This is a genomic window from Bradyrhizobium sp. U531 (genome assembly GCF_051710265.1).
Taxonomy (GTDB): Bacteria; Pseudomonadota; Alphaproteobacteria; order Rhizobiales; family Xanthobacteraceae; genus Bradyrhizobium.
On the sequence record NZ_JASVEN010000008.1, the window covers coordinates 115,222 to 170,699 of the forward strand.

Sequence of the window (55,478 nt, forward strand, 5' to 3'; positions counted from 1 at the left end):
GTAGGCGCGCAGTTGTGAGCGCCGCCACGTCGCCACTCCATGTCCCAGACAAGCCGGAACGCGCCAGCGTTGCCGCGCAGAGCCGGGACCCAGAGCGACACGGCGCAAGTGGAGAGATGGGCCCCGGCTCTGCAGCGCACCGTCGAAGGGACGCTGCGCTGCGTCCGGGGAACGAGAGGGTAGTGAGGCGCACCGCTCTCACCACGTCATTGCGAGCGCAGCGAAGCAATCCAGAATCCCTCCACGGAGACAGTCTGGATTGCTTCGTCGCTTCGCTCCTCGCAATGACGGAGCAAGGTGGGATTTGTCGCCCTCAAATCGGCATCGTGTTTCGACAGACACGCCTTCGCCTTCTCGCGGCGCGTTTCGCCCGAGCTTTGCTGTCTTCATCACGCCCTTTTCGAGTAAAGGGCGCAGGGAAGGCCGGGTGCCGGCCGGCACCCGCGGTCCGCTGCGCGAAAATGCACACGCAGGAAGAACCGCACAGTAGCATACAGGTGACGCCGAACACACGGCCTTCCCTGCGCGATGGTCGGACGGCTTATACCGTGCTCTCCCGGGAGCCGAACTTTCCTTCTGGCCTCCCTCGCCTCACGGAAGTCGCCGGCATCGCGCCGGTTGGCGCCACGCCGCATCCGCAAGACTTGACCGTGGCAACGACGGCCAGGACGACACGGTTTTGCCGTACGCAACGGCGCCGTTCGTACAACGCGGCTTGCGAGAACTCACGGGGATCGGCTCAATCCATCACCCCGCCCTGCATCGCGCATCCGCGACGGCGCCAATACGTCCACCGCAACCCGATCCGCGGCTCGTGACGACGTACGACCGCCCCTTTTCGCCGGATCAGGATGGGGCGACACATACGACAAATCCGAATTTCTGTAAAGCAGAATCTTTTGTGATGGACCGATTGACCCAGCCGTTGCTGTTTCGCCCGACGGGTAACCCGAGCCCTTGGGGTGCCCCAGACCAGCCGCCACTTCAATTCGTCGTGGTCTTGCCGCCGCGCATGGACACGAGCCTTTCCTCACGAAAGCGGAGAATGAGCCAGGCGGTTTCATCAAACCCGCCTGCGAGCTTTCCGGCGTGGGAATACACCATCTGAGCCGTTTCCGATGTCGACGGCGGTCCCAGCGCCGTGACGACCTCCGCACGCGACATGCCCAAATGCAGTTTGCCGTCGATGACGAGGGGCGCAAACTTCTCAGGGATGATGCCGCAATCGGCCGGGGTCTCAGTGTCGTTCTCGGTGAGCTCTTCGACGATCTCCGTGACGCGGTGGTCCGGGCCGCCCATCTCTCCGCTGGACATGACCCACAGTCGATGCTGCGCGCGCCTGTAGCACAGCCAATAGACGCTATCTCCAGCGTCGCCTCGATGTTGGATGGTCCCTCCGCCCACGGTTTCGCGGACCGCGCCGAGCGGCGTCTCCTCGAAGCGGCCGGTGAATGCGCCCAGCGAAAAACGGGTCGCCAATCTCTTCTTGACCGTCGGCGGCACGCGCTCAAGCGCATGTTCGTCGACTTGCAGAGGTGTCTGCGCGGAGCAGTGGTCCGCGGGAATCGCGAGAAGGAGAAGCAGCAAGAGGAGCGTCTTGCGAGCATCACCCCCGAATGGTCTCACATTGGAGATTGAACGCCTCTGCATCACTCAATTGCTCATCATTTTGGGCTCAAGGCTTTCTTCGCTCGCCCGATCGCTTCCGGGGCGTCGGGATCCCGGGGATCAAGTTGGGAAGCTGTGTCGTAATCCACCAGCGCGTTTTGGAGAAAACGCGCTTCCGACCCTTGGTCGGGGACCCCATTCAAATGGTTCACGCTCGCCCGGTCAGCTTCCCGGGTCAAAACCGGCAAAGCCCTGAGCGCCGAATGAGTCCGCTTTGCCCTCGGCCAAGGGCCCGCTTCACGGCGCAAGCCGCGTGAAGACGTAATCCCGGCTCTTGGCACGGGCTTCGTGGCAGCCCCAGCAGGTCCGGTGCTGGGCCTCGTCGACCGGCTTGCCGTTGACGAAGCGGCCGAAGCCCCAGCCGCCGGTCGCGGTGTATTTCCTGGAATCCTTGACCATCACCTGCACGGTGGTGGCGGCGCCGGGAATCGTCGCGGACGCAAACTCGGGCGACTGCTTTCGCTTCCAGGCGCGCTTGACCAGGATGGTACCGTCCGGGAACGGCAGCTTGCCCGCCTGATATGCATCGATGGCGGTCTGGTTGCCTACGACGGCGCGAAGCTCGTCGAGCGGCGCGGCCTCTTCCGCCGGCGCGATCAGCTCCCACTGCTTGTAGCCGTGGGGAATCGTGACGCCAAAGATCGGCGAGGCGTCGGCGGTGTTGACCTGCGCGGGTCCTTCGGCAAGCGCGATCGAGACCAGATAGGGCACGCAAGTCAGCATAAGGACGAGAACAAGCGCGACCAGCGTGATTGCCGTGGCATAAGAACGCTTCTTCGTCTCGGGTTCGTTGAGCGTCATGTCATGTCTTCGGGTTGGGATCGGCACATCCCCGGTCCAGCCTTGCCGGACCGAGGCATCGGACGGAGGATCAGGCGCCGTCGGCGTCGATAACGGCCTTGGCAAAGGCTTGCGGCGCCTCCTGCGGCAAATTGTGGCCGATGCCGCCGGTGATCAAGCGAAACTCGTAGCGGCCTGAAAATTTCTTGGCGTAGGCGCCGGGGTCGGGGTGAGGCGCGCCATTGGCATCGCCTTCCATCGTGATGGTCGGCACCTCGATGACGGGCGTCGCCGCCAGCTTCTTTTCGAGAGGCTCGTACTTCGCCTCGCCCTGGGCGAGCCCGAGCCGCCAGCGGTAATTGTGGATCGTGATCGCAACATGATCCTTGTTGTCGAGTGCCGCCGCACTCCGGGCGAAGGTGGCGTCGTCAAACTTCCACTGCGGTGAGGCGAGCTTCCAGATCAGCTTGGCGAAATCGTGCGTGTACTTCTCGTAGCCCGCGCGGCCGCGCTCGGTCGCGAAGTAGAACTGGTACCACCATTGCAGCTCGGCCTGCGGCGGCAGCGGCATGTTGCCCGCGGCCTGGCTCGAGATCAGATAGCCGCTGACCGACACCAGCGCGCGGCAGCGCTCCGGCCAGAGCGCGGCGATGATGTCGGCGGTGCGCGCGCCCCAGTCGAAGCCGGCGATAACCGCCTTCTTGATGTCGAGCTTGTCCATCAGCGCGACGATGTCGGCGGCCATCGCGGCGGGCTCGCCGTTGCGCGGCGTCTCGCCGGAGAGGAATTGCGTCGTGCCGTAGCCGCGCAAATGAGGGATGATCACGCGATAGCCGGCCTTGGCCAGGATCGGCGCGACGTCAACGAAGGCGTGGATGTCGTAGGGCCAGCCGTGCAGCAGGATCGCCACGGGACCGTTCGACGGCCCCGCCTCGGCATAGCCGACATTGAGAACGCCGGCATCGATCTGCTTGATCGGGCCGAAGGAAGCGGTCGATCCGGACGACCGCGGCGCGTCGGTTTCGGCGCGCGCGAGGTCGATCACGCCGAGGCCGACGGCGACTGTTCCGGCGGCGAGGCCGAAGAACGTGCGACGGTGCTGGTCGATCATCTGCGTCATGATTTTGCTACCTCTCGATGTTGATAATGGCGCGTCAGATCAGCGCGACCGTGACGTCGATGTTGCCGCGAACGGCCTTCGAATAGGGACAAGTCTGGTGCGCATCATCGATGATGCCGCGCGCGGTTTCGCCATCGAGGCCCGGCAGGCTGACATTGAGGCGCGCCCGCAGCGAATAGGCGCCGTCGTCGAGCACGAGATCGATCTCGGCATCGACGGCGCATTTCCTGGGAAGCTCGATCTTGCGCTTGCGCGCCGCGATCTCCATCGCGCCTTCGAAACAGGCCGACCAGCCGGCGGCGAACAATTGCTCGGGATTGGTGCCGCTGCCCGCGCCGCCCGGCGGCGACAGCTTGACGTCCAGACGGCCGTCGGAGCTGCGCGAGATGCCGTCGCCTCGCCCCCCGCTGGTGTGGGTCCTCGCCGTATAGAGTGTCTTTGCTGCCTGCGTCATGAAGATATCTCCTCGTCGTCACGGCACTGACTAGCAGCGGCTGCGCCAGCGCACCCGTTTGGACTTGTGAGAAGTTGTGAGGCTTGGCGTTGCGTGCCTCACAAGACCCGCATTCGCGGTCTGATGCCGATGCAGCGGCGGGCTTGCTCGATCCCGATCATCTGGCTATCGGGGCATGTCGAAGGAACCAAGATCGCACCATGACTGATCCGGCCGGCATCACGACAGGAACATTGTCGTTTGGGCCATTCTCCGTGACACCACGTGAAAGGCTCGTGACGCGCGACGGCGCGGCGTTGCCGCTCGGCGCGAAGGCGTTCGACACGCTGATGGCGTTGATGGCGCGGCCGAACGAAGTCGTCAGCAAATGGGACCTGATGGCGCTGGTGTGGCCCGGCCTCACGGTCGAGGAGGCCAGTCTGCGCTTTCATGTCGCGGCGCTTCGCAAGGCGCTCGGCGATGGCAAGGATGGCGCCCGCTACATCGCGACGCTCTCCGGCCGCGGCTATTGCTTCGTGGCGCCGATCGCGCGAGCGGATGTTGCACCGGTGCAGCCTGCCGCGCCGCGAGCGGAATTGCCGCCCGTGAAATTGCCCAACCGCCTGCAGCGCATGGTCGGGCGTGACGACACGATCGCCACCGTCTCCGACAAGCTCGTCACCTCGCGCTTTGTCACGATTGCCGGCCCCGGCGGCGTCGGCAAGACCGCGGTCGCCGTCGCCATCGCCCACGATCTGCTCGAAACATTCGCCGACGCCGCGCATTTCGTTGATCTCGCCGCGCTCAGCGATCCCGATCTCGTGATCACCTCGATCCTGCTGATGCTCGGTCTGCCGGCCGAAACCGACGATCCTCTGCCCGCGCTGCTGGCGCATCTGCGCGACAAGCGGATGCTGCTGATCCTGGACAATTGCGAGCACGTGATCGCGGCCGCAGCGCCGCTGGCGGCGGAGATCTTCCACGCAGCGCCGCACGTCCATATCCTCGCCACCAGCCGCGAAGCGCTGCGTGTCGAGGGCGAGCAGGTCTATCGCCTGGCCCCGCTGGCCGTTCCGCCCGACGGCTCCGCTCTGACGGCCGCCGCGGCCCAGACCTATCCGGCCCTGCAATTGTTCCTCGAACGTGCCACGGCCGGCGGCGCGCAGATCGCGCTCGACGACGCCAACGCCACGGTCATCGCGCGCATCTGCCGCAAGCTCGACGGCATGGCGCTGGCGATCGAGCTCGCCGCCGGCCGGGTCGAAGCCTACGGCCTGGCGCAAACCGCCGCACTGCTCGACGAGCGTCTCAACTTGCTCTGGCAGGGCCAGCGCACCGCGCCGCCCCGGCAGAAGACATTGCAGGCCACGCTCGACTGGAGCTACGGACTGCTCTCGGATCACGAACGAATCGTGCTGCGCAGGCTTGCGGTCTTCGCCGGCCATTTCACCCTCGACGCCGCACTCGAGGTCGTGCCGGACGCGCGCATCGATCACGCGCATCTGTTCGACGCCGTCGACAGTCTCGTTGCCAAATCGATGGTCGCGCCGCGCCCGATCGGCGCAATGATGCGCTACCGCCTGCTGGACACGACGCGCGCCTATCTGCGCGAGATCGAACCGGACGACGCGGCGCTCGCCGCCCGCCACGCGGCTTACTACCGGCGATGGCTGGAGCAGGCCGGCCTGTCATGGGCCACGGTGCCGAGCGCGGACGAACGGGCGATCCACTTCTCCGCGCTTCATAATGTGCGCGCCGCGCTCGACTGGTGCTTCGGCGCCGAGGGGGATCTCGGCATCGGCTTCGCGCTCGCCGCAGCGGCCGCGCCGATCTTCCTGGCGATGTCCCTGCTGATCGAATGCCGGCGCTGGTCGGAGCGGGCGCTGCTGGCCATACCCCCTTCCTCGCGCGGCAGCGCCGAGGAAATGCACATCCAGGCCGCGCTAGGGCTGACCCTGATGTTCACCCGCGGCGGCAGCGAAGCGGCGCGCGACGCCTTGAGCCAGAGCCTTGCAATTGCGCAAGCGCGCGGCGACGAGATCAACCAGCTCCAACTGCTCGGCCGCATGCATATCTTTCACGAGCGGATGGGGGAGTTCGACGCCGCGCTCGGCTACGCGCAGCAGAGCCTCGCGGTCGCAAGGTCGCTGGGCGATCCCGCCTCGATCGCCCTCGCCCATTCCCTGCTCGGCGTCTCGCTGCATCTGGCGGGCCGGCATCGCGAGGCGCTGAAGATGCTGGAGGTCGCCTGGCAGGGACCGGGCACGGAGCGAATCAGCACCGTATACGGCTTCGATCACCGCAACCGGGCCGGCATCACACTGGCCCGCGAGCTCTGGCTGCAGGGCCGGCCCGCGGATGCGCTGCAACTGGCGCAGCAGACGGTCACCGAGGCCGCCGAGATGGATCATCCGATCACGCTGTGCATCGCGTTGATCTGGGCGGTCTCGACCGCGCTCTGGAGCGGAGATCTCGACGGCGCGGAGGCGAACATCGACCGCTTCATCGCGCATGCCAATTCGCGCTCGATGGGGCCCTATCTCGCGGTCGGCCGCGGCGTCAAAGGCGAGCTGGCGATCCGGCGCGGCGATGCCGCCGGCGGCGTCGAGACGATCAGGACCTGCCTGCGCGAGCTGCACGAGGCCGGCTACGAGCTGCTCACCACGAGCTTCGACATCGCGCTGGTCCAGGGCCTGTTGGCGCTCGGGCAGATTGAGCAGAGCGCCGAGCTGATCGACGAGGCGATCCACCTCGTCGAACGAGGCGGCGATCATCTCTACATGCCCGAGCTGCTGCGGATGAAGGCCAGAGTCCTGCTTTCGTTGCCGGAGCCCGATGCGGCGCAGGCAGAAGCCCATCTCATGCAATCGCTGGATCTGAGCCGTCGCAACGGAGCAAAAGCCTGGGAGCTGCGGGCCGCGATCGACCTGGCTGGGCTCATTGCCGAACGCGACCGGCGCGACGAAGCAAAACGGTTGCTTCTACGGGTTCTCGAGGGTTTTGGTGAGGGCTCGGAGACGACGGATATCCTGGCCGCCTACGGGCTGCTCAAGATGCTGTAGCCAATTGCTCGGCCTCACCCCGTCGGTGTGCCCTGCTTCCACTGGCCGCCGGCGATCTTGGCGGCGGCGATCACCGCCTGGGTGCGGCTCTCGACGCCGAGCTTCTGCAGGATCGCCGAGACATGCGCCTTGATGGTCGCCTCGGAGACCCCGAGCTCGTAGGCGATCTGCTTGTTGAGGAGGCCCTCCGACAGCATCATTAGGACCCGGACCTGCTGCGGCGTCAGCGTCACCAGGCGGTCGCGCAGGCGCGTCATGTCGGGATCGGCCGCGGCCGTCAGATCGGTATCGGCGGGAACCCAGACGTCGCCATCCATCACCTTGAGGATGGCATCCCGCAAGGTCTCGACGCCGAAGCGCTTCGGAATGAAACCGGAGGCGCCGAAATCGAGCGAGCGGCGAATCGTGGCGCTGTCGTCGGAGGCCGAGACGATCACGACCGGAATCGCCGGATATTGTGCGCGCAGATAGATCAGGCCGGAAAAGCCCGAGATCCCGGGCATCGAGAGGTCGAGCAGGATGAGGTCGACGTCCGAGGTCTGTTCCAGGAGCGCGGTCAGATCCTCGAACGATCCGGCCTCGTCGATTGTAGCGGAGGTCAGCACGCCCGCCACCGCCTGTCGGAGCGCGTCGCGGAACAGGGGATGGTCATCGGCAATGACGAGATGGGTCGAGGGAGCGTTCATCGTTCTCTTGCTGTCGTTCGCGCGGGGCCGGCGGACCAATCCCGGATACGTCAATTCTTCCCCGAGCGGCCGTGGCATGCAAGTGCACATTATCCCTTTGCTGCAAAGGGGTTAATCCACAAGCCGCCATATTGCAGGCCGGCGCCGGATACCGGACGTCAGCTGCGCGTCAGTGCGCAAGGCCGAAAGTCGTATTGGGGCGGGTTTCACGCCGATGTTACCTTGCACGCAAGACCTGGGGTGGATCCGGCATGTCCGGAGCTCTGGGGCGCGAGGAAAACGCAATTTCGGGGAGCTGCTCAACATGTCGACAATGGCTGTGTCTCAAGCACGAGCGGGAGGGATGACGAAGGACGAACGGTTCGTCATTCTCGCCTCCTCGCTCGGTACCGTCTTCGAGTGGTACGACTTCTATCTCTACGGAGCGCTTGCCTCGATCATCGGCGCGCAGTTCTTCTCGGCCTATCCGCCGGCGACCCGCGATATCTTCGCGCTGCTGGCCTTCGCAGCCGGCTTCCTGGTGCGTCCGTTCGGCGCCATCGTGTTCGGCCGTATCGGCGACATCGTCGGCCGCAAATATACCTTCCTCGTCACCATCCTGATCATGGGCCTGTCGACCTTCATCGTCGGCCTGCTGCCCAGCGCGGCCACCATCGGTATCGCGGCTCCGATCATCCTGATCGCGCTCCGCCTCGCCCAGGGCCTGGCACTCGGCGGTGAGTATGGCGGCGCAGCGACTTACGTCGCGGAGCATGCCCCGAACGGCAAGCGTGGCTACTACACCTCCTTCATTCAGACCACCGCCACGCTCGGCCTGTTCCTGTCGCTGTTGGTGATCCTGTTCACCCGCACCGCGACCGGCGAAGCCGACTTCGCGGCCTGGGGCTGGCGCATTCCGTTCCTGGTCTCGGTGCTGCTGCTCGGCGTCTCGGTCTGGATCCGGCTGCGCCTCAACGAATCCCCGATCTTCCAGAAGATGAAGGACGAGGGAAAGAGCTCGAAGGCCCCGCTGACGGAAGCCTTCGGCAACTGGCAGAACGGCAAGCTCGTGCTGCTCGCGCTGCTCGGCGGCGTGATGGGCCAGGGCGTGGTCTGGTACACCGGCCAGTTCTACGCGCTGTTCTTCCTGCAATCGATCCTGAAGGTCGACGGCTACACCGCCAACCTCTTGATCGCCTGGTCGCTGCTGCTCGGCACCGGCTTCTTCATCGTGTTCGGCATGCTGTCCGACAAGATCGGCCGCAAGCCGATCATCCTCGGCGGCTGCCTGATCGCGGCGCTGACCTTCTTCCCGATCTTCAAGATGATCACCACCAACGCCAACCCGGCGCTGGAAAAGGCCATCGAGTCGGTCAAGGTCGACGTCGTGGCGGATCCCGCAGGCTGCGGCGACCTGTTCAACCCGGTCGGTACCCGCGTCTTCACCGCGCCCTGCGACACCGCACGCGCCTACCTGTCGCAGTCGTCGGTCAAGTACTCGACCACGCCCAGCGCAGCCGGCTCGGGCGTGAAGGTGATGGTCAACGGCAAGGAAGTGCCCTACGCCAACGCCAAGGACGGCAACCCGGCGGTCCTCGCCGCGGTGCAGGCGGCCGGCTATCCCAAGACCGGCGACACCGGCATCGTGAAGATGGCGCATCCGTTCGACGTCTTCCGTCCGCAGGTGGCGGCGATCATCGGCCTGCTGTTCGTGCTCGTGGTCTACGTCACCATGGTGTACGGCCCGATCGCGGCGATGCTGGTCGAACTGTTCCCGACCCGCATCCGCTACACCTCGATGTCGCTGCCCTACCACATCGGTAACGGCTGGTTCGGCGGCCTGCTGCCGGCGACCGCCTTCGCCATCGTGGCCTCGACCGGCGACATCTATGCCGGCCTCTGGTACCCGATCATCTTCGCATCGATTACCGTCGTGATCGGCTTCTTCTTCCTGCCCGAGACCAAGGACGTCGACATCAAGGCGACCTGATCGAAAGCACCGATCTCAACCAGCACGAACCGGCCGCGGTCTCCCGCGGCCGGTTTTGTTTTGACTAGAGCGCGATGCGATTAAGAAGAATCGCCATCGCGCTTTGGGTTGTTGTTTGAGCATGATCTTTCGGATAACCGCTGCGCACTTTTCCGGATCATGCTTTAGCGCGACGCGCCGACGAATTGCAGCACGACCTCGCGGCGATGCGGACGGGTCCGATGCTCGATCAGATAGATTGCCTGCCAGGTCCCGAGCGCGAGCTTGCCGTCCAGGACCGGCACGTGGAGCGAAGTCCCTGTCAGCATGGTCTTGACGTGCGCCGGCATGTCGTCCGGCCCTTCGGTGTCGTGAGTCCAGCCTGCATCTTCATCGTCGGGTGCGAACCGCGCCAACGCCGTGGTGAGATCGACGAGCACGGACGGATCGGCATTCTCCTGGATCGTCAGCGAGGCCGAGGTGTGGCGGATGAACAGCGTCAGCGCGCCGTCGCGCGCGCGGATCTCGGTGACGAATTTTGCGGCCTCGCTGGTGAGATCGATGAAGCCGCAGCCCGGCGTCTGAACGGTCAGCAGCGACGAGGCGATGGTGGTGGCTTGCACTGACGATGGCGCCGAGCGCGTGATGGACTTGGCTGATGTCATGAAAGGCCTCGCTGCATCGACACTGCCGTAGGGTAGGCGCGAAGCGCCGTGCGCACGTCTTTCTTCACCGTCGTAGAGATTCGTGGGCACGGCGTAAGAACGCCTTTGCCCACCCTACGAGAGCTCAACGCGTGGATGGCGCGAAGGGGTCCTCAAATCTTCCCCGACACGTCCTTCTGGACGCGGTTGGCCATGTCGATCAGCCGCCGCCAGGCCTTTTCCAGGAACGACATCACGCGGTCGACGTCCTGGTCGCTCGGCAGCGGGATCTCGATCCTGCGCTCGCCCTCGGCAACCTTCGGCTCGGCCTTTTTCAGCGGGTCGGATTTCGGCAATGCCTCGTCGATCTTGCCCGACACCGTCGGCCCCGCCGCGAGCTGCCCCTTCAGCTTCTCGACTTCATTCTGGAGCCTGCCGATCTCGGCATCGAACGCGGTCCGCTCGTCGGGCACCGCGTAGCAGGCCCAGCCGGTGCCGTTCCTGCTGCAGGTCGAGACCGTGCCGGTGCGGGTGTCGAGCCGCAGCACGCCCTCCGGGATGGGCGTCATGCTGTAACGGCCGTTTTCGCCGTCCGGGGTGGTTTGCCCGGCTTTGAGGCCGCCGGAAGCGGTGATCGCCACGGCGAACGCGATCGCCGGAAGCCATGATGCTGTGGATGATTTCAATGGTCTCATCGTGCTCTCCGCCACGACGCGCCGGGTGGCACTCGGGCAAATCCTACACCCCGGCGGGGCGATCCGCCGCCCAAAACGCCCGGCGGACATCAACGATCCCGCCGGTCCCATTGATCCCGGCAGCGCGGCGAAATGGCGACGGTGTCCGCCGATCATGCAGGGAGCTGCTGCGGTGCGGCGTCACGCTGTGTGCAGCGTTGCCGCGCGCGCCAATATCATCAAATAAATCAGCTACATAACGGAACGAGACGCAATCGTTACTTGGCTTGACTTGATTATAGGCCATCAGTATGGTCCGCGCGGCTTTTGAGGGTGGCGGGCGCAATTTCCATTCAGCCGCGGCGTTTCGGGTCTTCGTTGCATGACACAGGGCACGGGACACGGCGGGAATGGAGATCGCGATAGATCGTCCGAGGAAGCTGCGCTTTCCGAACGGCTCGGAAATCTCGATCAGCGGTTGTCCGAATTTCGCGACCGCCGGATCAAGACCGAGCAACCCGCAGGTGACGGTGAAGACAGGGCGGCCAGAGCTTCGGCAATGGCGCTTGGTTTCAGGTTATCCTCCGAGTTGGTCGCCGGTGTCGCTGTCGGAGCGGGGATTGGCTGGGGGTTCGACCGCTTGCTGTCGACGTCGCCTTTCGGATTTATCGTGTTCCTGCTGCTCGGCTTCGTCGCCGGCGTGGTGAATGTGGTGAGGTCGGCGGGCGCGGGTCAGAACAAGCGCGGCGGCTCCTAAGCGATCCGCACAGAACAGGAATGATCGTGCCGGCATCGCCGGTACGGGCCGGCCCGGCCGGCAGACCGAGACCCGCCGGCATGCCCGGCAGACAAGAGATGCCGCGCTGATGAAAATCGACCCGATCCACCAGTTCAACATCGAGCCTCTCTTCACCCTGGGCCATATCGGCAATCACACGATCGCCTTCACCAATTCGTCGCTGTTCATGCTGGTGGCGGTGGCGATCATCTCGATCCTGATGCTCGCGAGCGGCTCGCAGCTAGTTCCCGGGCGCCTGCAGTCGGTCGCCGAGATCTCCTACGAATTCGTCGCCTCGACCATCCGTTCGACGGCCGGCTCGGAAGGCATGAAGTTCTTCCCGCTGATCTTCTCGCTGTTCATGTTCATCTGCGTCTCGAACCTGGTCGGCATCATCCCCTACACCTTCACGATCTCGAGCCATCTGATCGTCACCGCGGGGCTGGCGCTGCTGGTCTTCTTCACCGTGCTGATCTACGGCATCGCCAAGAACGGCGTGAAGTTTTTCAAGATTTTCGTTCCCCACGGCGTCCCCGGCTACGTCCTGCCGCTGGTCATGTTCATCGAGGTCCTGTCGTTCTTCCTGCGGCCGGTCTCGCACAGCATTCGTCTGTTCGCCAACATGCTGGCCGGCCACATCGCGCTGAAGGTGTTCGCGGGCTTCGTCGCCATGCTGGGCTTCTCGCTCGGCGCCATCGGCTGGGTCGGCGGCGTGCTGCCGCTGGCGCTCACCATCGCGCTGTACGCGCTCGAGATTCTGGTCGCGTTCCTGCAAGCCTATGTGTTTGCGATCCTGACCTGCATCTACCTCAACGACGCCATTCATCCGGGACACTGAGCGGTCCGGGGAATTTCCACCCACAACCCAATCTTTCTTCCAAGGAGTCTAAAATGGATCCGGCAGCAGCAAAACTTATCGGCGCGGGCATCGCATGCATCGGCATGGGCGGCGCGGGCGTCGGCGTGGGCGTGATCTTCGGCAACTACCTCGCCGCAGCCGTCCGCAACCCCTCGGCCGCTCAGGGCCAGTTCGGCAACCTGATCTTCGGCTTCGCCGTGACCGAAGCGCTCGGCATTTTCTCGCTGCTGATCGCGCTGCTTCTGCTGTTCGTTTTCTAAGAACGACTTCTTTCGCGCCGCTTCATCCGAAGCGGCGCGTGACGGCAACGGGAGTACTCCATGGCTGAGAGTCATGGCGGCACAAAAGGTCCGGCGGCGGGCGCTCACACCGAGGCTGACGGTGGTCACCACGGTGGCGGGTTTCCGCCGTTCGAGAGCAGCACCTTCGCTTCACAGCTGGTGTCGCTCGCGATCTTCTTTGTCCTGCTTTACGTGATCGTGTCCAAGCTCGCTCTGCCGAAGGTCGGTGGTGTGATCGAAGCACGTCTGAACAAGATCGAGGGTGACCTCGCCGAGGCGCAGACGCTGAAGGACCAGTCCGACGCGGCGCTAAAAGCCTATGAAACCGAGCTCGCTTCGGCGCGCACGCGTGCACAGGCGATCGGCAACGAATCCCGCGACAAGGCGAATGCGCAGGCGGAAGCCGAGCGCAAGACCCTGGAAGAACAGCTGGCGGCCAAGCTCGCCGAGGCGGAAAAGACCATCGCCTCGACCCGCGCCACGGCCATGAGCAACGTCCGCGGCATCGCGGCCGATGCCGCAGGCCAGATCGTGCAGCAGCTCACCGGCGTCGTTCCGGATGCGACGTCGGTCAATGCCGCCGTCGATGCGTCCTTGAAGGGTTAGTGGATATGTTCTTCGATCCTGAAACCTGGGTCGCCGTCGCCTTCGTGATCCTGATGGTCCTGTTCGCCTATCTCGGGATCTTCAAGAAGGCGATGACGGCGCTCGACCATCGCGCCACGCGCATCAAGGCCGAGCTCGACGACGCCCAGCGCCTCAAGCAGGAGGCGGCCAAGGTGCTCGCCGACTACAAGGCACGCAGCGCCACTGCCGAGCGTGAGGCTGCCGACATCATCGCCAACGCCAGGACCGAAGCCGAGCGCATCGCGACCGAGGCCAAGGCGAAGATGGAAGACTTCGTCGCCCGCCGCACCAAGACCGCGGAGAGCAAGATCGCGCTCGCCGAGGCCCAGGCGCTGGCCGATGTCCGCGCCGCAGCTGCGGAAGCCGCCGTCCAGGCCGCCTCGACGATCCTGTCGCAGTCGGTCAAGGGCCAGGTCGCCGACGACCTGCTGACCAAGGGCATCAACGAAGTCAGACAGAAGCTGAACTGAGGCGGTTGCCTTCACAAATCAAAAAGCCGGCGCCATGAGCGCCGGCTTTTTTGTTTGTCGATCTGCCGCCGCAACTTGGGCGTCATCACCCGCGAAGGCGGGTGATCCAGTACGCCGCGCCTTCTCGGTTCTAACCCCGCTGTCTCGGAGTACTGGATTGCCCGCCTTCGCGGGCAATGACAGCGGAGCTTGTGGCGGAGCGTGGCCCTACTTCTTCTTCCGCCCCTTTGGCTCGGGCGAGAGCGCCTGCGGGTCGAAGCCGACATAGAAGACATAGGTGTCGGCGACCGCGGGTGGCGGCACCGGATAGCTCAGATCCTCGGCAATGAAGGTGAAGGGTACGCTGCCGCCATCGGTCATCTCGACCGTGGTCCGATAGGCCTTCGAGGCGATCACCTTCTCACCGACGCCGCCCTGCACGATGGCGATGCGCAGGGGCACCTCGACCGTGGCGGGCGCCCCGGCGGGACCGGCGATGACGCGGCCCTGAATGCCGATCCGCGCGGTGATGCCGGCGCTGCTGCGGGCGCATTCGCGCGCCATCTTGGTGATCGTGGCCTGGAAGCGAATCTCGTTGCCGACGGCCGGCTTGCCTCCGGCGCCAACCGCGAAGGTCGAGGCCCCCGCGCGCACCGTCACCTGCGGGCAATCGACGTCGTCCTCGGCCGGCTGGCCGGGCGCGGGCGCCGGCTTGGGCGCGGGCGCTTCATCCGACTTGCCGCCGAACAGGTTCTTGAAGCGGTCGGTCAGTGACTGCGCCGCCACCGGCGAAACTGCCGCGAACGACACCGACAAGGCCAGCGCAATGGCAGGGACACCCCGCAGCACATTCCGCGATGACCGAAGCTGCTTGCCCATCAAAGCCCGTACTCCATGACAAAACCCGGCCGCTCGCCGGTAAGGCCCAGCGGGTTATATCGCCAAAATCGGCGAACCCAAGGCAGCAATGGAGGATTTGGCAAAGCAAATCGGGCCGCTCAGCCGCGGAAATCCTCATGCAGCAGGCCGAACAGCAGATGGTCCTGCCAGACCCCGTTGATGCAGAGATAGCGACGCGCCAGTCCCTCGCGGGAGAAGCCGCACTTCTCCAGCACCCGGATCGAGGGCGCGTTGGTGGGGATGCAGGCCGCCTCCACCCGGTGCAAATTGAGCTCGCCGAACAGCGTCGGCAGCAGCACCCGCAACGCCGCCGTCATGTAGCCGCGATGCGCATGCGGCTGGCCGACCCAATAGCCGATGGTGCCGGCCTGAACGATGCCGCGCCGGACATTGGCCAGCGTGATGCCGCCGACCATGGCGCCGTCGAGCTCACGGAAGACCAGAAAGGGATAGGAACGGTCCGCGGCGATGTCCTCGGAATAGCGGCGCAGGCGACGGCGGAAGCCGGAGCGCGTCAGGTCGTCCGACGGCCAGATCGGCTCCCAGGGCGTCAAATAATCGCGGCTGGTTTCGCGTAAATGCGCCCATTGCAGGAAGTCGGACATCTGCGGCGCGCGCAGCAACAGACCGTTGCCGCGCGGCGCGAGGGCGGCGGGTCCACTGGACGGCAGGCGAAAGAGGGCCATGGTGATGCTTCCCGGGGCGACTCAGGCCGTGCGCGGCTCCTAATGCAACCGCGCCTTGGCGCGCGCCCGGGTCAATCCTTCCGCAAAAGATACCGCGGTGTCCAGACCCCTGCCACTGCCCAATGCGACAACTGCAGGCCGGCTCCGCGCCAGCAGCGCACGCGCCGCGTCCCGGGTCGATTCGACGCTGACGGCGTCGATCCGGGCCACCAGCTCCTGCGCGGTCTGCGGCCGTCCATAGGCGAGGATATGCCGGGCGAGTTGCTCGGCACGGGACGAGCAGCTCTCCAGCGCCATCAGAAGACCCGCCTTCATCTGCGCCTTGGCGCGGGCGATCTCGGCCTCGGTCAGCGTCTCCACCGAATCATTCATGATGTCGACCACGACCTCCATCATTTCAGGCGCATCGGCGGGATCGGTGCCGGTGTAGAGGCCGAAGAAGCCGGTGTCGGTATAGGGCGCGTGGAACGAATAGATGGAGTAGCAGAGGCCGCGCTTCTCGCGCACCTCCTGGAACAGACGCGACGACATTCCGCCGCCGAGGATGTTGGTGAAGACCTGGAGCGAGAACAGCGACGGATCGGTTTGCGGCACGCCTTCCAGCGCCAGGGTCAGATGCGCCTGCTCCAGCTCGCGATGCACCACCTTGGCGCCGCCCTTGCCGAACTGGGCGGTTTGCGGCTTCGGGCCGGGCGTCCCCTCGAAACTCGCGAAGCGCTTCTCGGCCTCGGCGACGACCTGCTTGTGATCGACCGCGCCGGCGGCTGCCACCACCATGTCGGGCCCGCGATAATGCGTCGAGAGATAGCCACGCAGCATGTCGCGGTTGAAGGCGCGCAGCGTCTTGGCCGTGCCGAGCAGCGAGCGGCCCATCGGCTGGTCGGGATAGCAGAGCTCGTTGAGATGCTCGAACACGACGTCGTCGGGCGTATCCTGCGCGGCCCCGATCTCCTGCACGATGACGTTCTTCTCGCGCTCCAGCTCGTCGGGCTCGAAGGCGGGATTGGCGAGGATGTCGGCGAGCACGTCGAGCGCGAGCGGCACGTCCGCCTTCAGCACGCGCGCGTAATAGGACGTCGTCTCGGTCGAGGTCCCGGCGTTGAGATCGCCGCCGACCGCCTCGATCTCCTCGACGATCTCGCGCGAGGAACGCTTGGTCGTGCCCTTGAACGCCATGTGCTCGAGCAGATGGGAAATGCCGTGCTCGTTCGGCTTCTCGTCGCGCCCCCCGACGCCGGCCCAGACGCCGAGCGCCGCGGTCTCGAGATGGGGCATCTTGTCGGTGACGACGGTCAGGCCGGAGGGAAGCTTGGTAATCTCGACGCTCATCCGGCAACTCCCTGCTTCGCAGCGCGGCTGACCGACAACACGAACCGCTCGAGCCCGGCCTGATCGTTCTTCATCACCTTCATGTGTTCGGATTTGGTCATCAAGCCGTCGAGCCAGCCCGGCAATTGCGGCCGCTGGCCGCAGGCCGCCTCCACAGCATCGGGGAATTTGGCCGGATGGGCGGTGGAAAGCACGATGCTCGGAACCCGCGTGTCGGTGGTGTCGCGATCGGCGACGGCAAGCGCCACCGCCGTATGGGGATCGACCAGCTCACCTGCCTCGCGCCAGCCGGCACGGATCGCCGCCGCAGTCTCGGTCTCGTCGGCGCGGCCGGCGTCGAACTCCTCGCGGATGGCCGCCAGCGTCGCATCGGGCAGCACGAAACGACCGGACTGCTTCAGCGAATCCATCAGGCGGCGCACGGCGGCGGCATCGCGCTTGCCGGCTTCGAACATCAGCCGCTCGAAGTTCGAGGAGATCTGGATGTCCATCGAGGGCGAGGCCGTCGCGTGCACCTCGCGCACCTCATAGATCCCGGTCTTCAGCGTACGCGCCAGGATGTCGTTGACGTTGGCGGCGATGCGCAGCGTCCGCACGGGAAGGCCCATGCGCTTGGCGACGTAGCCGGCAAAGATGTCGCCGAAATTGCCGGTCGGCACCACGAAATCCACCGCGCGCGCGGGCGCACCGACGGCAACGGCGGAGGTGAAATAATAGACCACCTGGGCGACGATGCGGGCCCAGTTGATGGAATTGACGCCGGAGAGCGAGGTCGCATCGCGGAAGCGATGGTTGTTGAACATCCCCTTCACGAGCGCCTGGCAGTCGTCGAAATTGCCTTCGATGGCGAGCGCATGGACGTTGGCCGCACCCGTCGTCGTCATCATCCGCCGCTGCACCTCTGAGATGCGGCCGTGCGGGAACAGCACGATGAGATCGACATTCTCGAGGCCGGCAAAAGCCTCCACGGCAGCGCCGCCGGTATCGCCCGATGTCGCGACCACGATGGTGGTGCGCTGGCCGCGCTTGGCGAGCACATGGTCCATCAGCCGCGAAATCAGCTGCATCGCCACGTCCTTGAACGCCAGCGTCGGGCCGTGGAACAGCTCCAGCACGAATTGGTGCGGCGACATCTGGCGCAGGGGCACCACCGCCGGATGGCGGAAGGTCGCGTAAGCCTCGTTCGCCATGCGGCCGAGCTCGGCATCGGAGATCTCGCCGCCGACAAAGGGACGAATCACATCGACCGCGACCTCCCAATAGGGACGGCCGAAGAAGCCGGCGATGGTCTCCGCGGAGAGTTGCGGCCAGACGGTCGGCACATAGAGGCCGCCGTCGCGCGCGAGCCCGGTCAGCATCACGTCGCAGAAGCCGAGTTCGGGGGCCTCGCCCCGGGTCGAGATATAACGAGTCAAAATGCCCTCCAAAGGCCGACCGACCTGAGCCGCTCATTAAGCCTTTGATTTTACGAAACTACTTGTTAACAGCCAGAGGCTTTGGGCCACCATAAAGTGTTTTGCTGCATCGGGAAACCGCTTCCCGCCTCCCCCCGCCCCAACGAAAAAGGGCTGCGGCGATGCCGCAGCCCCTCTCTTGGAAGGTCTGTCGTTGATGTGTGCAGACCAGTTTGCCTCGTCGGGGTCGGACGACCCGTCAAAATTGTTCGCGCAACCTTTCGGCGCCTGTCATGAAACCGTCAAGGCCGAAAACGAGATATGCGAGAAAATGTTCCTATTTTTCCCGATCGAGAGCTCAGCCCCGACAAGCATAACCAAAGCGCGGCACGCCTGCGCGTTGCCGTCCTTTCCCGAATTCTCTGATATCCCGGAAATGGATCGGTCCCGGTCCGCCCATTGCGGACCGTCAGCTCATCCCGATTTCCACCGCGATCCTGATCAGGTCGGAATGGTTCTTGGCGCCGAGCTTCTGCTTGAGCAGGGACGTGGTGTTGGCGACGGTCTTGTAGGAAATGCCCAGCGCCTCGGCGACTTCCACGATCTTGTCGCCGCGTCCGAGCAGGCGGAGAATTTCGAGCTCGCGGGGCGTCATCTGCGAGGCCGGGTTGGCCTTGATCGCCGCGCCGGAAAAGGTCACGGCTTCGGCGAGCTGCGGCGAGATGAAGTTGTCGCCCGCCACCACCTTGCGCACCGCTTTCAGCAGGATCCTGGGATCATCGCCCTTGGAGACATAGCCCTGCGCCCCGAGCTCGACCGCCCGCACCACGAAGGCCGGATCGTCGTTCATGCTGAACATGATGATCTTGGCGTCGGGATCATCCTTGCGGATGCGTCGCATCAGCTCGAAGCCGGAGACATCGGGCAGGCTGATGTCGATCACCGTGACGTCGGGCCGCTTGCTGACATAGGCGCGATGGCCGGATTTGGCGTCGGTCGCCTCCTCGATGCGGATCGAATGGTCCGCAGCGAACAGGGTTCGGCAGCCGGACAGCACCACGGGATGGTCGTCGACAATCAGGACCCGGGTCCCCGGCTTGGCGGTATCTTGCATCGCGCGCTCTCTTGTTTTTCAACTCATAAACCGGCGGGAACAAATGGAAAGAGCAAATTCCCCCGATGCGCGTTAGAATTGACCTAATGTGGCAACGACTTTCGTTCAGAACGCAACTGTTTGTTCCGCTCGGCGCGAGTTTTCTCGCTGCGCTGATCCTGGGCGGTATATTGCTGCAGATATTTGCAACCGATCAGCTCGCCGACGAGAACGAGCCGGCTCGACGCTCGATCGGGACCATCGCGACCGCGCTCAACAACACGCTGCGCGCCTCGGACAATCCGCAGAAGACGCTCGATGCCTTCGTTCGGTCACTGGACGCCTCCTCCGATATCCAATTCCGTCGCATAGAAGATGGTCCTCCCGTCTCCCCAAAGGATGATGCCCGTAACCTGAAGGTTGTTCCAAGGTGGTTCGTCGATCTCTTGACCATACCGGACATGGATGCCGCCTCGCCTGTCGTCATTGACGGCAGGCATGTCGGCAATCTCGTGTTCGTGCCGGATCTGTCGGCCGACCTGTTCGAGAAGTGGATCGGCTTCCTCGCGCTGACCGGCCTGGTCGCCGTGCTGATGTCGCTCACCGGTATCATTGCCTATCTGTTCGCGGGATCCGCCTTGCGCCCGTTGCAAAATCTCGGCCAAGGACTGACGCGCATCAGGCGGGGCGATTACGCGACGCCGATCCCGGTCGGAGGACCGCCCGAGATCCGGCAAAGCTGCGAAGAAGCGAATGCCCTGGCCACAACGCTCGCCCGATTGAGCCAGGACAATCGCGACCTGCTCCACCGCCTGGTGTCGCTTCAGGACGACGAGCGGCGCGATCTCGCCCGCGAATTGCACGACGAGCTCGGACCGTTGCTGTTCGCCATCCGCGCCGGCACGATTGCCCTGATCGACGCCGAGCCACAGGCGGGAAATCTCGGCAATTCAGCCCAGGATGTGCTGCAATCGGTCGAGGCGCTGCAGCAGACCAACCGCCGCATCCTCGACCGGCTGCGGCCGCTCTACATCGAGGAGCTCGGCCTTGCGACCAGCGTGCAGACGCTGCTCCGGAATTTTCGCAAGCAGGCTCCGCATATCGCCCTGACGGACACGATTGATCCGGACCTGAACGTGATCGACGGGCCGCTCGCCCGGACCATCTATCGGGTGATCCAGGAGGCACTCACCAACGTGCTGCGCCACGCCAAGGCCGGCAGCGCCCATGTCGAGGCGACTGTCACCGGCGAGACGCTCGCGATCGAGATTTCCGACGACGGCGGCGGCTTCCCCGCGGACAATGTCTTCGGCCGCGGCCTCACCGGCATGCATGAGCGCGTTCGGGCGCTCAGCGGCTCGCTGTCATTGCTGCGCGCGGATGAGCGAACCTACGTCCGTTGCCGGCTGCCGGCCGAGCCGGCACGCGAAGCGCCGGTCAACAGCTAGCAGGCGCAGCAGCCGTCATCCGCATTCTGCAGCGCCGGCTCGCACAGCGTGCTGTGGATCTTGCCCTCCGGGCTGAAGCGGAACGAGGCGTGAATGCGCAGCGCCCCGGCGACCGAATATTCGAGACTGACGCCATGGGGCACCGGCTGGATCTCCTCCAGGCCGAAGCCCGCCAGCGAATACGCAGTGAGACGCGGCTGCCAATAGGCCGCAAGCTCGCTCCGGCCGCGATAGCGCTCCGCGCCGTTGCACGTGCATTCGACCTGGGCGTCGTCCGCATAGAGGTCGAGCAACGTCGTGAGGTCGCCCTTCCGGCAGGCATCAACCCAGTCGACGACAATTCCCATCTGATCGAAATCGCTCACGCCGCAATCCTGTCTGCCGCGGAAAAATTACCGGCGGCTTAGGACCACACTCGTGAATGTGCGCTGAATAATAAACCCCGGGCGATACCGGGTTCCCTCCAGGGACCCCCGGTCCGCTCAGCTCTGCCGGCGGCCCCGTGCCCATACGGCAAAGGCAATCAGCACCGCACCGGCCAGCAAGAACCAGGTGACGGCGTATTGCAGGTGATCGTCCTTCAGATGCACGTCGAGCGGTCCCGGGCGCGGAATGCCGTTCTCGGGCACCGGCTGCTCGAGATCGACATAAAACGGCGCCACCGCGCCCCAGCCGAGCGCGCTTGCGATGACGGAATGATCGCGCACGAACCACAGCCGCTTGTCCCGGTTCTCTGCCGGCGTCAGCCAGCCCGAGGGCTCGGGAAAGCGCAGATAGCCGGTCAGCGCGACCGGCTGGCCGGTGACCAGCTTCTTCACCGCGCGATCCTCGACGCCGCGGTCCTGCATCGTGTTCTCGACGAAGCCCGCATCGATCACGACCATCTCGCCGCCCGGCAGCCGCGCCGGCAGGAACGCCCAGGTGCCGGGGCTCGAGGCGTCCTTGCGCACCGCCGAACCGGAGGAATACACCATCGCATCGGGCAAGGGCGCATAGGTCGCTGTGAAGCTGACGCGGCGGAATTCGTCGCGCGCGGGAACGAGCGTGGCCCATAGCGACGGCGGCGGCAGCGCGACCGGCGCCAGGGCGAGGCGCTCGGTGAGCGCCGCGACCAGCTCGTGCTTGGCGGTCCGCCGTTGCAATTGCCAGACGCCAAGCGCGAGGCACACGGCCGTCAGGAACAGCGTGAACAGCGCGAAGCCGGCCACGCGAGGCTTGCGCGCAGCTGGGTTCATTTCGTGCGGTCGACCAGCCGGCCCGGCGCCGCCTTGTGGTGGAATTGCAGCGCGATCAGCAGCGACTTCATCGCCCGCAGCGGCAGCAGCGTGGTGACCAGGATCAGCGGCAGCCACAGCGCCGCATGCAGCCAGTAAGGCGGCTGATATTTGACCTCGACGATGAGCGCGGCCGCGACCACGATGCCGCCGGCCAGCATGATGATGAAGATCGCCGGACCGTCGCCGGTGTCGATGAAGGCGTAGTCGAGGCCGCAGCGGTTGCACGCGGGCGCGAGGGTGAGGAAGCCCGCATAGAGCTTGCCCTGGCCGCAGCGCGGGCATTTGCAGGCGAGCCCGCGCAAGGCGCTTTGCAGGACTGTGGTCTCGGGCTCGGTCTTGCCGGCAGTATCGTTCATGATTTGCGGACTCTAGCACAATTCTCGCCGAAATTTCCGGCGGTCCGAAAGCGAAAGGGCGGCCTTGCGGCCGCCCTTTGTGATCCAGTCTCGCGGCTCAGTGCGCGCCGTGGGCCATGGTCTCTGCGCCATGTCCCCAGACGTAGATGCAGAGGAACAGGAACAGCCAAACCACGTCGACGAAGTGCCAGTACCAGGCGGCGAACTCGAAGCCGAGATGCTGTGTTGGCGTGAAGTGGCCGGCATAGGCGCGGAACAGGCAGACCAGCAGGAAGATGGTGCCGACCAGCACGTGGAAACCGTGGAAGCCGGTCGCCATGAAGAAGGTCGCGCCATAGACGTTGCCGCCGAACGAGAACGCCGCGTGGCTGTACTCATAGGCCTGCACGCAGGTGAACAGCGCGCCCAGCACGACGGTGACGATCAGGCCGTATTTCAGACCCTGGCGGTCGTTCTCGAGCAGCGCGTGATGCGCCCAGGTGACGGTGGTGCCCGAGGTCAGCAGGATCAGGGTGTTGAGCAGCGGCAGGTGCCAGGGATCGAAGGTCTCGATGCCATGCGGCGGCCAGGTGCCGGGGACAGCGCAGGCGCCAGCCGCAGTGCCGAGACCGCAGCCGAACACGGCGTCGCGAGTGGCGTGGACGGCATCGGCCGGAAACAGCGCGGCGTTGAAATAGGCCCAGAACCAGGCGACGAAGAACATCACCTCGGAGGCGATGAACAGGATCATGCCGTAGCGGTGGTGCAGCTGCACGACGCGGGTGTGGTCGCCCTTATACTGGGCTTCCTTGATCACGTCGCCCCACCAGCTCGCCATGGTGTAGAGCACGCCCACGGTACCGACGCCGAACACGATCGGCGCGGCCGCGAACATGTGGTGCATCCAGGTGATCGCGCCGACCGCCATGATGAACGCGGACACGGAGCCGACCGCCGGCCACGGAGAGGGATCGACCAGGTGATAGTCGTGTTGCTTGGTGTGCGCCGTTGCCATTTGCGGTCTCTCTCCTCAATCCCGTGCCTGTCAGGCACTTATCCCCTCGTATCCGACCTTTCGGGCGCGAGCCCCGCGGTCAGAGATTTCCCTTGCGCTTGTCGTCTTCGCCCGATGCCAGCGGCTTCACCACGGGATCCTTCACCGGATAGAAAGTGTAGGACAGCGTGATGGTGTTCAGCCCGTCATTCTCGTTATCCTCGGCGATCGACGGATCGACGTAAAAGACAACCGGCATCTCGCGCTTCTCGCCCGGAGCCATGGTCTGCTCGGTGAAGCAGAAGCAGTTGATCTTCTGGAAATAGGAGCCGACCGTCAGCGGCGCGACATTGTAGGCGGCCTGGGCTGCCGTGGTGCGCGCGGCCTGATTGGTCACGGTGTAGAAGACGGTCACGACCTGGCCGATATTGACCTCGATCTCGTTCTGCTCCGGCTCAAACTTCCAGGGCAGACCGGGCGCGACGTTGGAATCGAAGCGCACCGAGATTTTTCGCCCGATCGGGCCGGTGGCCGGCGCCGCGGTCGCGACCTGCGTCGTGCCGTTGAACCCTGTGGCGCGGCAGAACCAATTGTAGAACGGCACCGCCGCGTAGGAGGCGCCGACCATCAGCGCGACCACGCCTCCGCAGATCGACGCAACCACGACATCACGACCCAGCCCGCGGCGCCTAGCCGGCTGACCATTGCCCGGCTCGGTGCTGACATTCTGCGATATGGTGGGTTCGCGGTCCATGTTGCTACATCGGCCGCACGAGAACGGCCGGTCCCTTGACCATGGTGACGGCGAAGAACAGCAACACGAGCACGCCGAGCGCGAGGGCTATGGCGACCGAGCGCTGACGACGGCTCTTCTTCTGCGCCTCGGTGAGGACGATTCCATCTGTCTCGGGTTTGTCGGCCATCGCTGTGATCATGCGCCCCCAACCATCGAAGCCAGCGCCCGGAACACGACCTCGGCCAGCAGGGTCGCGAACAGAACGAACAGATAGAGGATCGAGAAGGCAAACAGCTTTCGGGTCGCGCGCAGCGACGCGGCTCGCTCACGGCGCAGATAGACGTTGATCGCGAGCACCAGCATGCCGGCGCCGAGGATCAGCGAGACGATGCCGTAGATGGCGTCGAAATAGCCGAGCGCCCAGGGCGCGGCAGCGACCGCGATCAACACGACGGTGTAGAGCAGGATCTGCAGCCGCGTCGCGTCGGGACCGGCGACGTTGGGCAGCATCGGAATGCCGGCGCGGGCATAGTCGTCGGAGCGGAACAGCGCCAGCGCCCAGAAATGCGGCGGGGTCCAGAAGAAGATGATGGCGAACAGCAGCAGCGGCTCGACGTCGACCGTGCCCGTGACGGCGGCCCAGGCCACCACCGGGGGCAGCGCGCCGGCGGCTCCGCCGATCACGATGTTCTGCGCGGTCCAGCGCTTCAGGCCCATCGTGTAGATCACGACGTAGAAGAAGATGGTGAAGGCGAGCAGGCTGCCCGCGATCCAGTTGACGAGGATGCCGAGCGTCATCACCGAGAAGAAGGAGAGCGTCAGGCCGAACGCCATCGCCTCGGGACGGGTGATGCGCCCGCGAGGGATCGGCCGGTTCGCCGTGCGCGACATCTTGGAATCGATGTCGCCTTCCAGCGCCATGTTGAGCGCACCGGAGGCGCCGGCGCCGACGGCGATGCAGAGCAGCGAGGTGAAGGCGAGCACGGGATGGAAGTGTCCCGGCGCCATCGCCATCCCGACCAGCGCGGTGAAAATCACCAGCGACATCACCCGCGGCTTCAACAGCGCGATGTAGTCGCCGACCTCCGCCTCGGAGATGCGGGGATTGATGTCGATGGCGTTCTGATCGAGGACGGACACGAATTCAACTCGCTTCGTTATAGAGCCGCGGCGCCCGTCACGGGCGCCGCGAAAGATCGATCACTGCACGCGGGGCAGCACTTCGAACTGATGGAAGGGCGGCGGCGAGGACAGCGTCCACTCCAGCGTGGTCGCGCCGGCACCCCACGGATTGTCGCCCGCCGGCACCTTCTTCATGAAGGCGTCGAACACGCAGTAGAGGAAGATCAGGACGCCGAAGCCGGAGATGTAGGAGCCGACCGACGAGACCAGGTTCCAGCCCGCGAACGCATCGGGATAGTCGACGTAGCGGCGCGGCATGCCGGACAGGCCGAGGAAGTGCTGCGGGAAGAACACCAGATTGACGCCGATGAAGGTGACCCAGAAGTGCGCCTTCGCCAGCGTCTCGTTGTACATGTAGCCCGACATCTTCGGGAACCAGTAGTACCAGCCGGCGAAGATCCCGAACACCGCGCCGAGCGACAGCACATAGTGGAAGTGCGCGACGACGTAATAGGTCTCCTGCAGCACGCGGTCGACGCCGGCGTTCGCCAGCACGACGCCGGTGACACCGCCGACCGTGAACAGGAAGATGAAGCCGACCGCCCAGATCATCGGCGCCCGGAATTCGATCGAGCCGCCCCACATCGTGGCGATCCACGAGAAGATCTTCACGCCGGTCGGAACCGCGATGACCATCGTGGCGGCGACGAAATAGGCCTGCGTCGCCGAGGACATGCCGACCGTGTACATGTGGTGCGCCCACACCACGAAGCCGATGCCGCCGATCGCGACCATGGCGTAGGCCATGCCGAGATAGCCGAACACGGGCTTGCGCGAGAAGGTGGAGATGATCTGGCTGACCATGCCGAAAGCCGGCAGGATCAGGATGTACACTTCGGGGTGGCCGAAGAACCAGAACAGATGCTGGAACAGCACGGGGTCGCCGCCGCCGTCGGGGGCGAAGAACGTGGTGTGGAAGTTACGGTCGGTGAGCAGCATCGTGATCGCACCGGCGAGCACCGGCAGCGACAGCAGCAGCAGGAACACCGTCACCAGGATCGACCACACGAACAGCGGCATCTTGTGCAGGGTCATGCCCGGTGCGCGCATGTTGAAGATGGTGGTGATGAAGTTGATCGCGCCGAGGATCGACGAGGCACCCGCCAGATGCAGCGACAGGATCGCGAAGTCGACGGCCGGGCCCGGATGGCCGGAGCTCGACAGCGGCACGTACATGGTCCAGCCGGCGCCGACGCCGTTGGCACCCGGCTCGCCCTCGACGAAGGTCGACATCAGCAGCAGGCCGAAGGAGGCCGGCAGCAGCCAGAACGAGATGTTGTTCATACGCGGGAACGCCATGTCCGGCGCGCCGATCATCAGCGGCACGAACCAGTTGCCGAAGCCGCCGATCATCGCGGGCATGACCATGAAGAAGATCATGATCAGGCCGTGGGAGGTCACGAACACGTTGTAGGTGTGCGTCTCGTGGAAGATCTGAACGCCCGGATACATCAGCTCGGCACGGATCGCGATCGACATCGCGGCGCCGATGACGCCGGCGATGACCGCGAAGATCAGGTACATCGTGCCGATGTCCTTGTGGTTGGTCGAATAGACGTAGCGACGCCATCCGGTCGGATGGGCGTGCTCGTCATGTCCGTGGGCGTGATCGCCGTGTGCCGCTGCGCTCGTTGCCATTTTCAAATCCTGCCTTGCGTCCCGTTCGGACCTCTGGAAGGTCCCGCCCTTTATATCGCTTTCAATCCCTCAGGCCGTCACCCGACGCTTACTGCGTCGGGCCGGCTGCGGAGGCGTAGGTGCTGGCGCCGCCGCTCGCATATTTCTTCTTCGCCGTCTCGACCCAGGCGGCGAAGTCCTTGTCCTCCACGACGCGAATCGCGATCGGCATGAAGGCGTGGTCCTTGCCGCAGAGCTCCGAGCACTGGCCGTAGAACATGCCGACCTTGGTGGCCTTGAACCAGGTTTCGTTCAGGCGGCCCGGAATGGCGTCGATCTTGACGCCGAAAGCCGGCAGCGCGAACGCGTGGATGACGTCTGCGCCGGTGACCTGGACGCGAATCACCTTGTTGACCGGAACCACCAGCTCGTTGTCGACGCCGAGCAGGCGGGGCTGCTTGTCCTGGGCCATCAGCGAGTCGAACTCGAACTTGCCGTTATCTGGATAGGCGTAGGACCAGTACCACTGCTTGCCGGTCGCCTTGATGGTCAGATCTGCCTTCGGCACATCGAGCTCGAGGAACAGCAGGCGGAAAGACGGCACCGAAATACCGACGAGGATCAGCACCGGAACCAGCGTCCAGGCCACCTCGATCAGCGTGTTGTGCGTGGTCCGCGACGGCACCGGATTGGCCTTCGCGTTGAACTTCAAGACCACGATCACCAGCAGCGCCAGAACGAACAGCGTAATCAGCGTGATGAGCACGAACAGGAAATTGTGGAACCAGACGATATTGTCCATCACCGGGGAACCGGACTCCTGAAGCGTCCATTCCCACGGCTTCGGCTGCCCGAGCTCGGCAAACGCTGCGCCGCCCGTCGCCAGTGTCAGACCCGCCACGGCCAATCCCAGCAAGTGCCGGCCGACCCGGCCCATCGACATCCTCATGCCGTCGCGCTCCCCTTACGAAGTCACCCCAAGTGCGCCCCCCAATGTTCGGGGAAACGCTTATTCGATCCGCCCGCCTGACAAACCGCCGCGCAAGAATACCTCTAAGAGGAATTGGGGCCAGATCGCTAGAACGCCGAAATCAAGCCTCTCAAACCATAATTTTTGATCTATCGCAATGCAGTCTTGAGGCCTGTCTGTCAGCCATCACACGCAAGATATTTCCTAGTAACATCAGACAAAAATACCGTTGGCCGGGATGCTGCGGCTTGACAGCGGAATTGCCCGCGTTAGGCACTGCCAGACGGCCGCTCAGGAACCTGATTCGTGCGGGCGGCGGCGGTGCGAGGCGGCGTGGAATTTGCTTGGGATTTGCCTTCAAGACGCCGTCATTCCCGTATCAGTCCGCCAGATTAGTCCGCCAGCGCGAGCGACCCAGGCGAGCAAAGGGACCGACCCGATGGGGCTTTCGAAATCGATGGCAAGGCAGCAGAGACCGCAGGCTGGCCGCCTCCCGGCGCTGGCAGGCCTGCTGGCTGCGATCGCCCTCCTGGCGCTTCCCGGCCTTGCTCATGCGCAGGGCGCAGTGCGCTCCGTCCATGGCGACTGGCAGATTCGCTGCGATACGCCGCCCGGCGCCCAGACCGAGCAGTGCGCCCTGATCCAGAGCGTGGTGGCGGAAGACCGCTCCAATGCCGGCCTGACCGTCATCGTCCTCAAGACCGCCGACCAGAAGAGCCGCCTGATGCGCGTGGTCGCGCCTTTGGGGGTCCTCCTCCCCTCCGGCCTCGGCCTCAAGCTCGACAACCAGGATGTCGGCCGTGCGGGCTTCGTCCGCTGCCTGCCCAATGGTTGCGTCGCCGAGGTGGTGATGGACGACAAGCTGCTCGGCCAGCTCCGCAGCGCCAAGACCGCCACCTTCATCATCTTCGAGACACCGGAAGAAGGCATCGGCTTCCCGCTCAGCCTGAACGGGCTCGGCGACGGCTACGACAAGCTGCCGTAAGTCTTCCGCGGACATATCCTCCAACATCGCCCGCTTGCACTACCACTCTATAAACTATAGTTTGTAGAGCGGGGAGGCGTTCGTGCGCATATTCAAAACCAGGACGCTCGCACGCTTTGCCCGTCAGAACCGCATTCCAGACGCGAGTCTGGTCGCCGCTATTGATCGTGCCACTCGCGGCTTGATCGACGCCAATCTCGGCGGTCGGATCATCAAGCAACGCGTTGCGCGGCCGGGAGAAGGCAAGCGAGGAGGTTTTCGGCTGCTGATCGGCTTTGGATCGGAGCGGTCGGTATTCCTGTTCGGATTCGCGAAGAACGAGCGAGAAAATATCGATGACGCCGAACTGACCACCTTGCGTGAAATTGCCGCTTCGTTCTTGAGCGCCAGCAACGCCAAGATCGAGCAAGCTCTAAACGACGGAACTTTGATTGAGGTGCGAGATGGCGACGAAACCGCGAAAGGCTAGCGCGAAGCCCAGCCGTCTGACGAGAGATCTGCTTGAGACGGCGCAGGACATGCGAACGAGCGGTCTGCTGACGAAGGCTGCCCACGAAAAGATCACGATGCGCCACAAGGCCGACATTCCGGCGGCAGCTACCGCCCCCATGTCCGGATCCGCGATCAAGGCCCTGAGAGAGGAAGCCAATCTCAGCCAGGCCGTCTTTGCCCAGCTCCTCAATCTGACGGTTGGCTATGTCTCCCAGCTTGAGCGCGGCGCGAAGCGTCCGACCGGCGCGACACTTACGTTGTTGAACGTCATTCAGAGGAAGGGGATTGAAGTCGTCCTCTGAGGTTTTCCCTGGTGCCGGAGATCCTTGGAATAGCACCCCCGTCCCATCCCACCCTATCGTTTCGGTAATGTGACGCCCCGCCCCCTCGCGGATCCCGAGGGAAACCATTATCTTGCCCCACATCTTCCGCTAATGGACGGACGCATGACCAATCCTGCCACGACCTCCCTGCTCGACCGCGCCAATCTCGACCGCGACCAGGTTCGCCACGAGATCGCACGCGGGCTTTCCGGTGCCGACGACGGCGAGCTGTTCCTGGAGTACAGCCAGACCGAAGCGCTGATGTTCGACAATGGGCGGCTGAAGCAGGCGACCTACGACACCTCGCAGGGTTTTGGCCTCCGCGCCGTCAAGGACGACGCGGTCGGCTATGCGCATTCCTCCGACGTCTCGCTGCCGGCGCTGATCCGCGCGGCGGATGCGGTCGCCGCGGTCCGCGGCGGCTATTCCGGCAGCTTCGCCGCCCCGCCGGCGCATACCAATGTGCGGCTCTATAGTGACGACAACCCGCTCGATGCCCCAGGCTTCGAGACCAAAGTGAAACTGCTGGCCGAGATCGACGCCTATCTGCGCGACAAGGATCCCAGGGTGCGGCAGGTCAGCGTCAGCCTGGGCGCGACCTGGCAGGTGGTCGAGATCCTCAGGCCCGACGGCGAGAGCTATCGCGACATTCGCCCGCTGGTGCGCGTCAACGTTTCCGTCGTCGCCGGCCAGGGCGACCGCCAGGAGAGCGGAAGCAAGGGCTATGGCGGTCGCGCCGGCTATGCCGAATTCATCGAGAGCAAGAACTGGCGCGACGCCGCCGATGGCGCGCTGCGCGAGGCGCTGGTCAACCTGGAATCGATTCCCGCCCCCGCCGGCGAGATGGACGTCGTGCTCGGGGCCGGCTGGCCCGGCGTGATGCTGCATGAAGCGGTCGGCCATGGCCTCGAAGGCGATTTCAATCGCAAGAAGACCTCGGCGTTTGCCGGCCTGATGGGCCAGCAGGTCGCGGCCAAGGGCGTCACCGTGGTCGACGACGGCACCATTGCCTCGCGCCGCGGCTCGCTGTCGATCGACGACGAGGGCACGCCGACCAACCGCACCGTGCTGATCGAGGACGGCATCCTCGTCGGCTACATGCAGGATCGCCAGAACGCGCGACTGATGAACATGAAGCCGACCGGCAACGGCCGCCGCCAGGGCTATGCCCATGTGCCGATGCCGCGCATGACCAACACCTACATGCTCGCAGGCGACCGCGATCCGGCCGAGATCCTGGCCTCCGTGAAGAACGGCGTGTTCGCCGCGAATTTCGGCGGCGGCCAGGTCGACATCACCTCGGGCAAGTACGTGTTCCAGTGCACCGAGGCCTACAAGATCGAGAACGGCAAGATCGGCGCGCCGCTGAAGGGCGCCATGCTGATCGGCAACGGGCCGACCGACCTGCATCGCATCCGCATGATCGGCAACGACCTTGCGCTCGATACCGGTATCGGCACCTGCGGCAAAAACGGACAGGGCGTACCGGTCGGCGTCGGCCAGCCATCGCTCCTGATGGAACGCATCACGGTGGGTGGAACGGGCGCATGAGCGTTGAAGACAAAGTAACTGCGCCCGCCAAGCGCAAAAGCAGCGGCTGGGGCGGACAGATCGTTCAGCTCGCCGGCATCGTCGCCGCCGTCTTCATCGCCAAGGGCGCGCTCGCCGAGCCGTTCTACGTGCCGTCGGGCTCGATGGAGCCGACGCTGCTGATCGGCGACGCGCTGATCGCCTCGAAATTCCCCTATGGCTACGGCACCTCGTCGCTGCCGATCCAGATCAATCTGCCCGAGAGCGGCCGCGTGTTCGCGGAGACGCCGAAGCAGGGCGATGTCGTGGTGTTCCGCTGGCCCGGTGATCGTTCGCAGGCCTGGGTCAAGCGTGTCGTGGGGCTTCCCGGCGACCGCATCCAGATGCGGCAGGGCCAGCTCTTCATCAACGACCGTCCCGCCGAGTTGAAGCCCGACGGCGTGGGCGCTGCCGAGGACGACAATGGCGGCAGCGAGCCTGCCTACCGTTATGTCGAGACGCTGCCGAACGGCGTCTCGCATTTGATCTTCAAGATGCGCGACAACGGCCCGCTCGACAACACGCAGGAAGTGACGGTGCCCGCCGGCCACCTCTTCGTGCTCGGCGACAACCGCGACAACTCCGCCGACAGCCGCGTGTCGCTGCGCTCCGGCGGCGTCGGCCTGCTGCCGATCGACAATCTGATCGGCCGGGCAGATGCCGTGCTCGGATCCTGGGATCTCGGTATGCGCGGCCAGCCGGTCTACACGTGGCTCTCCGGCTTCCGGCTCGCGCGGTTCTTCACCGCGGTGCACTGAGCGGCCTTTCAAGGTCTCCATCACATGACCTTCGACGACGTCAGAAAATTTGCGCTGACGTGGGCGGAGGTCGAGGACGGCACCTCCTATGGGACGCCGGCGCTGAAGGTGCGCAAGAAGATGCTCGCGCGTCTGAAGGAGGACGGCGACAGCCTGGTGATGCCGGATGTGCCGATCGACGAGCGCGCCATGCTGGTCGAGAGCCAGCCGAAGATCTTCTATTTCACTGATCATTACGCGGACTATCCGATCGTGCTGATTCGCCTGTCGAAGGCGAAACGCGCGACCGTCGAACCGTTGTTGCGGCGGCGCTGGCGTGCCCTGGCGTCGAAGGCGGCGCGGGCTGAGTTCGATAAGCGCGAGAGCAGGTGAGCGGCGCGATGGATGAGGCGCGCTTTCTTGCGTTGGCGCTGCGTAATCCCGTCAACGCCGCCATCATCGACGAGCTGCATCGCCTCGCGCTTCCCGACGCGTGGCTGGTCTCGGGATGCCTGGTGCAGACCGTGTGGAACGTGCTCACGGGCCGTGCCGTCGGGCACGGCATCGCCGACTATGACGCGTTCTATTTCGATCCCGATACATCGTGGGAGGCGGAGGACGCGGTCATCCGCAAACTGCAGGAGCGGCTGGGCCAGCTCGGCGCCAGGATCGAGATCCGCAACCAGGCGCGCGTGCATCTCTGGTACCCCGCCAAGCACGGCCTGCCCTATCCGCCCCTTCGAGATTCGCGCGAAGGCATCGACCGCTTCCTGACGCAGAATACGCAAGCCGGCGTTAGGCGCGCGGACGATGGCTACGAGGTCTACGCACCGCACGGCTTCGACGACATTGCGAAGCTGATCGCGCGGCCCAATCCGGGCCCGAATTTTTCCGCGGCGAATTACGCGGTGAAAGCCGCGCGCTGGAAAGCGCTGTGGCCGGAGCTCACCGTGATCGCGGCGGCGTGAAATCTCGCAGGGTGGGCAAAGCGAAGCGTGCCCACGTATTTTTTCGCGATCGAGAGAGATCGTGGGCACGGCGCAGGGGCGCCTTTGCCCACCCTACGGCACCTTCGCTTGCGATGAGAGAGCCTGCTACCGCACCACGCCCGACGTGAACCCTGCCTTTCGGCGCGGCGGCTTGATCTCCTTTTTCAGGAAGCAGCGCGCCTCGCGCCCGGTGTAGCCGGGGCGGGCATAGGTGAAGGCGCGGCACTTGTTGTCGCCGGTGCACGCGGCCTTGCAGGCCTCGACGCCGTCGCCCTCTTTCAGCTCGAAATTGCGCAGATCACCGCCGGGGCGGTCGATCGACGTCTCCACGCCCTCGACCCGCGGCTCGATCACGCCGGCGCCGCGCACACCGGAGATGCAGCAGCTGCCCGGCACGCGCGCCGGCACGGTGTTCTTCAGCCAGCAGACCGCCGAGCCGCCTTCGACATCGGGATAGCTGAAGCTCCACGAACGACAACGACGGTCGCGTTCGCACAAGAGCGCGCAATCCTCGGGATCGCCCGATGCGACCGGTGAGCTAAAATAATCGCCGCCGGGCCGGTCGAAGGCGGTCTGGGCGCGCGCCGGCACGCTCGCGAAGGCGAGCGAAAGCAGCGCGGCACATGCCACGACCTTTGCCACGACCTTTGCCATGACGGCGCCGGACAGGCGGCCCTTCCCCATCGGAACAGCTTTCGAGTTATTGAGGACGCTCAGGTTTTTTCAGCCGGTCATTTGATCGCCGCAAACCTGTATGGGCGATGAACGGCTGAACTCCCGGGCGGCTTGCCGGCCTAGAACGCGTATTCGGCGTAGGCCGGTTCCACCGAGCCCTTCCAGGGGCCGTTGAACTTGTCCAGCATCTCCTCGGCCGGGGTCCGGCCGGAATCGATGATGCGGTCGAGCGGCTCCAGATGCCGCGTTTCGTCGCGGCCGAGCTGGTCGATCCGGGCGCGCCGGCGCAGGCCGGCATGTGCCAGAACGAGGCATTCCTTGGCGATCTCGAACAGATAGCGGTTCTTGATCCGCGCCTTGAAGCCGAAGCGCGGCACGTCGTCGCGCAGGGCCTGACGCTCGGGCGCGGTCCAGTGCTTGACGATCTCCCAGGCCGCATCGAGCGCGACGTCGTCATAAAGCAGCCCGACCCAGAACGCCGGCAGCGCCGGCAACCGGCCCCAGGGACCGCCGTCGGAGCCGCGCATCTCGAGATAACGCTTGAGCCGGACCTCCGGGAAGATCGTGGACAGGTGATTGGCCCAGTCCGACAGCGTCGGACGCTCGCCGGGAAGGTTGTTGTTGCGGCCGTCGAAGAAGGCGCGGAACGAGGAGCCCGACACGTCGATATAGTCCTCGTCGCGCTTGACGAAATACATGGGCACGTCGAGGGCGTAGTCGACATAGCGCTCGAAGCCCATGCCGTCCTCGAATGCCCACGGCATCATACCCGAGCGCGCATTGTCGGTGTCGCGCCAGATCTCGGAGCGGAAGGAGAGGAAGCCGTTCGGCTTGCCTTCGGTGAACGGCGAATTGGCGAACAAGGCGGTTGCAACCGGCTGCAGCGCGAGCGACACGCGCAGCTTCTTGACCATGTCGGCTTCGGAGGAGAAGTCGAGATTGGTCTGCACCGTGCAGGTCCGGTACATCATGTCGAGGCCGTATTGGCCGACCTTCGGCATGTAGTTGGTCATGATCTTGTAGCGGCCCTTGGGCATCATCGGGACGTCGGCGCGCGACCAGGACGGCGTCATGCCGAGACCGAGGAAGCCGATGCCGAGCGGCGTTGCGATCTCGCGCACCTGCGCCAGATGCGCCATCAGCTCGCTTTGGGTCTGGTGCACGTTCTCGACCGGCGCGCCTGACAGTTCGAACTGCCCGCCGGGCTCGAGCGAGATCGCGCCGCCGCCGGTGACGTCGTAGAGGCCGATGATGTTGCCCTTCTCCATGATCGGCTCCCAGCCGAGCAGGAGCTTCATGCCTTCGAGCAGCGCACCGATGCCGCGCGCGCCTTCGTAAGGCACCGGACGGTGGCCTTCGAGCGTGAACGGCGTCTTCTCGTGCTCGGTGCCCATGCGCCACTCGGACGCCGGCTTGCAGCCTTCCTCGAACCACGCAACGAGCTCGTCGCGTGACTGCAGCGGCGTCATATCGATCTGGTCTCGCGCCATATCAAACTCTAATCAAAGGCGCTTCGACCGAATGCGCGCGGGGTGATGGGGATGGTCCGCGAACCACGGGGTGCGCGGACGTGCTGGTTTGCCGCGCGGTCATCGCGACGGCGAAGTTTCGTTGGTGTTAGCGTTGGTTTGGGCGACGGGCGGCAGCTTCATCTCGCCGCACGAGCAGCCCAGCCGGTCGAGCAGACCGCTGAGCTTGACGGCATCGGCATCGGACAGTTTCGAACCGACATATTTCTCGATCGCGGCCGAATAGGCGCCCCACATCCGCTTCTGCAATTCGCGGCCGGCTTCGGTGATCTCGACGAACTGGCCGCGCTTGTCGATCTTGCATTCGCGCCGTGAGGCAAGGCCCTCGTCGACCAGGCGGTCGATCAGGCGCGAGGTGGAATATTGCGGGATCAGCATCTGCCGTTCGAGTTCCACGGGGCGCAGTTCGCCCGAGGGCGCACGCGACAATTCCAGCAGCGCGTCGTACCATGCCAGCGGCGGGAAGCCGGCCTTCTTCAAATCCTGCTCGACGCAATCGAGCACGCGGCTCTGCACCCGCATCAGGCGGATCCAGGCGGAAGTCGCCTCGGTCGATGGTTTGCGTTTCATGGTCCCGCTCAAGCTCGTCGCCCGTCTCTTACCCCATTTGATGCAGCTGCATCAATCTTGACTATTTCATGCAGACGCATGTAGTCGTTCTTTCGCCCCAACCAAGCGTCAAGAGGAGGAAATTCCATGAAACTCTATTACTCGCCCGGTGCCTGCTCCCTGTCCCCCCACATCGCGCTCCTGGAAGCCGGCCTGCCCTATGAGCTGGTCAAGGTCGATATCCGGGCCAAGAAGCTCGAAAATGGTGAGGATTATCTGAAGCTGAACCCCAAGGGCCAGGTCCCTGCGCTGGGCCTCGACAGCGGTGAGATCGTGACCGAAGGGCCGGTGATTGTCCAGATGATCGCCGACCAGGCTGCGGCCAAGGCGCTGGCGCCGGCGCACGGCAGTTCCGAGCGCTACAAGCTGCTGGAGTGGCTCAACTTCCTCACCTCCGAGGTGCACAAGAGCTTTGGCCCGATGTTCGCACCGGCGCTGAACGACGAAGCCAAGGCGTTCTTCAAAGACCGCGTCATGGGCAAGCTGAAATATATCGACAGCCAGCTCGCCGGCCGCGACTACCTCATGGGCAAGCAGTTCACGGTGGCCGACGGCTATCTGTTCACGATGCTGACCTGGGGCGACCGGATGAAGTTCGACCTCTCAGGCATGCCGAACCTCATGGCCTACAAGGCCCGCGTCGCGGCGCGGCCCCAGGTGCAGGAAGCGCTGCAGAAGGAAGGCCTCGCGCAGGCGAAGTGAGGCGTTCAAGACCGACGACAAAAGGCCGGATCGATGATCCGGCCTTTTTGATTCTGCGTAGCCCGGATTTCGCCGCGCTCCATCCGGGCTACAAGATCAGATCAGGCCGCCTTCTTCGGCGCGAAGCGGCCGTAGAAGGTTTCGCCCTTCGCCGCCATCTCTTCGAGCAGCTTCGGCGGGGTGAAGCGCGAGCCGTACTTCGCTTCGAGCTTGTGGCAGAGCTCGACGAATTTCTTCGTACCCATGAAGTCGATGTAGGACAGCGTGCCACCGGTGAACGGCGCGAAGCCGAAGCCGAGGATCGAGCCGACATCCGCCTCGCGCGGATCGGTGATGACGTGATCCTCGACCGTGCGCGCGGCTTCCACCGCCTGCACCACCAGGAAGCGCTGCTTGAGCTCCTCGATGTCGAGCGTGTCGGGGTCGAGCTGCTTCGGCTGCAGCGCCGAGAGGCCCGGCCACAGGCTCTTCGATCCCTTGCCCTTCTCGGGATAGTCGTAGAAGCCCTTGCTGTTCTTGCGACCGAGACGGCCCTGTTTCTCGACCATCTCCACCATCAGCCTCTTCTGATCGGGATTGATGGCGTTGGGGCCGAGGTCGGCTTCGGTGGCCTTCATGATCTTGAGGCCGAGGTCGAGCGCGACTTCGTCCGAGAGCGAGAGCGGGCCGACCGGCATGCCGGCCATCTTGGCGCAGTTCTCGATCATCGCCGGGGGTACGCCTTCCAGGAACATCTCGTTGCCTTCGGCGACGTAGCGGCCGACGCAGCGGTTGGCGAAGAAGCCTCGGGAGTCGTTGACCACGATCGGCGTCTTGCCGATCTGGCGGACATAGTCGAGCGCGGTCGCAAGCGCGACGTCGCCGGTGTTCTTGCCCTTGATGATCTCGACCAGCATCATCTTCTCGACCGGCGAGAAGAAGTGGATGCCGACGAACTTGCCCTGGTCCTTGAAGCCTTCGGCCAGCGAGGTGATCGGCAGCGTCGAGGTGTTCGAGGCGAAGATCACGTCCGGCTTCATGTGCTCCTGTGCCTTGGCGAAGGTCTCGGCCTTGACCTTGCGGTCCTCGAACACCGCCTCGATGACGAGGTCGACGTCCTTCAGCGCCGCATAGTCCGCGGTCGGGGTGATGCGCGCGAGCAGCGCTTCGGCATCCGCCGGCTTGGCGCGGCCCTTCTTGATCTGCTCCTCGATCACCTTCTGCGCATGCGCCTTGCCCTTGTCGGCGCTCGCCTGGTCGCGGTCGATCAGGACGACGTCGAGGCCGGCGCGGGCCGAGACGTAGCCGACGCTGGCACCCATGAAGCCGGCGCCGATCACGGCGATCTTCTTCACCTTGGTCGCGGGCACGTCCTTCGGACGGCGCGCGCCCTTGTTGAGCTCCTGCATCGACAGGAACAGGCTGCGGATCATCGCCGCGGCTTCCTTCGAGCGCAACACCGAGGTGAAGTAGCGCGACTCGACGCGGAGCGCCGCGTCGATCGGCAGCTGCAGGCCTTCATAGACGCAGCTCATGATCGCGCGCGCGGCCGGATAATTGTCGTAGGTCTCGCGGCGGTAGATCGCGTTGCCGGCCGGGAACATCATCATGCCGGCCTTCGAGAACACCGGACCGCCCGGCAGCTTGAAGCCCTTCTCGTCCCAGGGCGCCACGGCCTTGCCGCCGCCCTTGATCCAGTCCTTGGCAGCCTTGACCAGGTCGGCTGCGGGAACGACGGCGTGAATCAAATTCAGCGCCTTGGCCTTCTCGACGGTGACCGGATCGCCCTTGAGCAGGATCGTCATCGCGTCCTGCGGCGGCACCAGGCGCGGCACGCGCTGCGTGCCGCCGGCGCCGGGGAACAGGCCGACCTTGACCTCGGGCAGGCCGAGGCGGGTCTTGGGATTCTCGGCCGCCACGCGGTAGTGGCAGCACAGCGTGATCTCGAAACCGCCGCCGAGCGCGAGGCCGTTGATCGCGGCCGCCCACGGCTTGCCGGAGGTTTCGATCGAGCGCAGCACCAGCGAGAAGCGGCGGCTCTGGTCGAACAGCATCTGGTTCGCCGCGGTCTCGCCCTGCTCCTTGAGAACTTTCGCGTAAGCCTGGTTCATGCCTTCGAGCATGGAGAGATCAGCACCGGCGCAGAACGCTTCCTTGGCGGAGGTGATGACGACACCCTTCACCGCGGCGTCGGCCGTGGTCGCCTTGACGATCGCGTCGAGCTCGCTGGTCGAGGTCTCGTCGAGCACGTTCATCGAACGGCCCGGGATGTCCCAGGTGACGAGCGCGATACCGTCGGAATCGGTCTCAACCCTGAAGTTCTTGTACGACATGTTGGTTGCTCCCTACCCTTAGACGCGCTCGATGATGGTCGCGGTGCCCATGCCGCCGCCGATGCACAGCGTGACGAGGGCGGTGGACTTGTTGGTGCGCTCGAGCTCGTCGAGCACGGTGCCGAGGATCATTGCGCCGGTGGCGCCGAGCGGATGGCCGAGCGCGATCGCGCCGCCATTGACGTTGATCTTGGCGTTGTCGATGTCGAAGGCCTGGATGTAGCGCAGCACGACGGAGGCGAAGGCCTCGTTGAGCTCGAACAGGTCGATATCCGACTTCTTCATGCCGGAGCGCGCGAACAGCTTCTCGGTGACGTCGACCGGACCGGTCAGCATCATCGCCGGCTCCGAGCCGATGTTGGCGAAGGCGCGGATTTTTGCGCGCGGCTTCAAGCCGTATTTGCTACCGGCTTCCTTGCTGCCGAGCAGCACGGCGCCGGCACCGTCGACGATGCCGGAGGAATTGCCGGCGTGGTGCACGTAATTGACGCGCTCGATCTCCGGGTGCGACTGCAGCGCGACGCCGTCGAAGCCGCCCATCTGCGCCATCATCGTGAACGAGGGCTGCAGCTGCGCCAGCGACTGCATCGTCGTCGAAGGACGCATGTGCTCGTCCTTGGCGAGGATGGTGAGGCCGTTGATGTCCTTCACCGGCACGATCGACTTGTCGAAGCGGCCCTCTTCCCAAGACTTCGCCGCGCGCTGCTGGCTCTGCACCGCATAGGCGTCGACGTCGTCGCGGGAGAAGCCGTATTTGGTGGCGATCAGATCGGCCGAGACGCCCTGCGGCATGAAGTAAGCGGGGACCGCCATCGAGGGATCCATCGGCCAGGCACCGCCGGAGGCGCCGATGCCGACGCGGCTCATCGACTCGGCACCGCCGCCGATCACGAGCTCATGCTGGCCGCTCATGACCTGCGCGGCGGCAAAATTCACGGCATCGAGGCCTGAGGCGCAGAAGCGGCTGATCTGCACGCCGGGAACGGCTTCGCCGAGACCGGATTTCAGCGCGGCGAAGCGAGCGATGTCGCTTCCGGCCTCGCCGACCGGATCGACCACGCCGAGGATGACGTCGTCGACGGAATCTTCCGGCAAATTGTTGCGGTCCTTGAGTGCCTTCAGCGGCACGGTGGCGAGCGCGAGCGCGGTCACTTCGTGCAGCGAACCGTCGGCCTTGCCGCGGCCGCGGGGGGTGCGGACGTGATCGTAGATATAGGCATCTGCCATGGGAGCCTCCTGATTGCAGTGATGTCAGTGGCGACCGCGGGCGCGGTCGCAATCATTGGTGACGCGGGAAGCCTCAGAACGCTTCCGCGGGCAATTCCATGATGGTGGCGCAGCCGGCCTGGATGCGCGCGAGATTGGCGGCCGTCTCCGGCAGCATCCGCTCCATGAAGAAGCGGCCCGTGACGAGCTTGGTCGAGAGATAGGGCGTCGCCCCGCTCTCGGCAATCTTGGCATTCGTCACCTTCGCCATCTTCGCCCACATGTAGCCGAGCGCGACGAAGCCGAAGAGGTGCAGGTAATCGGTTGCGGCGGCGCCGGCATTGTCGGGCTTCGCCATCGCGTTCTGCATCAGCCAGGTCGTCGCCTGCTGGAGATGGCCGAGCGAGGCCGAGAGCGGGGCGATGAACGGCTTCATCGCCTCGTCGCCGCCGTTCTCCTTGGCGAAGGCCATGACCTCGCCGAAGAACGCCATGATGGCGCGGCCGCCATCGCGCGGCAGCTTGCGGCCGACGAGGTCGAGCGCCTGGATGCCGTTGGCGCCTTCATAGATCATGGCGATGCGCGCATCGCGCACGAACTGCTCCATGCCCTGCTCGGCGATGTAGCCGTGACCGCCATACATCTGCTGCGCCTGCACCGCGTTGGCGAAGCCGTAATCGGTGAGGAAGCCCTTCAGCACCGGCGTCATCAGGCCCATGTGATCGTCGGCGGCCTGGCGGTCCTTCGGATCCTCGGAGCGGTGCGCGACGTCGCTCTTCAGCGCGGTCCACATCACGAAGGCGCGCGCGGCTTCGTTGAAAGCGCGGATCGACAGCAGCGTGCGGCGCACGTCGGGATGCACGATGATCGGGTCGGCCTGCTTGTCCGGCGCCTTGGCGCCCGTGAGCGAACGGCCCTGGATGCGATCGCGGGCATAGGCGACCGCGTTCTGATAGGCGACCTCGGACTGCGCGAGACCCTGAACGGCGACACCGAGGCGGGCCTCGTTCATCATCACGAACATGCCCTGCATGCCCTTGTTCTCTTCGCCGATCAGCCAGCCGGTGGCGTTGTCGTAGTTCATCACGCAGGTGGAATTGCCGTGGATGCCCATCTTGTGCTCGATCGAGCCGCAGACGACGCCGTTGCGTGCGCCGACCGAGCCGTCGGCATTGACCAGGAACTTCGGCACCACGAACAGCGACACGCCCTTGATGCCGGCGGGCGCGCCCTCGATGCGGGCGAGCACGAGGTGGATGATGTTGGGCGCGAGGTCGTGTTCACCGGCCGAGATGAAGATCTTGGTGCCCGTGATCTTGAAGCTGCCGTCGGCCTGCCGCACCGCCTTGGTGCGAAGCATGCCGAGGTCGGTGCCGCAATGCGGCTCGGTCAGGTTCATGGTGCCGGTCCATTCGCCGGCGACCATCTTGGGCACGTAGGTCTGCTTCTGCTCGGGCGAGCCATGGACGATCAGTGCGGCGGTCGCACCCATGGTGAGGCCGCCATACATCGAGAACGCCATGTTGGCGGAGATCTGGAATTCATTGACCGCCTGCGAGAGCGTCACCGGCAGGCCCTGGCCGCCGAATTCGGTCGGGGCGGAGAGACCAAGCCAGCCGCCTTCGACCACCTGCTTGAAGGCGTCCTTGAAGCCCTTCGGCGTGGTGACGCTGCCGTCATCGGCGCGCTTGCAGCCCTCGAGATCACCGACGCGATTGAGCGGCTGCAGCACCTCTTCGGCGAGCTTGGCGGCTTCGCCCAGAATGGCTTCGCGCACGTCGCTCGACGCGTCGGAGAAGCCGGCGAGGTTGTCGTAGCGGTCGATCTGGAAGACGTCGTTGAGCAGGAAGTTCACGTCTTCGACGGGGGCTTTGTAGATCGGCATGGTGTTCTCCCGGCAATGGGCCTTGAAGTGACGATGTTCGCGAGTTTCCTGCGGCGCAGCCTGCCCCGCGAGCTTAGCGGGTTCTGCAACCTCAGGGCAGGGTCATGATTGGGCGGCAAGCTGCTCCGCCATCAGGCGGTGCAGCATGTTGATCGCCTTGAGCGGACGCACCATCACCTTGAAATGGGTGATGCGTCCCTCGTTGTCGAAGGTGATGATGTCGACGCCGTTGATCTCGATGCCGTCGATCATGGTCTTGAATTCGAGCACGGCGCCGTTGTCGCTGCGCCATTCGCCGACGTAGGTGAAATCAGGACCGCCGAGCACCTGCTCGGCGCTGGAAAGGTATTTGAAGGTGATGTCACGCCCGCGCTGCGGCGTGTGGACGACCGGGCTTTCGAACACGGCATCGGGATGCAGGAGGTCCCGGAGCGCGGCGCGGTCGTGAGACTTCATGTAGGCGTACCAGGAATCGAGGCCGGTCATTCTCAGCTGCCTCCCTTAAGGGCCTGGACAAAAAGTGCGAAAACAACCCCATGCACAGTAGCGTGGCGATTGATTTCACTGGGTTTTTCGGGTCGGATAATGGCCCGGCCCGGCTTGTCTCATATGCACATTGACGCATATGCGCCAATGCGCATAAAGTCAAGCGAGATGGTCGAGGATGAAACAAGGAGGCCGGTCATGGCCCTGGGCGACGCGATCCTCGCATGCCTCACGGAACGCCCGATGACGGGCTACGAACTCGCCAAGACGTTCGATTCCTCGATCGGCTTCTTCTGGAAGGCCGACCACCAGCAGATCTACCGCGAGCTCTCCAAGCTGCGCGACCGCGGCCACATCCAGGGCCGCGAGGTCGTGCAAACAGGCAAGCCCAACAAGCTGGTTTATACGCTCACTCCGGAGGGGCGAACAGCACTGCGGCACTGGGCCGCGCGGCCAAGCACGCCGGCCTCGACCAAGGACGACCTCCTGGTCCGCCTCCACGCCCTCGACAGCATCGACATCGAGCCGCTGCGCACCGATCTGATGGCCCGCCTGGAGCATCACCGCGACCGCCACGCCAATTACGAGCGCATCCTGAAGAAGCGTTTTCCGGATGGCACCGCGGAGGGAAGGCTCGATCTCGGTAATTTGCTGCTGCTCCGCCTCGGCGCCCGCCACGAGCAGATGGTGGCCGATTTCTGCGAGGAGACGCTGGAAGCGCTCTCGGCGATGAGCGGCAAGGCCACGGTGGTGCCGATCGAGGACGGCAAGCGGGAGAAGGGTTAGGGGGCGTCGGGACAGGAGATTCCGCCACCTTTTCCGGTGTCATGCCCCGCGAAGGCGGGGCATCCAGTACTCCGGGGCAGCGCGGCTGGAATCGAGAGGCCGCGGCGTACTGGATCGCCCGCCTTCGCGGGCGATGACAGCGGAGTGTGTGGGGACTACTGCAAGCCGCGGTGACGTAGTCCCGGATGCTCCACCGGTTCCCCCGTCCAACTTTAAGACCCCGGCAACCGCGTTCCTTAACTCGTTATTTACCGTAACGGACAAAAGTCGGTTTTCGAGGCAGACGACCCGCGTCAAATTCGATTGTCTTTGCAACGGACACGCGTGGGAAGGCTGGAGGCGCCGGGTGGGGCGCCGGAGTCGGAACCGGACAGAGTCATGAATTCGCGCGTATCGTGGAGTGTGGACGGTATCGATCCATCCGTCAGGGAGCGGGCCGAAGCTGCTGCGCGTCGCGCGGGCATGTCGCTCAATGACTGGCTGAACTCCACGCTCGGCGAATCTGCCCCGCCAAACTTTCGCGGACCTTACGATCAGCGCCAGAATCAAGATCAGCGTCAAGATCCGCGCCCGCAGCAAATGCCAGGCCAGGCACCGAGCCAGGAGAGCCGCGAAGTCGCGGATATCCACCAGCGGCTCGACGCGATCACGCAGCAGATCGAACGGATTTCAAAGCCCGCGCCGCGCCAGGACGCATCGTCGCGACCGGACGTCTCGCGCGAGCAGGGCGTCGCACGCCAGCTCAACGACGCGATCTCGCGGCTCGATGCGCGGCTGTCGCAGATCTCCCGTCCGCAGCAGCCCCAGCCGCAGCAGCCTCAGGCACCGCGTCCGGCGCCTGCGCCCTCTCCCGTTGAAACGCGCCAGCGCCAGGCCGATGCGGTCGAGCGTGCGGCAGCTCAAGTCTATCGCAACGCCCCGCCCCTGAGCCCGGCGTCGTTCGACGTCGCCGTCGCCGAGATCACCGCGCGCCAGAGCGAGCTCGACGGCTTCGCGCCGCGGCAGGTGCCGCCGCGCGCCGCGCCGTCGATTGCGCCTTCGGCGGCTCCTTTCGCACCTCCGATGGCGCCGCCCGCGCCTGCCTATGCGCCGCCGCAGCAGCCGGGGCCGGATTTCTCCTCGCTCGAGCGCCATCTGCTCAAGATCACGAGCCAGATCGAATCGCTGCAGCGGCCGGACAATACCGAGCAGGCCATCAACGCCTTCCGCAGCGAGCTCGCCGAGATCCGCACCGCCATCACCGAGGCGATGCCGCGCCGCGCGATCGAATCGCTCGAGAACGAGATCCGCTCGCTGCATCGGCGCATCGACGAGACCCGCTCCAACGGCACCGACGGCCAAATGCTGTCGGGCATCGAGCACGCGCTGTCCGACATCAAGCAGGTACTGCGCACGCTGACGCCGGCAGAGCAGCTCACCGGCTATGACGAGGCGATCCGCAATCTCGGCGCCAAGCTCGACCTGATCCTGCGCGCCAACGACGATCCCTCGACGGTGCGCCAGCTCGAAGGCGCGATCTCGGCATTGCGCGGCATCGTCTCCAACGTCGCGTCCAACGAAGCGCTGGCCCGTCTGTCCGAGGACGTGCAGCTGCTGTCGTCCAAGGTCGACCAGGTCACCCGCCCCTCCGGCCAGGGCGACAGCTTTGCGGTGCTGGAACAGCGCATCGCCGCGCTCACCGCGGCGCTGGAAACCCGCGAGCGGCCGCAGCCGTCCGAAAGCACCGAGCATCTCGAATCCGCGATCCGCGCGTTGTCGGACCGTTTCGACCGCATGCAGGTCGGCAACGATTCAGCTTCCACCTTCGCGCATCTCGAACAGCGCGTCTCGTATCTCCTGGAGCGGATCGAATCCGCCTCCGACCCGCGCAACGGCAATCTGAGCCGCGTCGAGGACGGGCTGCACGACATTCTCAGGCACCTGGAGCGGCAGCAGGCGACTTATTCCGCGCTGGCCGAGAGCCGCAATGCGGCCCCCGCCGATTCCGGAATGGTCGATCTCGTCAAGCGCGAGCTGTCCGACATCCGCTTCAGCCAGGCCGAGACCAACCGCAGCACCCAGGACTCGCTCGAGGCCGTCCATAGCGCGCTCGGCCATGTCGTCGACCGCCTGTCCATGATCGAGGGCGATCTGCGCGCCGTGCGCACGGCGCCGCCGGCCCCTGCGCCGCAGCCGATGGCCATGCCCATGGCCGCTCCGATGGCTGCTCCGATGGCGCCCGCGCCTGTCATGCGCGAGCCGGCGCCGCAGGCACCGCAGCCGAAATACGATCCGAAGCCGGAGCTGCCGAACCCTGCCGCAGCGCAGGCGTCGCAGGCCGCTTTCGCCGCCGCGCCACGTGAATTCCACGCCGCGGCCGCGCCCGCCGCGCCGCCGCCGGTGCCGTCGGCTCCGCCGCTGCCGCCGCGTGCGATCAGCGAAATCCTCGAGCCGCACACGGCACGCGCGGCGCTCGCGCCCGAATTGCCGCCGGATCATCCGCTCGAGCCGGGAACGCGGCCGGGCGCGCGCGTTGCTACGCCCTCGGAGCGCATCGCCGCCTCCGAGAACGCGATCAGCGAAATCCCCGCTGCTGCGAAAGAGCCGGCCTCGTCGTCGAGCTTCATCGCGGCCGCACGCCGTGCCGCCCAGGCTGCCGCCGCGCAGCCGGAAAAGCCGGCCCGCGGTGCCAAGAGTAGTGCCAAGGGTGGCGCGAAGGCCGGCGCCGACCGCGCCAAGGACGCGGGCAAGGACGGCGGCTCGACCATCACCTCGAAGATCCGCTCGCTGCTGGTCGGCGCAAGCGTGGTCGTGATCGTGCTCGGCACCTTCAAGATGGCGATGAACCTGCTCGAGGGCAGCCCGACGCCGGCGCCGCAGGCCATGGACAACACGCTGAGCCAGCCCGCGCCGCAGGCTCCGCCGCCGCCGGTGATCGAGAACAAGCCCGCCACGCCCGAGCAGGTCACGCCCTCGATGACCTCGCCGACGCCGATCGGCCGGCAATCCCAGAACAACCCCGCACCGGCCGCCCCCGCACCGGCCAGCTCGGCCTCGGTTGAAATTCCGCCGGCGCCCGCCGCAGCGGTGCCGCCGCCTGCCGCGAGCAGCGACGTCACCGGCGCGCTGTCGGGCACGAGCCGCGCCAAGCTCAGCCTCATCCAGGTGCCGCCGAGCGAAAAGCTGCCTGACGGCATCGGCGGCCCGGGCCTGCGCACCGCCGCGATGAAGGGCGATGCGACCGCGGCCTACGAGATCGGCCTGCGCTTTGCCGAGGGCAAGGGCGTTGCCACGAATTACGACGAAGCCGCGAAATGGTACGACCGCGCCGCGCAAGCCGGCGTGATCCCCGCGACCTTCCGCCTCGGCACGCTCTACGAGAAGGGCCTCGGCGTGAAGAAGGACGCCGACATCGCCCGCCGCTACTACACGCAGGCCGCCGAGCGCGGCCACGCCAAGGCCATGCACAATCTCGCGGTGCTCGATGCCGATGGCGGCGGACGCGGCGCCAACTACAAGAGCGCGGCGCAATGGTTCCGGAAAGCGGCCGATCGCGGCGTCGCCGATAGCCAGTTCAACCTCGGCATCCTCTATGCCCGCGGCATCGGCGTCGAGCAGAACCTCGCCGAGTCTTACAAATGGTTCAGCCTGGCAGCCGCCCAGGGCGATGCGGATGCGTCCGGCAAGCGCGACGACGTCGCCAAGCGCCTCGACCCGCAATCGCTCGCCGCCGCCAAGCTCGCGATCCAGACCTTCAGCGCCGAGCCGCAGCCCGACGATGCCGTCAACGTTGCGGCCCCGAACGGCGGCTGGGACAGCGCGCCGCAGGCAGCCACAAAACCCGCGCCGAAGGCTGTCGCGACGAAGCGGTCGGCTTCGGCGGCGCATTGAGTCGTTTAGCGCTCGCTCCCTCCTCTTGTCGTCGCCCGGCTTGACCGGGCGACCCAGTATTCCAGAGGCCAGCGTTAGGGAGCTGCTCTCACAACAAAGCACACGGCGTACTGGATGCCCCGGTCAAGCCGGGGCATGACAGCGGAGAGAATGGCGAGATCCTGAGCTCACAGTTCTGATCCTCCCTCATTCACCACGCTCGAAATTCTGGGGTCCCGCCCCGCGCCAAATTCCGCTATTGAGGGGCGCGGCAATCGTTCCGACCGTCCGGCGGGCATTCCGCGATGATTGATCCGTCTCGCCGGAGCGTGGTCCCTCGATGCAGCTTTACCTCCCCATTGCCGATCTTCCGGTCAACGTCTTCCTGGTGCTGGCGATGGGCGCCGCGGTCGGCTTCGTCTCGGGTATGTTCGGGATCGGCGGCGGCTTCCTGATGACGCCGCTCTTGATCTTCATCGGCATCACGCCGGCGGTGGCGGTGGCGTCGGTGGCGAGCCACATCGCGGCCTCCTCCTTCTCCGGCGCGCTGTCTTACTGGCGGCGGCGTGCGATCGATCCGTCGCTGGCGAGCGTGTTGTTATGCGGCGGCGTGACCGGCACGGCGCTCGGCGTCTGGACCTTCACGCAGCTCCGTGCGCTCGGCCAGCTCGACCTCATGATCGCGCTCTCCTACGTGGTGCTGCTGACGACCGTGGGCAGCCTGATGTTCTCCGAAGGCCTGCGCGCCCTGATGCGAACCCGGCGCGGTGCGGTGCCGCCGCGCCGTACCCACAACTGGATCCACGGCCTGCCGCTGAAGATGCGCTTCAAGCGCTCGAAGATCTACCTCTCGGTCATCCCCGTGGTGGTCGTCGGCATCCTGATCGGCTTCATCGGCGCCATCATGGGCATCGGCGGCGGCTTTATTCTCGTGCCCATCATGATCTACCTGCTCAGAGTGCCGACCTCGACCGTGATCGGGACCTCCATGGTGCTGACCCTCGTCACGATGCTGTTCGCGACCATGCTGCACGCAGTGACCAATCACCTCGTCGACGCCGTGCTGGCGCTGATCCTGATGGTCGGCGGCGTCACCGGCGCGCAGTTCGGGGCGCGTGCCGGCCAGAAGATCCGCGGCGAGCAGTTGCGGCTGCTGCTCGGCCTTCTGATCCTCTCGGTCGGAATTCGCTTTGCGATCGAGCTCGTGATCCGCCCGGCGGACCTCTTCACCATCCGCGAACTCGGAGTGAGCGGATGAGGCGCGCGCCGCTCGCACTCCTGGTCGTCCTGCTGCTCGGCTCGGTCGCGCATGCCGAGCGGCTGATCGTCTCGGTCTCCAACCACCGCGTTACGGTGACGCCGAACTATTCCGGCGAGGAGCTGGTGCTGTTCGGCTCGGTCGAGAAGGACGCCACCACGCCCGCCGATCGCACGTCTTACGATCTCGTGGTCACCGTGATGGGTCCGCGCGCGGACATGGTGACGCGGCGGAAGGAACGCACCTTCGGCATCTGGATCAACACCGACTACCGGCAATTCCTGCAGGTGCCGAGCTATCTGGCGCTGTTCGCCAACCGGCCCTTCGAGGCCATCACCTCGCCCGAGATTGCGCGGCGGCAGCAGATCGGGCTGAACAACGTGCTGCTGACGCAGCGGGTCAGCGGCGACTTCGCCGACGTGGTGCCGAACGATGCTTTCCGGTCCGCGTTCATTCGCTTGCGCACCCAGCGTGGGCTCTATCGCGAGGACGGAAGCGCCGTGACGTTCCTGACGCCGACGCTGTTCCGTACCGGCATTCCGCTGCCGGCGGAGGTGCCGATCGGCACCTATGAGGTCGAGATCAAGCTGTTCGCGAACGGCGCGTTCATCGGCAAGACCGAGACCGCATTCGAGATCGTCAAGGTCGGCTTCGAGCAGTTCGTCGCAACGACGGCACGGCAGAACGGCCTGATCTACGGCCTCGCCACCGCCGCGATGGCGCTGATGACGGGATGGATGGCCTCGATCGTGTTCCGGAAGGATTGAGGGCCGCGGTCACGCGCCGTTCTCTCTCGTCATCGCCCGGCTTGACCGGGCGATCCAGTATTCCAGAGGCCAGCGTTAGGGAGCTCACTCTTGCAACATCCGCTGCGGCGTACTGGATGCCCCGGTCAAGCCGGGGCATGACAGCGGAGGCAGTGGAGATTACGGCGCCTCCACCACCGTCGGCACGCCCGGCTCGAGCAGCCGCAGCCGGGTGCCGAAGCCGAGCACGTCGAAGGACTTGCGCAGATCCTCGCCGTTCTGGCGGAAATGCGCCCAGCCTTCGGTATGCACGGGCACGATCGTCGCCTCGGGGAAGGCGCGCGCGGTCTCGATGGTGTCGTTGGTATCCATGGTGAGATGGAACGGCCCGCGCGTCTGCGCCGCGCCTGCGAAAGGCATCACCACGCCGCATTTGAAGCGGCGCGCGACCTCGGCGACGCCGTCGAACCAGGTGGTGTCGCCGCTGATATAGACCGCGCTGGTGTCCTTGCGGCTCGACTGCACGACGAAGCCGATGACGTCGCCCGACAGCGGCTCGATGCCGGCCGGGCCGTGGCGTGCCGGCGTCGCGGTGATGGTCAGCGTGTTGCCGTCGCGATCCTTCAAATGCGCGGTCGCCCAGGACGCGAGCCCTTCGGCATGGCCGCCGAGGCGCTTTGCGCCCGCCTCCGTCGTCAGCACGCGCTTGACCTTGTGGAGATAGTCGCGGCCGGAATTGTCGAGATTGTCCGAATGCTGATCGTGGCTGAGCAGCACGGCATCGACCGGGCCGATCGCATCGGGCTTCATCGCGGGACCAATGGTCTTCTCCAGCTTCACATGCGGCAGCTGGTAGGCGCCGGGCGCATCGAAGGTGGGATCGGTGAGCAGGCGGAAGCCGTCGATCTCGATCAGCGCCGTCGGGCCGCCGATCAGGGTGATGGCAATGGGCATGGGAATTCTCCTCTTACACGACGGGCTTTGCGGGGCGCGTCACCAGGTAGATGCCGAGCGCGACCGGAATGATGCCGAGGAGGTCACGCGCCTCGACGTGCTCACCCAGGACGAGATACGCGAACAGCATGCCGAGCGGCGGCATCAGGAAATGATAGGCGCTGGCGGCGGTGGCGCCGCACACTTTCAGGAGATGGAACCAGAGCCAATAGGCCAGGATCGAGCCGCCGAGCACGAGGAACGCAAAGGCGCCGATCAGGCCCGGCGTAAAATCGATGGCGTGGATGTCGGCGAAGGTAAGCGCGACCGGCGTCAGCACGATGCCGGCCGCGAGATTCTGCACACCGTTGCCGATCCACAAGCTTCCCTTCGGCGAGAGCAGCTTGAACAGGATGGTGCCGGCGACGATCGAGGCGAGCGAGGCCAGCGTGAACACGATGCCGTGCAGGGAATCGGTGCCGACCGCGAGGCGATGCCAGACGATCAGGGTCACGCCGATGATGCCGAGCGAAAGACCGCCGGCCTTGCGCCAGGTCATGCCTTCGCCGAGCAGCAGCGCCGCCAGCGCGGCAGTGAAGACCGGATTGGCCGAGACGATCAGGCCGCCGAGGCCGGCGGAAACCGATTGCAGGCCGGTGTAGCCGAGGCCGAGATAGAGCGCGTTGTTGGCGATGCCGAGCACCGCGAAGATCGCGGCGTCGCGCCAGGACAGCGACCAGGCCTCGCCGCGGATCAGCGTTGCGCCCAGGATCAGGATGCCGGCGAGCGAGAAGCGCGCGGCGAGCAGGATCAGCGGCGGGCAGTGAGTGACGCCGATCTTGCCGGCGACGAAGGCGTAGCTCCAGAGCAGGCAGAACAGGCCGATGGCGAGCGGCAGCGTGTTGAAGCGGCTGCGCGGCACCGAAATCGAGGGGGCGAGTGACATGGGTGATCTCCTAGGCCCTCGATCTAGGGACGGCACTTGTCATTTGTAAATTAAATGATTAACTTCACATAAGTGGATTTTCGAATGGAGGCCGCCATGCTCGATCTCGAGCTGCTGCGCAGCTTCGTGTCGGTGGTCGAGGCCGGCGGCTTCACCCGGGCCGGCGCACGCGTCCACCGCACCCAATCGACCGTCAGCCAGCAAATCAAGCGGCTGGAGGAGGACATCGGCCAGGTGCTGCTGCATCGGGACGGCAAGACCGTGCGCCCGACCGAGGCCGGCGAGCGGCTGCTGTCCTACGCGCGCCGTCTGCTCTCCCTGGCCGAGGAGGCGCGCGACGTGCTGCGCCAACCGAACAGCGAAGGCGCGATCCGACTCGGAATCCCCGAGGATTTCGCGGCGTACCGGCTGACCAAGCTGCTCGGCGCATTCGCACGCTCGCATCCCGGCCTGCGGCTCGACGTACGCGCCGACCAGAGCAAGTACCTGGCGCGCGATCTCGAGCGCGGCGAACTCGACCTTGCGCTCTACAAGCGCGAGGCCGGCGCCAACGGCGCGATCGCGGTGTGGCCGGAGCGGGTGCACTGGGTGACCAGCAAGAGCCATCCCATCGACGTCGTCGACGTCGCCTCGGTGCCGCTGATCGGCTTTCCGCTCGGCTGCATCTACCGCGCCGGCGCCATCCATGCGCTGGAAAGCGCGGGCCGCGCCTGGCACACCGCCTACACCTCATCGAGCCTCGCCGGCATCCAGGCCGCGGTCGCGGCGGGCATGGGGCTGAGCATCCTCTCGGAGATGTCGATCCAATCCGATCATCGCGTGCTGACGGCCAGGGAAGGATTCGCCCCGATCAACAAGACCGAGGTCGCGTTGATGGCATCGCCCGATGCGAGCCCGGCAACGCTGCGGCTCGCCGATCGTCTCGCCGAATTCTGCGATGCGGTGCAGGCCAAAGCGGCCTGAAGCCGGCCCCGGATTGACGGACCTGCCGCCGCTCAATTCACCGCGGACATCAGCCTCGTGCCGCACGCATTCGCGTAGAACTTGCCGCCGCATTGGCGCTTGATGGCGGCGCAGCGGGCCGTGGGCGAGGCATTCTGCGGAACAGTGAAGCCGCAACTCAGGCCGTCGGCGCTGCGACCGGGCTTGCCGTCGGCGAGCGCCGCGCTGGAGGCGCTGATGCAGATGACGAGCAGGGCCGCCGCGGCGATTTCGATCAGCAGTCGCTTCACCAGTCGCAGCTTCGGCAGTCGGGCCTTCAGCAGTGTCATGGGAATGTTCCTCCACACTGATGGCTGAATTGATGCGCAATCTAGCACGGAAATCCCGGTTTCTCCGTGCTCGTCCGGGTTCCCAAAGCGGCCCGTTCCTTGCATAAATTTACGCCAACGCAGTGCACGGTCGCTCCAGTGACTGTTCCGGTGACCGGGCAGGACGCGTAGGGTTAAGTGGTGTTCTTTCGACCAGGAAGTGACGGCTTTGCAAGATCAATCGTTCCAGCCCAGTTCTGCCGCCCCGACGCCGCCGATCGACGAGCTCGCGCTGACTGAGATCAAGGGCGCGATCCTGGCGAAGCTGCGGCTTGCCATCGGCAAGGATGCCGGCATGGCGACCAGGCACGACTGGTACCAGGCCGCGGCGCTGGCGCTGCGCGACCGCATCGTGCATCGCTGGCTCACGGCGGAGAAGCACAGCTACGATGCCGGGCGCAAGCGCGTCTATTATCTCTCGCTCGAATTTTTGATCGGCCGTCTGTTCAGCGACGCGCTCAACAACATGGGCCTCCTAAAGATCTTCGAGGTCGCGCTCGGCGATCTCGGCGTCTCGCTGCCGGAGCTGCGCAAATGCGAACCGGACGCAGCGCTGGGCAATGGAGGCCTCGGGCGGCTCGCCGCCTGCTTCATGGAGAGCATGGCGACGCTGTCGATCCCCGCGATCGGCTACGGCATCCGTTACGATTACGGCCTGTTCCGCCAGATCATCAATCAGGGCTGGCAGCAGGAATATCCGGACGAATGGCTGAGCTTCGGAAATCCCTGGGAATTGCAGCGGCCCGAGGTGATCTACGACATCAATTTCGGCGGCACCGTCGAGCATGTCGACGACAGGGGGCGCGACCGCGCGATCTGGCATCCGGGCGAGACGGTGCAGGCGATCGCCTATGACACGCCGATCGTCGGCTGGCGCGGCCAGCACGTCAACGCGCTGCGGCTGTGGTCTGCGCGCTCGCCCGATCCGCTCAAGCTGGATGCCTTCAACAAGGGCGACTATGTCAGCGCCAGCGCCGAGCAGTCGCGCGCCGAGGCGATCTGCAAATTCCTCTATCCGAACGACGAGAGTCCGGCGGGCCGCGAGCTGCGCCTGCGCCAGGAATACTTCTTCGTCTCGGCCTCGCTGCAGGATCTGATCAAGCGGCACCTCGCCTCCGACGGCCAGCTGCGCAGCCTGTCAGCCAAGGTCGCGGTGCAGCTCAACGACACCCATCCGAGCCTTGCCGTCACCGAGCTGATGCGGATCCTGGTTGACCTGCATAATTTCCGCTGGGACGAGGCCTGGAAAGTCACGGTCGCCACCCTCTCCTACACCAATCACACGCTGCTGCCCGAAGCGCTGGAGACCTGGCCGGTCGAGCTGTTCGAGCGGCTGCTGCCGCGGCATCTCGAGATCATCTACCGCATCAACGTGCAACATCTGGCGCTGGCCGAGGCGCGCTGCCCCGGCGACATCGACTTCCGCGCCTCGGTCTCGCTGATCGACGAGAAGAGCGGGCGCCGCGTGCGCATGGGCCAGCTCGCCTTCGTCGGCTCGCACCGCATCAACGGGGTCTCGGGGATGCATTCGGACCTGATGCGCGAGACCGTATTCCACGACCTCAACCATCTCTATCCCGGCCGCATCACCAACAAGACCAACGGCATCACCTTCCGCCGCTGGCTGATGCTGGCGAACCCGAAGCTGACCGATCTGTTGCGCGAGACCTGCGGCGAGGCCGTGCTCGACGATCCCTCGCAGCTCTCGCTGATCGAGGCGCGGGCCAGCGACGTCGAATTCCAGAAGAAGTTCCGCACCGTCAAGCTGCACAACAAGACCGCGCTGGCCCGGCTGATCGGCGAGCGGCTCGGCATCAAGGTCGACCCGACCGCCTTGTTCGACGTGCAGATCAAGCGCATCCACGAATACAAGCGGCAGCTCCTCAACATCATCGAGACCGTCGCGCTGTACCAGGCGATCAAGGACGATCCGAACGGCAATTGGGTGCCGCGGGTCAAGATCTTCGCCGGCAAGGCGGCTGCGAGCTATCGCTACGCCAAGCTGATCATCAAGCTGATCAACGACGTCGCGGAGGTCGTCAACAACGACCCCGAGATCGCAGGCAAGCTCAAGGTCGTGTTCCTGCCCGACTACAATGTCAGCCTCGCCGAAGTGATCATTCCCGCGGCCGACCTCTCCGAGCAGATCTCGACGGCGGGCATGGAAGCCTCCGGCACCGGCAACATGAAGCTTGCGCTCAACGGCGCCATCACCATCGGCACGCTCGACGGCGCCAACATCGAGATCCGCGACCATGTCGGCAACGAGAACATCGCGATCTTCGGCATGGAGGCCGGCGACGTGATGATCCGCCGCAAGCAGGGGCTGGACGCCTCCGACGTGATCCTCAACTCGCCGAAGCTGCAGCGCGCCATCAACGCGATCGGCGGCGGCGAGTTCTCGCCGGGCGATCCCGGCCGGTTCGAATCCATCGCGCACGCGCTGCGCTATCTCGACCATTACATGGTCAGCGCCGATTTCGATTCCTATTACGAGGCGCAACGCGCCGTCGACGCGCGCTGGCAGGTGACGCCGGCCTGGACGCGCGCCTCCATCCTCAACGTCGCGCGCATGGCGTGGTTCTCATCCGACCGCACCATCCGCGAATACGCCGAGGAGATCTGGAACGTGCCGGTCAACCCGACCACGCCGCTGCTGCCGGATTTGCGCGACGTCGCGGGCTGATTTTTCCGCTGCACGGAAGCGGGGTTTATCTGCGAGGTCATTGCATTCCATGCGGATGGAGATGATATGATCTCCATCATCCCCAGAGCGCGCCCGTGATGCGGACGCCCTGACCTCAAATGCCGTCATTGCGAGCGCAGCGAAGCAATCCAGACTGTCCCCGCGGAAAGATTCTGGATTGCTTCGCTGCGCTCGCAATGACGGTGAGGCCGGCACCAAGGACCACCAATGCACGCCAAGCTTCCGCACCCCTTCGACGACGCCACCCGCATCACCGCGGGCGATAGCAGCTGGCAGGGGCACACCAGCGACGATTACTGGGCCTTTGTCGGCCCGTTCGGCGGCGCCACCGCCGCGACCATCCTGCGTGCGCTGATCGAGCATCCGCAAGCCGCCGGCGATCCGCTCGCGCTCACCGTCAATTACTGCGCTCCGATCGCGCAAGGGCCGTTCGACCTCGACATCCGCCTGGTGAAGGCCAATCGCTCCAGCCAG

The 55,478-nt window shown here is 65.2% G+C and carries 56 protein-coding genes (2 of these 56 only partly in view); 24 read left to right on the plus strand and 32 right to left on the minus strand.

Annotated elements, in window-relative coordinates:
- Positions 1-4 carry the 3' portion of a PAS domain-containing hybrid sensor histidine kinase/response regulator gene (locus QRQ56_RS29590; RefSeq protein ID WP_438744753.1) on the plus strand. It extends 3,506 nt beyond the left edge of the window, so only the last 4 of its 3,510 coding nucleotides appear in the window; its start codon lies off the left edge, out of view; it ends in the stop codon at positions 2-4.
- 980 nt (positions 5-984) lie between these two features.
- Here the strand turns inward: QRQ56_RS29590 and QRQ56_RS29595 are convergent.
- The 4 genes from QRQ56_RS29595 to QRQ56_RS29610 form a co-directional block, all read right to left on the minus strand.
- Positions 985-1,587, minus strand: coding sequence for a hypothetical protein (locus tag QRQ56_RS29595; protein ID WP_438744754.1), 603 nt, complete (start codon positions 1,585-1,587; stop codon positions 985-987).
- A 318-nt stretch (positions 1,588-1,905) separates the two neighbouring features.
- Positions 1,906-2,469, minus strand: coding sequence for a cytochrome P460 family protein (locus tag QRQ56_RS29600; RefSeq protein WP_438744756.1), 564 nt, complete (start codon positions 2,467-2,469; stop codon positions 1,906-1,908).
- Between the two features lie 70 nt (positions 2,470-2,539).
- Positions 2,540-3,568, minus strand: coding sequence for an alpha/beta fold hydrolase (locus tag QRQ56_RS29605; protein ID WP_438744757.1), 1,029 nt, complete (start codon positions 3,566-3,568; stop codon positions 2,540-2,542).
- Between the two features lie 34 nt (positions 3,569-3,602).
- Entirely contained in the window at positions 3,603-4,022 is a 420-nt protein-coding gene (locus tag QRQ56_RS29610; protein ID WP_438744759.1) for an organic hydroperoxide resistance protein, read from the minus strand.
- Between the two features lie 200 nt (positions 4,023-4,222).
- On the opposite strand from QRQ56_RS29610, the gene QRQ56_RS29615 reads away from it, so the two are divergent.
- Positions 4,223-7,063 (plus strand): ATP-binding protein, encoded by a 2,841-nt coding sequence (locus tag QRQ56_RS29615; protein ID WP_438744760.1) that lies wholly within the window; start codon positions 4,223-4,225, stop codon positions 7,061-7,063.
- A gap of 14 nt (positions 7,064-7,077) precedes the next feature.
- On the opposite strand, the gene QRQ56_RS29620 is transcribed toward QRQ56_RS29615, so the two are convergent.
- Positions 7,078-7,749: a response regulator gene (locus QRQ56_RS29620; RefSeq protein ID WP_438744761.1), complete on the minus strand. Its 672-nt coding sequence runs from the start codon at positions 7,747-7,749 to the stop codon at positions 7,078-7,080.
- Positions 7,750-8,092: 343 nt separating this feature from the next.
- On the opposite strand from QRQ56_RS29620, the gene QRQ56_RS29625 reads away from it, so the two are divergent.
- Positions 8,093-9,718: an MFS transporter gene (locus QRQ56_RS29625; RefSeq protein WP_438744762.1), complete on the plus strand. Its 1,626-nt coding sequence runs from the start codon at positions 8,093-8,095 to the stop codon at positions 9,716-9,718.
- Between the two features lie 164 nt (positions 9,719-9,882).
- On the opposite strand, the gene QRQ56_RS29630 is transcribed toward QRQ56_RS29625, so the two are convergent.
- The 3 genes from QRQ56_RS29630 to QRQ56_RS29640 all read right to left on the minus strand — a co-directional run bounded on the left by QRQ56_RS29630 (position 9,883) and on the right by QRQ56_RS29640 (position 11,322).
- Positions 9,883-10,362, minus strand: a complete 480-nt coding sequence (locus tag QRQ56_RS29630) for a secondary thiamine-phosphate synthase enzyme YjbQ (RefSeq protein ID WP_438744763.1) — start codon at positions 10,360-10,362, stop codon at positions 9,883-9,885.
- Positions 10,363-10,514: 152 nt separating this feature from the next.
- Positions 10,515-11,036: a hypothetical protein gene (locus QRQ56_RS29635; RefSeq protein WP_438744764.1), complete on the minus strand. Its 522-nt coding sequence runs from the start codon at positions 11,034-11,036 to the stop codon at positions 10,515-10,517.
- Between the two features lie 43 nt (positions 11,037-11,079).
- A complete protein-coding gene (locus QRQ56_RS29640; RefSeq protein ID WP_438744766.1) occupies positions 11,080-11,322 on the minus strand; it encodes a hypothetical protein in 243 nt (80 codons plus the stop codon).
- 75 nt (positions 11,323-11,397) lie between these two features.
- Here QRQ56_RS29640 and QRQ56_RS29645 point away from each other — a divergent pair, with 75 nt between their 5' ends.
- From QRQ56_RS29645 to QRQ56_RS29665, 5 genes are all read left to right on the plus strand, one after another.
- Positions 11,398-11,772, plus strand: a complete 375-nt coding sequence (locus tag QRQ56_RS29645; protein WP_438744767.1) for an AtpZ/AtpI family protein — start codon at positions 11,398-11,400, stop codon at positions 11,770-11,772.
- A gap of 109 nt (positions 11,773-11,881) precedes the next feature.
- Positions 11,882-12,631: a F0F1 ATP synthase subunit A gene (locus tag QRQ56_RS29650; RefSeq protein ID WP_438744768.1), complete on the plus strand. Its 750-nt coding sequence runs from the start codon at positions 11,882-11,884 to the stop codon at positions 12,629-12,631.
- A 53-nt stretch (positions 12,632-12,684) separates the two neighbouring features.
- A complete protein-coding gene (locus QRQ56_RS29655) occupies positions 12,685-12,912 on the plus strand; it encodes a F0F1 ATP synthase subunit C (protein ID WP_018643436.1) in 228 nt (75 codons plus the stop codon).
- Between the two features lie 60 nt (positions 12,913-12,972).
- Positions 12,973-13,539 (plus strand): F0F1 ATP synthase subunit B, encoded by a 567-nt coding sequence (locus QRQ56_RS29660; protein ID WP_438744770.1) that lies wholly within the window; start codon positions 12,973-12,975, stop codon positions 13,537-13,539.
- A gap of 5 nt (positions 13,540-13,544) precedes the next feature.
- Positions 13,545-14,030, plus strand: a complete 486-nt coding sequence (locus QRQ56_RS29665) for a F0F1 ATP synthase subunit B family protein (protein ID WP_438744984.1) — start codon at positions 13,545-13,547, stop codon at positions 14,028-14,030.
- A 207-nt stretch (positions 14,031-14,237) separates the two neighbouring features.
- Here the strand turns inward: QRQ56_RS29665 and QRQ56_RS29670 are convergent, their stop codons facing one another.
- From QRQ56_RS29670 to QRQ56_RS29690, 5 genes are all read right to left on the minus strand, one after another.
- Positions 14,238-14,888 carry a hypothetical protein gene (locus tag QRQ56_RS29670; protein WP_438744771.1) on the minus strand — a complete coding sequence of 217 codons (651 nt, stop codon included), beginning with the start codon at positions 14,886-14,888 and terminating at the stop codon, positions 14,238-14,240.
- Positions 14,889-15,007: 119 nt separating this feature from the next.
- Positions 15,008-15,595 carry a GNAT family N-acetyltransferase gene (locus tag QRQ56_RS29675; RefSeq protein WP_094973334.1) on the minus strand — a complete coding sequence of 196 codons (588 nt, stop codon included), beginning with the start codon at positions 15,593-15,595 and terminating at the stop codon, positions 15,008-15,010.
- Between the two features lie 39 nt (positions 15,596-15,634).
- Entirely contained in the window at positions 15,635-16,924 is a 1,290-nt protein-coding gene (locus QRQ56_RS29680; protein ID WP_438744773.1) for a M16 family metallopeptidase, read from the minus strand.
- Complete coding sequence (thrC, locus tag QRQ56_RS29685; RefSeq protein WP_438744774.1) at positions 16,921-18,339, minus strand: threonine synthase; 1,419 nt, start codon at positions 18,337-18,339, stop codon at positions 16,921-16,923. The genes QRQ56_RS29680 and thrC overlap by 4 nt, the downstream gene beginning before the upstream one ends.
- A 448-nt stretch (positions 18,340-18,787) precedes the next feature.
- Positions 18,788-19,432, minus strand: coding sequence for a response regulator transcription factor (locus tag QRQ56_RS29690; protein WP_438744776.1), 645 nt, complete (start codon positions 19,430-19,432; stop codon positions 18,788-18,790).
- 86 nt (positions 19,433-19,518) lie between these two features.
- Here QRQ56_RS29690 and QRQ56_RS29695 point away from each other — a divergent pair, with 86 nt between their 5' ends.
- Positions 19,519-20,859: an ATP-binding protein gene (locus QRQ56_RS29695; protein WP_438744777.1), complete on the plus strand. Its 1,341-nt coding sequence runs from the start codon at positions 19,519-19,521 to the stop codon at positions 20,857-20,859.
- Here the strand turns inward: QRQ56_RS29695 and QRQ56_RS29700 are convergent.
- The 9 genes from QRQ56_RS29700 to coxB form a co-directional block, all read right to left on the minus strand.
- Positions 20,856-21,224 carry a nuclear transport factor 2 family protein gene (locus QRQ56_RS29700; RefSeq protein ID WP_438744778.1) on the minus strand — a complete coding sequence of 123 codons (369 nt, stop codon included), beginning with the start codon at positions 21,222-21,224 and terminating at the stop codon, positions 20,856-20,858. The genes QRQ56_RS29695 and QRQ56_RS29700 overlap by 4 nt on opposite strands.
- A gap of 117 nt (positions 21,225-21,341) precedes the next feature.
- Complete coding sequence (locus QRQ56_RS29705; RefSeq protein ID WP_438744779.1) at positions 21,342-22,094, minus strand: SURF1 family protein; 753 nt, start codon at positions 22,092-22,094, stop codon at positions 21,342-21,344.
- On the minus strand, positions 22,091-22,492 hold the full coding sequence (locus QRQ56_RS29710) for a DUF983 domain-containing protein (RefSeq protein ID WP_438744780.1): 402 nt from the start codon (positions 22,490-22,492) through the stop codon (positions 22,091-22,093). Before QRQ56_RS29710 ends, QRQ56_RS29705 begins: the two co-directional genes overlap by 4 nt.
- Positions 22,493-22,589: 97 nt before the next feature.
- Entirely contained in the window at positions 22,590-23,486 is an 897-nt protein-coding gene (locus QRQ56_RS29715) for a cytochrome c oxidase subunit 3 (RefSeq protein ID WP_438744781.1), read from the minus strand.
- Positions 23,487-23,565: 79 nt separating this feature from the next.
- Positions 23,566-24,219 carry a cytochrome c oxidase assembly protein gene (locus tag QRQ56_RS29720; RefSeq protein ID WP_438744782.1) on the minus strand — a complete coding sequence of 218 codons (654 nt, stop codon included), beginning with the start codon at positions 24,217-24,219 and terminating at the stop codon, positions 23,566-23,568.
- Positions 24,220-24,223: 4 nt separating this feature from the next.
- On the minus strand, positions 24,224-24,400 hold the full coding sequence (locus QRQ56_RS29725; RefSeq protein ID WP_438744783.1) for a CoxF protein: 177 nt from the start codon (positions 24,398-24,400) through the stop codon (positions 24,224-24,226).
- On the minus strand, positions 24,397-25,341 hold the full coding sequence (locus QRQ56_RS29730) for a heme o synthase (protein WP_438744784.1): 945 nt from the start codon (positions 25,339-25,341) through the stop codon (positions 24,397-24,399). Before QRQ56_RS29730 ends, QRQ56_RS29725 begins: the two co-directional genes overlap by 4 nt.
- A gap of 60 nt (positions 25,342-25,401) precedes the next feature.
- Positions 25,402-27,021: a cytochrome c oxidase subunit I gene (gene ctaD, locus QRQ56_RS29735; protein WP_438744785.1), complete on the minus strand. Its 1,620-nt coding sequence runs from the start codon at positions 27,019-27,021 to the stop codon at positions 25,402-25,404.
- An 88-nt stretch (positions 27,022-27,109) separates the two neighbouring features.
- Complete coding sequence (coxB, locus tag QRQ56_RS29740; protein ID WP_438744786.1) at positions 27,110-27,949, minus strand: cytochrome c oxidase subunit II; 840 nt, start codon at positions 27,947-27,949, stop codon at positions 27,110-27,112.
- Between the two features lie 460 nt (positions 27,950-28,409).
- Between coxB and QRQ56_RS29745 the strand changes: the two genes are divergently transcribed.
- The 7 genes from QRQ56_RS29745 to QRQ56_RS29775 all read left to right on the plus strand — a co-directional run bounded on the left by QRQ56_RS29745 (position 28,410) and on the right by QRQ56_RS29775 (position 33,044).
- A complete protein-coding gene (locus QRQ56_RS29745) occupies positions 28,410-28,955 on the plus strand; it encodes an invasion associated locus B family protein (RefSeq protein ID WP_438744788.1) in 546 nt (181 codons plus the stop codon).
- A gap of 82 nt (positions 28,956-29,037) precedes the next feature.
- The gene (locus QRQ56_RS29750; RefSeq protein ID WP_438744789.1) at positions 29,038-29,424 is read left to right on the plus strand and encodes a type II toxin-antitoxin system RelE/ParE family toxin; all 387 of its coding nucleotides are present in this window, start codon (positions 29,038-29,040) and stop codon (positions 29,422-29,424) included.
- Entirely contained in the window at positions 29,399-29,749 is a 351-nt protein-coding gene (locus QRQ56_RS29755) for a helix-turn-helix domain-containing protein (RefSeq protein WP_438744790.1), read from the plus strand. The genes QRQ56_RS29750 and QRQ56_RS29755 overlap by 26 nt, the downstream gene beginning before the upstream one ends.
- Positions 29,750-29,893: 144 nt before the next feature.
- Entirely contained in the window at positions 29,894-31,321 is a 1,428-nt protein-coding gene (tldD, locus tag QRQ56_RS29760; RefSeq protein WP_438744791.1) for a metalloprotease TldD, read from the plus strand.
- Positions 31,318-32,097 (plus strand): signal peptidase I, encoded by a 780-nt coding sequence (lepB, locus tag QRQ56_RS29765; protein WP_438744792.1) that lies wholly within the window; start codon positions 31,318-31,320, stop codon positions 32,095-32,097. The genes tldD and lepB overlap by 4 nt, the downstream gene beginning before the upstream one ends.
- 24 nt (positions 32,098-32,121) lie before the next feature.
- Complete coding sequence (locus QRQ56_RS29770) at positions 32,122-32,469, plus strand: MmcQ/YjbR family DNA-binding protein (protein ID WP_438744793.1); 348 nt, start codon at positions 32,122-32,124, stop codon at positions 32,467-32,469.
- An 8-nt stretch (positions 32,470-32,477) separates the two neighbouring features.
- Positions 32,478-33,044: a nucleotidyltransferase family protein gene (locus QRQ56_RS29775; protein WP_438744985.1), complete on the plus strand. Its 567-nt coding sequence runs from the start codon at positions 32,478-32,480 to the stop codon at positions 33,042-33,044.
- Between the two features lie 126 nt (positions 33,045-33,170).
- Here QRQ56_RS29775 and QRQ56_RS29780 read toward each other — a convergent pair whose 3' ends face one another.
- The 3 genes from QRQ56_RS29780 to QRQ56_RS29790 form a co-directional block, all read right to left on the minus strand.
- A complete protein-coding gene (locus tag QRQ56_RS29780; protein ID WP_438744794.1) occupies positions 33,171-33,749 on the minus strand; it encodes a PAN domain-containing protein in 579 nt (192 codons plus the stop codon).
- A gap of 110 nt (positions 33,750-33,859) precedes the next feature.
- Entirely contained in the window at positions 33,860-35,230 is a 1,371-nt protein-coding gene (locus QRQ56_RS29785; protein WP_438744795.1) for a glutamate--cysteine ligase, read from the minus strand.
- A 99-nt stretch (positions 35,231-35,329) separates the two neighbouring features.
- Positions 35,330-35,839 carry a MarR family winged helix-turn-helix transcriptional regulator gene (locus QRQ56_RS29790; protein ID WP_438744796.1) on the minus strand — a complete coding sequence of 170 codons (510 nt, stop codon included), beginning with the start codon at positions 35,837-35,839 and terminating at the stop codon, positions 35,330-35,332.
- Between the two features lie 126 nt (positions 35,840-35,965).
- Between QRQ56_RS29790 and gstA the strand changes: the two genes are divergently transcribed.
- Positions 35,966-36,580 (plus strand): glutathione transferase GstA, encoded by a 615-nt coding sequence (gene gstA, locus QRQ56_RS29795; RefSeq protein ID WP_438744798.1) that lies wholly within the window; start codon positions 35,966-35,968, stop codon positions 36,578-36,580.
- Positions 36,581-36,681: 101 nt separating this feature from the next.
- Here the strand turns inward: gstA and QRQ56_RS29800 are convergent, their stop codons facing one another.
- The 4 genes from QRQ56_RS29800 to QRQ56_RS29815 all read right to left on the minus strand — a co-directional run bounded on the left by QRQ56_RS29800 (position 36,682) and on the right by QRQ56_RS29815 (position 42,469).
- Positions 36,682-38,892, minus strand: coding sequence for an FAD-dependent oxidoreductase (locus QRQ56_RS29800; RefSeq protein WP_438744799.1), 2,211 nt, complete (start codon positions 38,890-38,892; stop codon positions 36,682-36,684).
- An 18-nt stretch (positions 38,893-38,910) separates the two neighbouring features.
- The gene (locus QRQ56_RS29805) at positions 38,911-40,119 is read right to left on the minus strand and encodes an acetyl-CoA C-acetyltransferase (RefSeq protein ID WP_438744801.1); all 1,209 of its coding nucleotides are present in this window, start codon (positions 40,117-40,119) and stop codon (positions 38,911-38,913) included.
- Positions 40,120-40,192: 73 nt separating this feature from the next.
- Positions 40,193-41,983 (minus strand): acyl-CoA dehydrogenase C-terminal domain-containing protein, encoded by a 1,791-nt coding sequence (locus QRQ56_RS29810; RefSeq protein ID WP_438744802.1) that lies wholly within the window; start codon positions 41,981-41,983, stop codon positions 40,193-40,195.
- Positions 41,984-42,085: 102 nt separating this feature from the next.
- Positions 42,086-42,469, minus strand: coding sequence for a nuclear transport factor 2 family protein (locus QRQ56_RS29815; RefSeq protein ID WP_438744803.1), 384 nt, complete (start codon positions 42,467-42,469; stop codon positions 42,086-42,088).
- A 198-nt stretch (positions 42,470-42,667) separates the two neighbouring features.
- Here QRQ56_RS29815 and QRQ56_RS29820 point away from each other — a divergent pair, with 198 nt between their 5' ends.
- From QRQ56_RS29820 to QRQ56_RS29835, 4 genes are all read left to right on the plus strand, one after another.
- A complete protein-coding gene (locus QRQ56_RS29820) occupies positions 42,668-43,255 on the plus strand; it encodes a PadR family transcriptional regulator (RefSeq protein ID WP_438744804.1) in 588 nt (195 codons plus the stop codon).
- Between the two features lie 378 nt (positions 43,256-43,633).
- Positions 43,634-47,125, plus strand: a complete 3,492-nt coding sequence (locus QRQ56_RS29825) for a hypothetical protein (RefSeq protein ID WP_438744805.1) — start codon at positions 43,634-43,636, stop codon at positions 47,123-47,125.
- Between the two features lie 319 nt (positions 47,126-47,444).
- Positions 47,445-48,362 (plus strand): sulfite exporter TauE/SafE family protein, encoded by a 918-nt coding sequence (locus tag QRQ56_RS29830; RefSeq protein WP_438744807.1) that lies wholly within the window; start codon positions 47,445-47,447, stop codon positions 48,360-48,362.
- Positions 48,359-49,129: a TIGR02186 family protein gene (locus QRQ56_RS29835; RefSeq protein ID WP_438744808.1), complete on the plus strand. Its 771-nt coding sequence runs from the start codon at positions 48,359-48,361 to the stop codon at positions 49,127-49,129. Before QRQ56_RS29830 ends, QRQ56_RS29835 begins: the two co-directional genes overlap by 4 nt.
- A 159-nt stretch (positions 49,130-49,288) precedes the next feature.
- Here the strand turns inward: QRQ56_RS29835 and QRQ56_RS29840 are convergent, their stop codons facing one another.
- A complete protein-coding gene (locus QRQ56_RS29840) occupies positions 49,289-50,062 on the minus strand; it encodes an MBL fold metallo-hydrolase (RefSeq protein ID WP_438744809.1) in 774 nt (257 codons plus the stop codon).
- A gap of 13 nt (positions 50,063-50,075) precedes the next feature.
- Positions 50,076-50,987: a DMT family transporter gene (locus QRQ56_RS29845; protein WP_438744811.1), complete on the minus strand. Its 912-nt coding sequence runs from the start codon at positions 50,985-50,987 to the stop codon at positions 50,076-50,078.
- A 96-nt stretch (positions 50,988-51,083) separates the two neighbouring features.
- Between QRQ56_RS29845 and QRQ56_RS29850 the strand changes: the two genes are divergently transcribed.
- The gene (locus tag QRQ56_RS29850; RefSeq protein WP_438744812.1) at positions 51,084-51,950 is read left to right on the plus strand and encodes a LysR family transcriptional regulator; all 867 of its coding nucleotides are present in this window, start codon (positions 51,084-51,086) and stop codon (positions 51,948-51,950) included.
- Between the two features lie 32 nt (positions 51,951-51,982).
- Here the strand turns inward: QRQ56_RS29850 and QRQ56_RS29855 are convergent, their stop codons facing one another.
- A complete protein-coding gene (locus QRQ56_RS29855) occupies positions 51,983-52,258 on the minus strand; it encodes a hypothetical protein (protein WP_438744813.1) in 276 nt (91 codons plus the stop codon).
- A 208-nt stretch (positions 52,259-52,466) separates the two neighbouring features.
- Between QRQ56_RS29855 and QRQ56_RS29860 the strand changes: the two genes are divergently transcribed.
- Together QRQ56_RS29860 and QRQ56_RS29865 are read left to right on the plus strand one after the other, a co-directional pair.
- On the plus strand, positions 52,467-54,983 hold the full coding sequence (locus QRQ56_RS29860; RefSeq protein WP_438744814.1) for a glycogen/starch/alpha-glucan phosphorylase: 2,517 nt from the start codon (positions 52,467-52,469) through the stop codon (positions 54,981-54,983).
- Between the two features lie 228 nt (positions 54,984-55,211).
- A protein-coding gene (locus QRQ56_RS29865) for an acyl-CoA thioesterase (protein WP_438744815.1) crosses the window boundary here: on the plus strand, positions 55,212-55,478 show its 5' portion. Its footprint extends 549 nt past the window's final position; 267 of the gene's 816 nt are visible here — the first part of the coding sequence; the start codon lies at positions 55,212-55,214; the stop codon falls past the right edge of the window.

Excerpts from the sequence above, each read along its gene's own strand:
- QRQ56_RS29600 (WP_438744756.1), bottom strand. The coding sequence starts at position 2,469 with ATGACGCTCAACGAACCCGAGACGAAGAAGCGTTCTTATGCCACGGCA.
- QRQ56_RS29605 (WP_438744757.1), bottom strand. The coding sequence starts at position 3,568 with ATGACGCAGATGATCGACCAGCACCGTCGCACGTTCTTCGGCCTCGCC.
- QRQ56_RS29610 (WP_438744759.1), bottom strand. The coding sequence starts at position 4,022 with ATGACGCAGGCAGCAAAGACACTCTATACGGCGAGGACCCACACCAGC.
- QRQ56_RS29615 (WP_438744760.1), top strand. The coding sequence starts at position 4,223 with ATGACTGATCCGGCCGGCATCACGACAGGAACATTGTCGTTTGGGCCA.
- QRQ56_RS29620 (WP_438744761.1), bottom strand. The coding sequence starts at position 7,749 with ATGAACGCTCCCTCGACCCATCTCGTCATTGCCGATGACCATCCCCTG.
- QRQ56_RS29625 (WP_438744762.1), top strand. The coding sequence starts at position 8,093 with ATGACGAAGGACGAACGGTTCGTCATTCTCGCCTCCTCGCTCGGTACC.
- QRQ56_RS29630 (WP_438744763.1), bottom strand. The coding sequence starts at position 10,362 with ATGACATCAGCCAAGTCCATCACGCGCTCGGCGCCATCGTCAGTGCAA.
- QRQ56_RS29635 (WP_438744764.1), bottom strand. The coding sequence starts at position 11,036 with ATGAGACCATTGAAATCATCCACAGCATCATGGCTTCCGGCGATCGCG.
- QRQ56_RS29640 (WP_438744766.1), bottom strand. The coding sequence starts at position 11,322 with ATGGCCTATAATCAAGTCAAGCCAAGTAACGATTGCGTCTCGTTCCGT.
- QRQ56_RS29645 (WP_438744767.1), top strand. The coding sequence starts at position 11,398 with ATGACACAGGGCACGGGACACGGCGGGAATGGAGATCGCGATAGATCG.
- QRQ56_RS29650 (WP_438744768.1), top strand. The coding sequence starts at position 11,882 with ATGAAAATCGACCCGATCCACCAGTTCAACATCGAGCCTCTCTTCACC.
- QRQ56_RS29655 (WP_018643436.1), top strand. The coding sequence starts at position 12,685 with ATGGATCCGGCAGCAGCAAAACTTATCGGCGCGGGCATCGCATGCATC.
- QRQ56_RS29660 (WP_438744770.1), top strand. The coding sequence starts at position 12,973 with ATGGCTGAGAGTCATGGCGGCACAAAAGGTCCGGCGGCGGGCGCTCAC.
- QRQ56_RS29665 (WP_438744984.1), top strand. The coding sequence starts at position 13,545 with ATGTTCTTCGATCCTGAAACCTGGGTCGCCGTCGCCTTCGTGATCCTG.
- QRQ56_RS29670 (WP_438744771.1), bottom strand. The coding sequence starts at position 14,888 with ATGGGCAAGCAGCTTCGGTCATCGCGGAATGTGCTGCGGGGTGTCCCT.
- QRQ56_RS29675 (WP_094973334.1), bottom strand. The coding sequence starts at position 15,595 with ATGGCCCTCTTTCGCCTGCCGTCCAGTGGACCCGCCGCCCTCGCGCCG.
- QRQ56_RS29680 (WP_438744773.1), bottom strand. The coding sequence starts at position 16,924 with ATGAGCGTCGAGATTACCAAGCTTCCCTCCGGCCTGACCGTCGTCACC.
- QRQ56_RS29690 (WP_438744776.1), bottom strand. The coding sequence starts at position 19,432 with ATGCAAGATACCGCCAAGCCGGGGACCCGGGTCCTGATTGTCGACGAC.
- QRQ56_RS29695 (WP_438744777.1), top strand. The coding sequence starts at position 19,519 with ATGTGGCAACGACTTTCGTTCAGAACGCAACTGTTTGTTCCGCTCGGC.
- QRQ56_RS29705 (WP_438744779.1), bottom strand. The coding sequence starts at position 22,094 with ATGAACCCAGCTGCGCGCAAGCCTCGCGTGGCCGGCTTCGCGCTGTTC.
- QRQ56_RS29710 (WP_438744780.1), bottom strand. The coding sequence starts at position 22,492 with ATGAACGATACTGCCGGCAAGACCGAGCCCGAGACCACAGTCCTGCAA.
- QRQ56_RS29715 (WP_438744781.1), bottom strand. The coding sequence starts at position 23,486 with ATGGCAACGGCGCACACCAAGCAACACGACTATCACCTGGTCGATCCC.
- QRQ56_RS29720 (WP_438744782.1), bottom strand. The coding sequence starts at position 24,219 with ATGGACCGCGAACCCACCATATCGCAGAATGTCAGCACCGAGCCGGGC.
- QRQ56_RS29725 (WP_438744783.1), bottom strand. The coding sequence starts at position 24,400 with ATGATCACAGCGATGGCCGACAAACCCGAGACAGATGGAATCGTCCTC.
- ctaD (WP_438744785.1), bottom strand. The coding sequence starts at position 27,021 with ATGGCAACGAGCGCAGCGGCACACGGCGATCACGCCCACGGACATGAC.
- coxB (WP_438744786.1), bottom strand. The coding sequence starts at position 27,949 with ATGAGGATGTCGATGGGCCGGGTCGGCCGGCACTTGCTGGGATTGGCC.
- QRQ56_RS29745 (WP_438744788.1), top strand. The coding sequence starts at position 28,410 with ATGGGGCTTTCGAAATCGATGGCAAGGCAGCAGAGACCGCAGGCTGGC.
- QRQ56_RS29755 (WP_438744790.1), top strand. The coding sequence starts at position 29,399 with ATGGCGACGAAACCGCGAAAGGCTAGCGCGAAGCCCAGCCGTCTGACG.
- tldD (WP_438744791.1), top strand. The coding sequence starts at position 29,894 with ATGACCAATCCTGCCACGACCTCCCTGCTCGACCGCGCCAATCTCGAC.
- lepB (WP_438744792.1), top strand. The coding sequence starts at position 31,318 with ATGAGCGTTGAAGACAAAGTAACTGCGCCCGCCAAGCGCAAAAGCAGC.
- QRQ56_RS29770 (WP_438744793.1), top strand. The coding sequence starts at position 32,122 with ATGACCTTCGACGACGTCAGAAAATTTGCGCTGACGTGGGCGGAGGTC.
- QRQ56_RS29775 (WP_438744985.1), top strand. The coding sequence starts at position 32,478 with ATGGATGAGGCGCGCTTTCTTGCGTTGGCGCTGCGTAATCCCGTCAAC.
- QRQ56_RS29780 (WP_438744794.1), bottom strand. The coding sequence starts at position 33,749 with ATGGGGAAGGGCCGCCTGTCCGGCGCCGTCATGGCAAAGGTCGTGGCA.
- QRQ56_RS29785 (WP_438744795.1), bottom strand. The coding sequence starts at position 35,230 with ATGGCGCGAGACCAGATCGATATGACGCCGCTGCAGTCACGCGACGAG.
- QRQ56_RS29790 (WP_438744796.1), bottom strand. The coding sequence starts at position 35,839 with ATGAAACGCAAACCATCGACCGAGGCGACTTCCGCCTGGATCCGCCTG.
- gstA (WP_438744798.1), top strand. The coding sequence starts at position 35,966 with ATGAAACTCTATTACTCGCCCGGTGCCTGCTCCCTGTCCCCCCACATC.
- QRQ56_RS29800 (WP_438744799.1), bottom strand. The coding sequence starts at position 38,892 with ATGTCGTACAAGAACTTCAGGGTTGAGACCGATTCCGACGGTATCGCG.
- QRQ56_RS29805 (WP_438744801.1), bottom strand. The coding sequence starts at position 40,119 with ATGGCAGATGCCTATATCTACGATCACGTCCGCACCCCCCGCGGCCGC.
- QRQ56_RS29810 (WP_438744802.1), bottom strand. The coding sequence starts at position 41,983 with ATGCCGATCTACAAAGCCCCCGTCGAAGACGTGAACTTCCTGCTCAAC.
- QRQ56_RS29815 (WP_438744803.1), bottom strand. The coding sequence starts at position 42,469 with ATGACCGGCCTCGATTCCTGGTACGCCTACATGAAGTCTCACGACCGC.
- QRQ56_RS29820 (WP_438744804.1), top strand. The coding sequence starts at position 42,668 with ATGGCCCTGGGCGACGCGATCCTCGCATGCCTCACGGAACGCCCGATG.
- QRQ56_RS29825 (WP_438744805.1), top strand. The coding sequence starts at position 43,634 with ATGAATTCGCGCGTATCGTGGAGTGTGGACGGTATCGATCCATCCGTC.
- QRQ56_RS29830 (WP_438744807.1), top strand. The coding sequence starts at position 47,445 with ATGCAGCTTTACCTCCCCATTGCCGATCTTCCGGTCAACGTCTTCCTG.
- QRQ56_RS29835 (WP_438744808.1), top strand. The coding sequence starts at position 48,359 with ATGAGGCGCGCGCCGCTCGCACTCCTGGTCGTCCTGCTGCTCGGCTCG.
- QRQ56_RS29840 (WP_438744809.1), bottom strand. The coding sequence starts at position 50,062 with ATGCCCATTGCCATCACCCTGATCGGCGGCCCGACGGCGCTGATCGAG.
- QRQ56_RS29845 (WP_438744811.1), bottom strand. The coding sequence starts at position 50,987 with ATGTCACTCGCCCCCTCGATTTCGGTGCCGCGCAGCCGCTTCAACACG.
- QRQ56_RS29850 (WP_438744812.1), top strand. The coding sequence starts at position 51,084 with ATGCTCGATCTCGAGCTGCTGCGCAGCTTCGTGTCGGTGGTCGAGGCC.
- QRQ56_RS29855 (WP_438744813.1), bottom strand. The coding sequence starts at position 52,258 with ATGACACTGCTGAAGGCCCGACTGCCGAAGCTGCGACTGGTGAAGCGA.